The organism is Klebsiella sp. GG_Kp175, assembly GCF_040062325.1.
Classification (GTDB): Bacteria; Pseudomonadota; Gammaproteobacteria; order Enterobacterales; family Enterobacteriaceae; genus Klebsiella; species Klebsiella quasipneumoniae.
In genome coordinates this window covers 55,379-97,732 of the sequence record NZ_JBEAFX010000014.1, presented here as the reverse complement: position 1 = coordinate 97,732, position 42,354 = coordinate 55,379, and the positions used below count along the sequence as shown (strand labels likewise).

The 42,354-nt window shown below is 58.3% G+C and carries 44 protein-coding genes and 1 tRNA gene (1 of these 45 running past the window's edge); 19 read left to right on the top strand and 26 right to left on the bottom strand.

Annotated elements, in window-relative coordinates:
* Window positions 1-84: 84 nt before the first annotated feature.
* A tRNA-Leu gene (locus ABLU73_RS19835) sits at window positions 85-171 on the top strand.
* A gap of 21 nt (window positions 172-192) precedes the next feature.
* On the opposite strand, the gene ABLU73_RS19830 is transcribed toward ABLU73_RS19835, so the two are convergent.
* Window positions 193-432 (bottom strand): DUF1435 domain-containing protein, encoded by a 240-nt coding sequence (locus tag ABLU73_RS19830; protein ID WP_025999141.1) that lies wholly within the window; start codon window positions 430-432, stop codon window positions 193-195.
* Window positions 433-502: 70 nt separating this feature from the next.
* On the opposite strand from ABLU73_RS19830, the gene ABLU73_RS19825 reads away from it, so the two are divergent.
* From ABLU73_RS19825 to fhuF, 3 genes are all read left to right on the top strand, one after another.
* The gene (locus tag ABLU73_RS19825) at window positions 503-673 is read left to right on the top strand and encodes a hypothetical protein (RefSeq protein ID WP_072096669.1); all 171 of its coding nucleotides are present in this window, start codon (window positions 503-505) and stop codon (window positions 671-673) included.
* Window positions 674-696: 23 nt separating this feature from the next.
* The gene (locus ABLU73_RS19820) at window positions 697-1,743 is read left to right on the top strand and encodes a diguanylate cyclase (protein ID WP_348850393.1); all 1,047 of its coding nucleotides are present in this window, start codon (window positions 697-699) and stop codon (window positions 1,741-1,743) included.
* 106 nt (window positions 1,744-1,849) lie between these two features.
* Window positions 1,850-2,638 carry a siderophore-iron reductase FhuF gene (gene fhuF / locus ABLU73_RS19815; RefSeq protein WP_243813496.1) on the top strand — a complete coding sequence of 263 codons (789 nt, stop codon included), beginning with the start codon at window positions 1,850-1,852 and terminating at the stop codon, window positions 2,636-2,638.
* 50 nt (window positions 2,639-2,688) lie between these two features.
* Here fhuF and ABLU73_RS19810 read toward each other — a convergent pair whose 3' ends face one another.
* Window positions 2,689-4,032: a PTS cellobiose transporter subunit IIC gene (locus tag ABLU73_RS19810; protein WP_002887650.1), complete on the bottom strand. Its 1,344-nt coding sequence runs from the start codon at window positions 4,030-4,032 to the stop codon at window positions 2,689-2,691.
* 333 nt (window positions 4,033-4,365) lie between these two features.
* Here ABLU73_RS19810 and ABLU73_RS19805 point away from each other — a divergent pair, with 333 nt between their 5' ends.
* Window positions 4,366-4,824 (top strand): YbaK/EbsC family protein, encoded by a 459-nt coding sequence (locus tag ABLU73_RS19805; RefSeq protein ID WP_004886490.1) that lies wholly within the window; start codon window positions 4,366-4,368, stop codon window positions 4,822-4,824.
* A 5-nt stretch (window positions 4,825-4,829) separates the two neighbouring features.
* On the opposite strand, the gene bglJ is transcribed toward ABLU73_RS19805, so the two are convergent.
* The 4 genes from bglJ to pobA all read right to left on the bottom strand — a co-directional run bounded on the left by bglJ (window position 4,830) and on the right by pobA (window position 8,534).
* On the bottom strand, window positions 4,830-5,504 hold the full coding sequence (gene bglJ, locus ABLU73_RS19800) for a DNA-binding transcriptional activator BglJ (protein WP_023319687.1): 675 nt from the start codon (window positions 5,502-5,504) through the stop codon (window positions 4,830-4,832).
* Complete coding sequence (locus ABLU73_RS19795) at window positions 5,465-6,187, bottom strand: LuxR C-terminal-related transcriptional regulator (RefSeq protein WP_004886484.1); 723 nt, start codon at window positions 6,185-6,187, stop codon at window positions 5,465-5,467. The genes bglJ and ABLU73_RS19795 overlap by 40 nt, the downstream gene beginning before the upstream one ends.
* Before the next feature lie 264 nt (window positions 6,188-6,451).
* Window positions 6,452-7,333 carry a helix-turn-helix domain-containing protein gene (locus tag ABLU73_RS19790; RefSeq protein WP_023319686.1) on the bottom strand — a complete coding sequence of 294 codons (882 nt, stop codon included), beginning with the start codon at window positions 7,331-7,333 and terminating at the stop codon, window positions 6,452-6,454.
* A 16-nt stretch (window positions 7,334-7,349) separates the two neighbouring features.
* Entirely contained in the window at window positions 7,350-8,534 is a 1,185-nt protein-coding gene (gene pobA / locus ABLU73_RS19785) for a 4-hydroxybenzoate 3-monooxygenase (RefSeq protein ID WP_004886477.1), read from the bottom strand.
* A gap of 280 nt (window positions 8,535-8,814) precedes the next feature.
* On the opposite strand from pobA, the gene ABLU73_RS19780 reads away from it, so the two are divergent.
* The 6 genes from ABLU73_RS19780 (at window position 8,815) to opgB (ending at window position 14,546) form a co-directional block, all read left to right on the top strand.
* The gene (locus tag ABLU73_RS19780; RefSeq protein WP_017899102.1) at window positions 8,815-9,591 is read left to right on the top strand and encodes a threonine/serine exporter ThrE family protein; all 777 of its coding nucleotides are present in this window, start codon (window positions 8,815-8,817) and stop codon (window positions 9,589-9,591) included.
* Window positions 9,582-10,055 (top strand): threonine/serine exporter, encoded by a 474-nt coding sequence (locus ABLU73_RS19775; protein ID WP_004886472.1) that lies wholly within the window; start codon window positions 9,582-9,584, stop codon window positions 10,053-10,055. The genes ABLU73_RS19780 and ABLU73_RS19775 overlap by 10 nt, the downstream gene beginning before the upstream one ends.
* Before the next feature lie 102 nt (window positions 10,056-10,157).
* Entirely contained in the window at window positions 10,158-10,697 is a 540-nt protein-coding gene (gene dnaT / locus ABLU73_RS19770) for a primosomal protein DnaT (RefSeq protein ID WP_017899103.1), read from the top strand.
* 2 nt (window positions 10,698-10,699) lie between these two features.
* Window positions 10,700-11,437 carry a DNA replication protein DnaC gene (dnaC, locus tag ABLU73_RS19765; protein ID WP_025999144.1) on the top strand — a complete coding sequence of 246 codons (738 nt, stop codon included), beginning with the start codon at window positions 10,700-10,702 and terminating at the stop codon, window positions 11,435-11,437.
* Between the two features lie 65 nt (window positions 11,438-11,502).
* Entirely contained in the window at window positions 11,503-11,997 is a 495-nt protein-coding gene (locus ABLU73_RS19760) for a DUF2501 domain-containing protein (RefSeq protein ID WP_004886462.1), read from the top strand.
* A gap of 257 nt (window positions 11,998-12,254) precedes the next feature.
* Window positions 12,255-14,546 carry a phosphatidylglycerol--membrane-oligosaccharide glycerophosphotransferase gene (opgB, locus tag ABLU73_RS19755; protein ID WP_017899105.1) on the top strand — a complete coding sequence of 764 codons (2,292 nt, stop codon included), beginning with the start codon at window positions 12,255-12,257 and terminating at the stop codon, window positions 14,544-14,546.
* Between the two features lie 54 nt (window positions 14,547-14,600).
* Here the strand turns inward: opgB and ABLU73_RS19750 are convergent, their stop codons facing one another.
* The 9 genes from ABLU73_RS19750 to ABLU73_RS19710 all read right to left on the bottom strand — a co-directional run bounded on the left by ABLU73_RS19750 (window position 14,601) and on the right by ABLU73_RS19710 (window position 24,108).
* On the bottom strand, window positions 14,601-15,545 hold the full coding sequence (locus tag ABLU73_RS19750) for an Rpn family recombination-promoting nuclease/putative transposase (protein ID WP_074384302.1): 945 nt from the start codon (window positions 15,543-15,545) through the stop codon (window positions 14,601-14,603).
* 133 nt (window positions 15,546-15,678) lie between these two features.
* Window positions 15,679-16,689 carry an SIS domain-containing protein gene (locus ABLU73_RS19745; RefSeq protein WP_048294136.1) on the bottom strand — a complete coding sequence of 337 codons (1,011 nt, stop codon included), beginning with the start codon at window positions 16,687-16,689 and terminating at the stop codon, window positions 15,679-15,681.
* Window positions 16,690-16,706: 17 nt separating this feature from the next.
* A complete protein-coding gene (locus ABLU73_RS19740) occupies window positions 16,707-17,768 on the bottom strand; it encodes an SIS domain-containing protein (protein WP_048294135.1) in 1,062 nt (353 codons plus the stop codon).
* Between the two features lie 12 nt (window positions 17,769-17,780).
* Entirely contained in the window at window positions 17,781-18,632 is an 852-nt protein-coding gene (locus ABLU73_RS19735) for a PTS system mannose/fructose/sorbose family transporter subunit IID (RefSeq protein WP_023319679.1), read from the bottom strand.
* Window positions 18,610-19,389 (bottom strand): PTS mannose/fructose/sorbose/N-acetylgalactosamine transporter subunit IIC, encoded by a 780-nt coding sequence (locus ABLU73_RS19730; protein WP_048294134.1) that lies wholly within the window; start codon window positions 19,387-19,389, stop codon window positions 18,610-18,612. Before ABLU73_RS19730 ends, ABLU73_RS19735 begins: the two co-directional genes overlap by 23 nt.
* A 16-nt stretch (window positions 19,390-19,405) precedes the next feature.
* Window positions 19,406-19,876, bottom strand: coding sequence for a PTS sugar transporter subunit IIB (locus tag ABLU73_RS19725; RefSeq protein ID WP_004886443.1), 471 nt, complete (start codon window positions 19,874-19,876; stop codon window positions 19,406-19,408).
* 14 nt (window positions 19,877-19,890) lie between these two features.
* Window positions 19,891-20,313, bottom strand: coding sequence for a PTS sugar transporter subunit IIA (locus ABLU73_RS19720; RefSeq protein ID WP_004886440.1), 423 nt, complete (start codon window positions 20,311-20,313; stop codon window positions 19,891-19,893).
* Window positions 20,314-20,412: 99 nt separating this feature from the next.
* On the bottom strand, window positions 20,413-23,178 hold the full coding sequence (locus tag ABLU73_RS19715; protein ID WP_348850388.1) for a sigma 54-interacting transcriptional regulator: 2,766 nt from the start codon (window positions 23,176-23,178) through the stop codon (window positions 20,413-20,415).
* A 99-nt stretch (window positions 23,179-23,277) separates the two neighbouring features.
* Window positions 23,278-24,108 carry a GNAT family N-acetyltransferase gene (locus tag ABLU73_RS19710; protein ID WP_160125064.1) on the bottom strand — a complete coding sequence of 277 codons (831 nt, stop codon included), beginning with the start codon at window positions 24,106-24,108 and terminating at the stop codon, window positions 23,278-23,280.
* A gap of 32 nt (window positions 24,109-24,140) precedes the next feature.
* Here ABLU73_RS19710 and ABLU73_RS19705 point away from each other — a divergent pair, with 32 nt between their 5' ends.
* Entirely contained in the window at window positions 24,141-24,674 is a 534-nt protein-coding gene (locus ABLU73_RS19705; protein ID WP_108450696.1) for a GNAT family N-acetyltransferase, read from the top strand.
* 70 nt (window positions 24,675-24,744) lie between these two features.
* Window positions 24,745-25,608, top strand: a complete 864-nt coding sequence (locus ABLU73_RS19700) for a MurR/RpiR family transcriptional regulator (RefSeq protein ID WP_048294132.1) — start codon at window positions 24,745-24,747, stop codon at window positions 25,606-25,608.
* Here ABLU73_RS19700 and ABLU73_RS19695 read toward each other — a convergent pair.
* From ABLU73_RS19695 to ABLU73_RS19675, 5 genes are all read right to left on the bottom strand, one after another.
* Window positions 25,605-26,204 (bottom strand): 2-dehydro-3-deoxy-6-phosphogalactonate aldolase, encoded by a 600-nt coding sequence (locus ABLU73_RS19695; RefSeq protein WP_048294131.1) that lies wholly within the window; start codon window positions 26,202-26,204, stop codon window positions 25,605-25,607. The two genes, ABLU73_RS19700 and ABLU73_RS19695, sit on opposite strands and share 4 nt — an antisense overlap.
* Entirely contained in the window at window positions 26,191-27,063 is an 873-nt protein-coding gene (locus tag ABLU73_RS19690) for a 2-dehydro-3-deoxygalactonokinase (protein WP_004886425.1), read from the bottom strand. The genes ABLU73_RS19695 and ABLU73_RS19690 overlap by 14 nt, the downstream gene beginning before the upstream one ends.
* Window positions 27,060-28,544: a sodium:solute symporter family protein gene (locus ABLU73_RS19685; protein ID WP_032455507.1), complete on the bottom strand. Its 1,485-nt coding sequence runs from the start codon at window positions 28,542-28,544 to the stop codon at window positions 27,060-27,062. The genes ABLU73_RS19690 and ABLU73_RS19685 overlap by 4 nt, the downstream gene beginning before the upstream one ends.
* 102 nt (window positions 28,545-28,646) lie before the next feature.
* Window positions 28,647-29,039: a RidA family protein gene (locus tag ABLU73_RS19680; RefSeq protein ID WP_004204205.1), complete on the bottom strand. Its 393-nt coding sequence runs from the start codon at window positions 29,037-29,039 to the stop codon at window positions 28,647-28,649.
* A 10-nt stretch (window positions 29,040-29,049) separates the two neighbouring features.
* Window positions 29,050-30,489: a D-aminoacylase gene (locus ABLU73_RS19675; protein WP_048294130.1), complete on the bottom strand. Its 1,440-nt coding sequence runs from the start codon at window positions 30,487-30,489 to the stop codon at window positions 29,050-29,052.
* Between ABLU73_RS19675 and ABLU73_RS19670 the strand changes: the two genes are divergently transcribed.
* Together ABLU73_RS19670 and ABLU73_RS19665 are read left to right on the top strand one after the other, a co-directional pair.
* Window positions 30,467-30,613, top strand: coding sequence for a hypothetical protein (locus tag ABLU73_RS19670; RefSeq protein WP_048294129.1), 147 nt, complete (start codon window positions 30,467-30,469; stop codon window positions 30,611-30,613). The two genes, ABLU73_RS19675 and ABLU73_RS19670, sit on opposite strands and share 23 nt — an antisense overlap.
* A 76-nt stretch (window positions 30,614-30,689) precedes the next feature.
* Window positions 30,690-31,910: an amino acid deaminase gene (locus ABLU73_RS19665; protein WP_048294128.1), complete on the top strand. Its 1,221-nt coding sequence runs from the start codon at window positions 30,690-30,692 to the stop codon at window positions 31,908-31,910.
* 184 nt (window positions 31,911-32,094) lie between these two features.
* On the opposite strand, the gene ABLU73_RS19660 is transcribed toward ABLU73_RS19665, so the two are convergent.
* The 5 genes from ABLU73_RS19660 to ABLU73_RS19640 all read right to left on the bottom strand — a co-directional run bounded on the left by ABLU73_RS19660 (window position 32,095) and on the right by ABLU73_RS19640 (window position 38,255).
* A complete protein-coding gene (locus ABLU73_RS19660; protein WP_080841743.1) occupies window positions 32,095-33,111 on the bottom strand; it encodes an Ldh family oxidoreductase in 1,017 nt (338 codons plus the stop codon).
* 11 nt (window positions 33,112-33,122) lie between these two features.
* The gene (locus ABLU73_RS19655; RefSeq protein ID WP_048294127.1) at window positions 33,123-34,724 is read right to left on the bottom strand and encodes an APC family permease; all 1,602 of its coding nucleotides are present in this window, start codon (window positions 34,722-34,724) and stop codon (window positions 33,123-33,125) included.
* Window positions 34,725-34,739: 15 nt separating this feature from the next.
* Entirely contained in the window at window positions 34,740-36,344 is a 1,605-nt protein-coding gene (locus tag ABLU73_RS19650) for an aldehyde dehydrogenase (NADP(+)) (RefSeq protein WP_048294126.1), read from the bottom strand.
* Window positions 36,345-36,358: 14 nt separating this feature from the next.
* Window positions 36,359-37,279 carry a dihydrodipicolinate synthase family protein gene (locus ABLU73_RS19645; protein WP_004204197.1) on the bottom strand — a complete coding sequence of 307 codons (921 nt, stop codon included), beginning with the start codon at window positions 37,277-37,279 and terminating at the stop codon, window positions 36,359-36,361.
* 151 nt (window positions 37,280-37,430) lie between these two features.
* A complete protein-coding gene (locus tag ABLU73_RS19640; RefSeq protein ID WP_017899117.1) occupies window positions 37,431-38,255 on the bottom strand; it encodes an AraC family transcriptional regulator in 825 nt (274 codons plus the stop codon).
* 310 nt (window positions 38,256-38,565) lie between these two features.
* Between ABLU73_RS19640 and ABLU73_RS19635 the strand changes: the two genes are divergently transcribed.
* From ABLU73_RS19635 to ABLU73_RS19620, 4 genes are read left to right on the top strand one after another with little or no spacing between them, the layout of a single operon-like run.
* Window positions 38,566-39,513 (top strand): 4-hydroxyproline epimerase, encoded by a 948-nt coding sequence (locus ABLU73_RS19635; RefSeq protein WP_048294125.1) that lies wholly within the window; start codon window positions 38,566-38,568, stop codon window positions 39,511-39,513.
* Window positions 39,510-40,619 carry an FAD-dependent oxidoreductase gene (locus ABLU73_RS19630; RefSeq protein ID WP_023319669.1) on the top strand — a complete coding sequence of 370 codons (1,110 nt, stop codon included), beginning with the start codon at window positions 39,510-39,512 and terminating at the stop codon, window positions 40,617-40,619. Before ABLU73_RS19635 ends, ABLU73_RS19630 begins: the two co-directional genes overlap by 4 nt.
* Entirely contained in the window at window positions 40,616-40,879 is a 264-nt protein-coding gene (locus ABLU73_RS19625; RefSeq protein WP_043522328.1) for a (2Fe-2S)-binding protein, read from the top strand. The genes ABLU73_RS19630 and ABLU73_RS19625 overlap by 4 nt, the downstream gene beginning before the upstream one ends.
* Window positions 40,860-42,122 carry an FAD-dependent oxidoreductase gene (locus tag ABLU73_RS19620; protein WP_264923638.1) on the top strand — a complete coding sequence of 421 codons (1,263 nt, stop codon included), beginning with the start codon at window positions 40,860-40,862 and terminating at the stop codon, window positions 42,120-42,122. Before ABLU73_RS19625 ends, ABLU73_RS19620 begins: the two co-directional genes overlap by 20 nt.
* Window positions 42,123-42,125: 3 nt before the next feature.
* Here ABLU73_RS19620 and hpaR read toward each other — a convergent pair whose 3' ends face one another.
* Window positions 42,126-42,354, bottom strand: the 3' portion of a protein-coding gene (gene hpaR / locus ABLU73_RS19615) for a homoprotocatechuate degradation operon regulator HpaR (RefSeq protein ID WP_002887503.1). The gene runs 212 nt beyond the window's last position; 229 of the gene's 441 nt are visible here — the last part of the coding sequence; the start codon falls outside the window, past its right edge; the stop codon is at window positions 42,126-42,128.

The window sequence follows — 42,354 nt, the reverse complement described above, 5'->3', positions numbered from 1 at the left end:
TCAGGTGTTAGTGTCCTTACGGACGTGGGGGTTCAAGTCCCCCCCCTCGCACCAACGAGGCAATATCCAAAGAAAGAATACTGTGCGAAGGTGGCGGAATTGGTAGACGCGCTAGCTTCAGGTGTTAGTGTCCTTACGGACGTGGGGGTTCAAGTCCCCCCCCTCGCACCAATATTCTTCCCTCTCCCGGCGTTATCCTCTCAGTTTGATATCCACCATCATCAGCATTATCCCACCAATCAATGCAACGCACGATGGCAGCAGGATAAAATGGCGCAGTTGACGATGCCATATCATCACCGCGGACATCAGCATGCCCACGGCGACCAGCGTCCGCCATACGTCAGCCGACACCCCGGCATACCCGAGAGCGACAATCAGCGCGCCGGGAACGACGACTGCCCAACCGCTTCCTAATGCTCGCTGCAGCATGGTTTTACCTCTCACAACGATAATGATAACCAATACCATATGATAATTTTTATCATTTGTCATTTGCAAAGTGCTCTGTGCCTTATTCTTTACGTTCGCGGTAATGACATACATTCATGAAGGTGATAAATTAAGCGGATTATCGATATATATTAAATATTTTTCTTATTTTGCAAATAACCTTTTTTTGCACATTGTTATCAGACTCTTCATTTTTGGCTTTCATCATTTTGAAATTTAACGACTAATAATGATTCTTCCGATATGACTGCACAAACCTGGCGAGCACATTACGCACAAAAATATCAATATTCCTTACGGCTTTTTTTACTGCTTAATTTCATTTCTTCCTCTCTGTCGCTGGTCGCCCCCCTATTTACGGTAGTTCGTTTCACGCTGCCCTGCGCCCTGATCGTGGCCTGCAGCGGGTTGCTGCTGCTCTGGCACTGGAAATGGCCGCAATCGAAAATAAATATTTCCGCTATCTCGTTGTTATTTGGCATGCTATGGGCATGGCACGTAGTGACAAAGGCGATGCTATTGACACCGCCGCATTTTAACTATCTGGTGATCGCCCTATTAAGCATTCTGTTTATCGGCACCATCGCTTTTTCCAATAATATCACTGCCTTTACCCTCCACTCTTTACCGACTTTCCTTGCCTGCCTGATAATGGCGGAGGGAGAACAATGGTTGCGCATGACTTACTGTTTTATGCTGCCTATTGCCGGTATTACCCTGCAAAATATTATCCAGAAGCGCAGCGATGCCTTTACACAAGGATTGATGGATAAACTGATGCAGGAACGCAACACCCTCAACGATCTCAGTATGCTGGATCCCCTGACCGGTTTGTATAATCGCCGCGGACTGCAGAATCGCCTCGATACCCTGCTGGCGCTGGACGGCGATAACCACTTCGTGCTGCTCCTCGATATCGATCATTTCAAAGCCTATAACGATCACTACGGTCATATGATGGGCGATCAGGCGCTCATTCGCGTCTCTGCTGCCATTCGTAACGCCGTACGCTCGCGCGATATTGTCGCCCGCTTTGGTGGAGAGGAGTTTATGGTGCTGCTGACCAATAGCAGCGAAGAAACGGCCTGGCAGGCTGCCGAACGAATTCGACAGCGGGTCTATGACCTGAAAATCCCGCATATGTTTAATGAGAGCGTCGCCACCAACGTGACCATCAGTATTGGTCTGACGCCGCTCATTGATGACAATATTGAGCAAGCGCTGGCGCGAGCCGATGGCGCACTCTATGAAGCTAAAAATAAAGGCCGCAACATTATTTTGGCCAGTTAACCCGCGCGCGCTGCGGCATCGTGGCGCCGACAAAATTCTTGCCATGCCGCCTGCAAACAACTAATATCAGGAATAATTATCATTTAGATTTGTATCTGGAAATCGAATGGCCTGGCGTTCCCTTCCTCTCAGCGATGAACTTATCTGGCGGGCCCCTTTGCCGACGGCTGAGCGCGCCCTGGCGGAGAGTATTCGGGAAAAAATCGCCACCCTGCGCCCCCATCTGCTCGATTTCCTGCGCCTGGATGAATCCGCTCCCGGTCACGCGTTGACGCTCGCCGAGTGGTCGCAACCCACCGCCTTACGCTCCCTGTTGGCCACTTATTCCGATCATATCTATCGTCATCAGCCAACGCTGACACGGGAACAGAAACCTCTGCTCTCGCTCTGGGCGCAATGGTATATCGGTCTGCTGGTGCCGCCGCTGATGCTGGCGTTGCTCAATGAACCACAGGGTCTCAGCCTGGCGCCGGAACATTTCCACGTCGAATTTCACGAAAGCGGCCGGGCGGCCTGTTTCTGGATTGATGTCCATAGTGATGCTAGCATCGAGAGACTGTCACCGCTGTCGCGGATGGATGCCCTGGTGACGCGCACCCTGCAGCCGGTTATTGAGGCGCTGGAAGCGACGGGCGAAATCAATGGCAAGCTTATCTGGAGCAATACAGGCTATCTGATTAACTGGTATCTTGGGGAAATGCGCGCGCTGCTGGGGGATGAGCAGCTTGCCGCCCTGCGCCAGCACTGTTTCTTTGAAAAACAACTCGCCGATGGTCAGGATAACCCACTATGGCGAACGGTCGTGCTGCGTGAAGGGCAGTTAGTCCGACGCACCTGCTGTCAGCGCTATCGCCTGCCGGACGTCCAACAGTGCGGCGACTGCACGTTAAAATAACGCCCTGTTCCCAATAAGCTACGGGCAGCCTGTGGCCGCCCGGTCACTATTTATGCGGTCTGCTGACTCTCCTGTTCCGCCCGTTCGGCCTCTTCCGCTTCCTGAGCAAGCAGCTGTTTCTCATACACCTTAAAGAACGGGAAGTAGATAATCGCCGACACGCAGGCCAGAACGATGACCAGAATTGCCGCCCGGAAATCCCAGCCCAGCGCCCAGGCACCGCCAATCGGCGCCGGCGCCGTCCACGGCACCACGGAGATGACGCGGCCGATCAGATCCAGCTTCATTGCCGCCCAGGCCAGCACCGCATTCACCATCGGCGCCAGCAGGAACGGAATAAAGAACACCGGATTCATGACAATAGGCGTCCCAAAGATGACCGGCTCGTTAATGTTAAACAGGCTTGGCACCACGCTCAAACGACCAATGGAGCGCAAATGCGCTGAACGACTGCGCAGATAGCAGAACACCAGCCCCATGGTGGCACCAGAACCTCCGACCACGATAAAGAAGGTCCAGAACGCCTCCATAAAGATATGCGGCAGAGGTGCGCCCTGGGCCAGCGCCTGCTGGTTCATACCGAGGTTGGTCAGCCAGAACATCTGCAGCATCCCGGAAACGATCGCCGCACCGTGGATCCCGGCAAACCACAGCAGGTGGCCGATGAGGACCGCCAGCAGGATCGCCGGCAGGGAATCGGCCGCCGAAACCAGCGGTTTGAAAATCGCCATAATGGCCTGCGGGATCAGCATGTCAAAATGGTGTTGAATAAACAGGCTCAGCGGATAGAGCGTCAGCACAACCACCAGCACCGGGATCAACAGATCAAAGGAATTTTTGATCATCGGAGGGACCTGATCCGGTAGACGGATACCGATGTTATGTGCCTTGAGAAAACGCATCATCTCCACACAGTAGATCGCCACCAGAATGGCGGTAAAGATCCCTGTTCCGCCGAGGCTATCCACCGGCAGCGTGCCATTCGTCTTCGGCGCGGCAATCAGTAAAAAGGCCATGATCGACAGCATCGCGCACATAAAGGGATCGAGCTGATTGGATTTCTCGTAGTGCTTACCGAGGTTGTAAGAGATTGCCGCGCAGATGTAGATCGACATGATCCCCATTGTCATATCAAAGGGGGTCAGAATGCGCCCCTCGAACTCTTTTGCCAGATCCAGCCAGGCGCGGGCGAAACCCCAGGTGGTATCCGGGGAAAAAGGAGGATAAGCAAACACCAGCAGAAACGATCCGACGATCATAAACGGCATCGCGGAGATAAAACCGTCACGGATAGCCATGACGTGACGCTGCGATGAGATCCGCCCTGCTATGGGGCTTATGTAATTTTCTACAAAGCGAAATATCAAATTAAACGCAGCATGGTTAGCAGACATAGTAGCCCTCCTGACAGGCTATTGATACTGGCCCAACAACGATTACCCTGCCGTTACGATGACCGCTTTTTGATGCAGCAGGCCGCGTGTGGATGACCGGCTATACTGCTCATAACACAACGATTCATACACGGCTCTTTTGTTATAAATAAAAGGAGAAGTGACTGTTCCAGTATTCATCTCAATGCAGATAACCGCAACCGGTTACAGTAACCGGTTACGGTGAATGTGAAGGAGATCGACAAAATAGAAAGAATCTGGATTGTCCGCGCCGATATTTACACTCCGCCAGGCTTGTGACAGATTTAACCAGGCTTAAATCAGGAGAATCCAATGAGTCTGCAGTCTGTACGGCAGTTCTTTGCCGAACACGCCCCCGATATCGAAATTATTGAGTTAAACCAGAGTACCGCCACCGTGGCGCTCGCCGCTGCCGCGCACAACGTTGAGCCGGGACAAATAGCCAAAACGCTGTCGCTCAAGATCAAAGATAAAATTGTACTGATCGTCGCCAGGGGCGATGCGCGGCTGGATAATAAAAAGCTGAAAGAAACCTTTGGCGCAAAAGCGCGTATGTTGAGCAGCGATGAGGTGGTGACCTGGACCGGCCATCCGGTCGGCGGCGTGTGCCCGTTTGGTCTGGAAAATCCGCTGGACGTCTTCTGTGACGTCTCGCTCAGGCACTATCAGGAGGTACTACCCGCAGCGGGGGCTATTCACAGCGCCGTTCGCATCGAACCAGAACGAATGGCGCAGCTCACCGACGCAACATGGGTAGACGTATGCATATAGCCGCGTTATGCCACCTGTTTAACGGCGCTGGTCGGGCCGTTTATCGGTAAATGCAGCAAGATATCCGCCGCGTTTAATAAACCAATGTCAGAGCGAACCCCGAGCTTGGTCATGGCGTTGAACTTATGCGCGCGGATGGTTTTAATGTTCCGGTTCAGCTGCACCGCAATTTCCGAAAGCGAATATCCCCACGACATATACCGAAGAATAGCGTGCTCCGTCGGACTTAGCGGATCGTTGCATGCCTCTCTGCCGCAAAAATGCTCTTTGCCGGCGAGGGAATGATTATCCAGCAGCTGTAATAAATGCTCCTGCAACCCGCGTCGCGGCGCAGATTTATTTAATATACCGTGCAGGCAGGACGGCATTAAATGGCCGATCAGGCGCATTTCGCTTTCATTATTAGCCAGAATAATCGTTTGGACTTCCGGTCGGATCCTCGCCATCTCGTGAAGAAAAAGCAGGCTCTCGGCTCTGGACGAACGACTCCCTGAAAGTGAAAAGATCATTGCTGACCATGGGAACGACGCTTCCACCGCCCTGAGCAAATTGATATTTTTAAAAAAATGAATGCGGTATTGGCTGTTATCTTCACGGCTAAAGATATAGCGCCAGGCCATTTCCGTCATCACACATTTTTCTACGATGGCGACATGACGGGTTGTGCTATTTTTTTCCATTCCATTTGCTCCCCGTAAGCTGAATTGATATTCAGCTCTTGCATTCCCTGCGCGCTGTTGATCCAGGCATACATTTCAGCGTTGCTGCGTAGCGATAAGCGACGCATTGCGCTATTTTTCTGCGCGCTGATCGTCTTATTGCTCTTTTTCAACAGCGCGGCGATCTGGTTAATTCCCCATCCCTTCGCCAGAAGGCGCAGAACTTTTCGCTCTGACAGGGTCAGCATCGCCGCAGAGTGGTAGCTTGCGAAATCGCTGTCCTCATTCCCGGTAAACAGCGTACGGCTAATCTGCTCAGCCGCACGGCTACCAGCACAAATCACCTCAATCAGCCGGTTTACCGGCTCGCTCTCGGAGATGAGCGAGCTTTCGGGACGAATTAATAGCTCAACGGCTAATGGATAGAGGCTGTCGCTGACCATAAAAACCCAGTGAATATCACGATACTGGGTCATGAGGGAGTAATAACGCTCGCAGACGGCCCGGGGTTGCGCAATCTCGCCGGAGATATCCGCAACGACCAGCACCGCCCGCCGCAGTTGTAAAAGGGTGAGCTCATCATGAGAGCGACAAAAACTGAGTTCGTAATCCGGGAGGTTCTCATTGAAGATCACCTTTAACCCTGACTGCATGACGGGGATTTTACTAATAACGACGCCAAACTTACCTTGTCCTGGTAACATAACACCTCCGCTTCCTGTCGAAGTTCCTTCGCTTGCCCGTAAACGTTCGGCGAGTGACTCGATCGCCATACCATTTACTGGATGAATATTAAAAACATATTCATGGCCCGCGTACACGATATACTGAATGACCGAACCGTGGTCATACCGTGTAAATATTATTCCTGTGTATACTTGCGATGAATATTAGCACAGACGCCTCTGCGCTAATAAATTAGAAAAGATAAAACTATTATTTAGCAAAAATAATTTCAGGCTTGAAAATTATGAAGCATTCTCTTTAATTGCTTCTCTAAATGCTTTAGGCGACATGCCACTGTAGCGGCGGAAAAAGCGAGAAAAATAGGCGGCGTCGCTAAAACCCAAATAATCAGAGAGTTGCGTTACCGTCATGCGAGTGTACTGCAGGTTACGCCGCGCCTCAAGCATCAGTCGCTGATGCAGTACCCCGAGAGCGCTACAGCCATAGAACTCGCGACATAAATAGTTTAAATGCGTGACCGACAGCCCAATCAACTTCGCATACTCCGCCAGCGGGAGATGCTGCCGGTAGTGGCTCTCAATAAGCCGGGAAAAATGACGCATCATACTGCGCTTTCGCTCCGCTTTGTCTTCCGCGGGCGGTGCGGGGCGGCACTGCCGGTTCAGCCAGACCAGCAGCGTCCCCAGCAGCGAATAAAGCATCATTTCCCGTGCATCATGATCGGCACTGTACTCCTCGCGAAGCGCTGAAAACAGCGTATGCATACGCCCCCGGGAACGCCCCACCGGCAGACACTGCGCTACGCTAAGCACATCCAGCGGCCGGCCGAACTGATTTTCAAAGCGGCTCAGCAGCGGCAGCGCCAGGGAGAGCACAAATCCGTGCGTCCCGGGTGAAAAATGAAAGCCATGAATGCAGAGGGCGGGCACCACCTGGATGCAGGATTCCGTCATCACCGCAGTGGTGCCTTCAATTTCGATCTCCGCCCGACCTTTGTGCAGATAGAGGAGCTGGACCATTTCGGCGTGCTGGTGGACGCGAATATGCCACTGATACAGGCTGCTGCGCTGCAAAATCGATTCGCAGTGCAGCAGGTCCGGCGTCGGCCAGCCGCGCTCCTCGCCATAGAGCTTAAATACCGGAACAGTTTGGACGGGCGACATAGTTACTCCTGTTCAGTCAGACGACGCGCTCCATGGGCAGGCCCACGTAGTTTTCCGCGATGGTGGTCAGCCCGGCGCGCGAGCCCAGATAGTAGCGGCGATCGGCCGCCTGCATTTTGGCGTCGAATTCGCTCTGCTGCGGGAAATCGTGCAGCAGGCGGGTCATGAACCAGCTAAAGCGTTCCCCTTTCCAGACCCGATCCAGCGCTAGTCGCGAATAGGTCGCGAGCAGATCGCTCCGGCCATGATGGTAGTATTCGCGAAGGATCCGCCACAGATAGTTCACGTCCGATGCCGCCAGGTTCAACCCTTTAGCGCCGGTCGGCGGTACGATATGCGCGGCATCCCCCACCAGAAACAATCGCCCATATTGCATCGGCTCTACGACGAAGCTGCGCAAGGGAGCGATGCTTTTCTCAAGTGAGTGACCAGTCACTAACTTTGATGACAGATCCGCCGGCAATCGGCATTTCAACTCCTGCCAGAAGCGTTCGTCCGACCAGTCTTCCACTTTATCGCTCAGCGGAACCTGCAAATAGTAGCGGCTGCGAGTAAGTGAGCGCTGACTACATAAAACGAATCCCCGCTGATGATGCGCATAGATCAGCTCCGGATTGACCGGCGGCGTATCCGCCAACAGGCCTAACCAGCCGAACGGCCAGACGCTCTCGTAAGTTTTGAGGATGTCAGCGGGAATACTTTGCCGCGACACGCCATGGAACCCGTCGCAACCGGCGATAAAGTCACACTCCAGGCGGCAGAATTCACCTTCGCTAAGATAGGTGATCGTCGGCCGGTCGCTTTTCGCGTCATGGATAGTCACTTCGCTCACGCCGTACACGATCGGCGCGTCGCTGGCGGCCCGGGCAGCCATCAGATCGCGGGTCACTTCAGTCTGGCCGTAAACCATCACGCTCTTGCCGTCGGTCAGCTCGCTCAGTGAGACGGGCACCCGCTGGCCGTCAAAGAGAAACTCCACCCCATGATGCACCAGGCCTTCGACGTCCATTCGCTGCGCCACGCCCGCTTCGCGAAGCAGATCGACGGTACCGCTTTCCAGAATTCCCGCGCGGATGCGCCCCAGCACATACTGCGGCGTTTGACGCTCAAGAATGACCGTGTGGATGCCGGCGTTGTGCAGGAGCTGCCCCAGCAGCAGCCCGGAAGGGCCAGCGCCAATAATCGCGACCTGTGTTTTCATAGGATTGTCTCACTTTTGCAGGGTTAATTATTTGTATATTTTTTGTTTAATAAAAGTGCTTTCCTGCATTTTTGATAAGTCAGACGGGAAAAAGAAGGGATGAATGGCGACAAAAATTGCACTTTTCACCAAACTGGCAAAAGTGTGGGAAGCTTCAAATTCTGCCCCTCCGGCGGGCGGGAAATTTTTGCACATTATTTGATCCCACCCCCCTCAGCCGCCCAGGCGCTTCAGGTTAAAGTATCGGCAGATACCAGGCGTCGCGGACAGCAGAGGAAATATGCAGGTTGATCGGGCACAGCAGCGGGCAATCACACGATTATGCATCCAGTGTGGTCTTTTTTTGTTACAGCACGGCGCCGAAAGCGCGTTGGTGGAAGAGCTTTCAACGCGTCTCGGGCTGGCGCTGGGGATGGACAGCGTCGAAAGCGCCATTTCCTCCAACGCTATCGTCCTGACCACCATTAAGAATGGCGAATGTCTTACCTCCACGCGTAAAAATGTCGACCGCGGCATTAATATGCATGTGGTGACGGAAGTGCAGCATATCGTGATCCTCGCCGAGCATAAGCTGCTGGATTATCGCGACGTCGAGAAGCGCTTCGCGCAGATTAGGCCCCTGCGCTATCCCCGCTGGTTGCTGGTGATCATGGTGGGCCTCTCCTGCGCTTGTTTCTGTAAACTGAATAACGGCGGCTGGGATGGAGCGCTGGTCAGCTTCTGCGCCAGCACGGTGGCCATGTACATTCGCCAGGTGCTGACCCACCGTTCCATGCATCCGCAGATCAACTTCTGCATCACCGCCTTTGTGGCCACCACGATCTCCGGGCTGCTGCTGCGCCTCCCTACCTTTGCCAGCACCCCGACCATCGCCATGGCCGCCAGCGTCCTGCTGCTGGTCCCGGGCTTTCCGCTGATCAACGCCGTCGCCGATATGTTTAAAGGGCATATTAATACCGGCCTCGCCCGCTGGGCGATCGCCAGCCTGTTAACCCTTGCCACCTGCATTGGCGTAGTGATGGCAATGACCGTATGGGGGCTGCGGGGATGGGCATAATTTCGTTTATTTTCGCGCTGGCGGAAGACATGCTGCTGGCGGCGATCCCTGCCGTCGGGTTTGCGATGGTCTTTAATGTCCCGCAGCGCGCCCTGCGCTGGTGCGCGCTGCTGGGGGCCATCGGCCACGGTTCGCGCATGGTCATGATGAGCGCCGGTTTTAACATTGAATGGGCCACGTTCCTCGCCGCCCTGCTGGTGGGCTGCATCGGCATCCAGTGGTCGCGCTGGTATCTGGCGCATCCGAAGATTTTTACCGTTGCCGCCGTGATCCCGATGTTTCCCGGTATTTCCGCTTACACCGCGATGATCTCCGCGGTAAAAATCAGTCATTTTGGCTATTCTGAAGAGATGATGATTTTGCTGCTGAGCAATTTTTTAAAGGCCTCTTCAATCGTGGGCGCCCTCTCCATCGGCCTGTCGATACCCGGTCTGTGGCTGTATCGTAAGCGCCCTCGCGTCTAACCCCGGCGTCGCGGTAAAGCCGCGACGCTCCTTCCGCGACGGGCTCTGTGCTACTATGTGCAGATCACCCCACTCTTTGCAGTTCAGAGTTGAGATAGAGTTATGTCTTCGCGAATTTTAACCTCCCATTTTAGCGGCCTGGAAGAGTTCCTCCAGCAGCACGCGGCGCTGCTGGCGAAATCGACTGACGGCACTGTCGCCGTTTTTGCCAACAACGCCCCGGCGTTCTATGCGCTGACCCCAGACCGGCTGGCGCAGCTGCTGGAACTGGAAGCCAGGCTGGCGCGCCCCGGTAGCGACATCGCGCTTGACCCGCAGTTTTTCGACGAGCCCGCGGCGGCGCCGGTTGCGGTGCCGATGGGCAAATTTGCCATGTATGCGGCCTGGCAGCCGGACGCCGACTTTCAGCGTCTGGCCGCGCTGTGGGGCATCGCCCTGAGCCAGCCGGTCACCCCGGAAGAGCTGGCCGCTTTCGTCGCTTACTGGCAGGCGGAAGGTAAAGTGTTTCACCACGTGCAGTGGCAGCAGAAACTGGCTCGCAGCGTGCAAATCAGCCGCGCCAGCAACGGCGGGCAGCCGAAGCGCGATGTGAACAGCGTGAGCGAACCCGACAGTCATATTCCGCGAGGTTTCCGAGGATGAGCATGAAAAACGTTGGCGATCTGATGAAGCGCCTGCAGAAAATGATGCCGGCTCATATCGAACCGGCGTTTAAAACCGGCGAAGAGCTGCTGGCCTGGCAAAAAGAGCAAGGCAAGCTGCGTTCCGAAGCGCTGGAGCGGGAGAACCGCGCGATGAAAATGCAGCGCACCTTTAACCGCTCGGGGATCCGCCCCCTGCATCAGAACTGCTCCTTTGATAACTATCGCGTCGAGTGCGAGGGGCAGATGAACGCCCTCGCCCGGGCGCGTCAGTACGTGGAGGAGTTTGATGGCAATATCGCCAGCTTTATCTTCTCCGGCAAACCGGGCACCGGTAAAAACCACCTCGCGGCTGCTATCTGCAACGAACTGCTGCTGCGCGGGAAATCGGTCTTAATTATCACCGTGGCTGATATTATGTCAGCCATGAAAGATACCTTCGGCAATCGGGAGACGAGCGAAGAGCAATTACTGAGCGATCTCAGCAAGGTCGATCTTCTGGTGATTGATGAAATTGGTATGCAGACGGAGTCTCGCTATGAAAAGGTCATTATCAATCAGATAGTTGACCGCCGCTCTTCCTCCAAACGGCCTACCGGTATGCTAACCAACAGTAATATGGAAGAGATGAATAAGCTGCTCGGCGAACGGGTGATGGACCGTATGCGCCTGGGCAACAGCCTGTGGGTTATCTTCAACTGGGAAAGTTACCGGCACCGCGTCACCGGCAAGGAGTATTAAGAGATTTCCGGACAACGGCGGCGTTATACTAAAGTGATTCTTCAGTCACGCTTATGAGTCCGTCTATGAAATCGTTAAAAAATGGCTTACTTGCCGCGCTTACCCTCAGCGCATTTACCCTCTCCGGGGCCCACGCTGCCTCCTGGCAGGATTCTCTCAACAGCGCCGCCAGCCAGCTCAGCGGCGGCAGCACCCAGGCTGGCAGCGGCGGCATGTCCGTCTCCTCGCTAACCAGCCTGCTCAGTGGCAGCAGCCAGTCGCTGACCGCCAGCAGCATGAATAATGCGGCCGGGATCTTGTCATATTGCGCGCAACAGAAGCTGGCCTCCGTGACCAGCGCCGATAACGTCAAAAACCAGGTGCTGGATAAACTAGGACTCAGCACGCCGGAAAAACAGAAACAAGACACCAACTATCTCGATGGCCTGCAGGGGTTGCTCAACAGTAATAACGGCCAGCAGCTGGACCTGAATACGCTTGGCAACAGCTCGTTGGCGAAACAGGTGAAAACCAAAGCCTGCGATCTGGTCTTAAAACAGGGCGTTAACTTCCTCTCCTGATACGTACTGCTAATGCCGCGTTTGTCGCCTTCGCAACGGCAGCGCGGCCTGAAACGGCTTTTTTCTCCTTTTTCTCCTTGCGCTTCCCCGCCACGCCGGCTGCGACGCCGATCAAAAAAGGCAACTTCTAAACCAATTCTGAATAACTGCACACTTTCATGACGCTAGAATTGCAGCAAGATGGCGCTGCAATTACAGTGTGGCTTGAAAAGTAATCTGTTCTGCCAGCCGATAACTGGCGTTAATGAGGATGAGCTGTGTCAGAGTTGTTATCCATCGCCTTATTTTTAGCTTCGGTGGCGCTTTATGCCTGGAAAGCGGGTCGTAACACCTGGTGGTTTGCCGCCACGCTCACGGTGTTAGGCCTGTTCGTGGTGCTGAATATCACCCTCTACGCCAGCGACTACTTTACCGGCGACGGCATCAACGACGCGGTACTCTACACTCTGACCAACAGCCTGACCGGCGCCGGGATCGGCAAATACATTCTGCCGGGCGTCGGCGTGGCCGTCGCGCTGGTTGCCGTTTTTGGCGCCCTGGGGTGGGTGCTGCGCCGCCGTCGGCATCATCCTCATCACGTCGGCTACAGCCTGGCGGCGCTGCTGCTGGCGCTGGCCTCGGTCGACGCCAGCCCGGCCTTCCATCAAATCAGCGAGCTGGTGAAATCGCAATCACGGGAAGGAGACCCGGACTTTGCCGCGTACTACAAAGAACCGTCGAAGCGTATCGACAATCCGCAGCTGAATCTGGTCTATATCTATGGCGAAAGCCTTGAGCGCACCTATTTTGATAACGATGCGTTCCCCAACCTCACCCCTGAGCTTGGCAGAATTAAAGATGAGGGCATTGATTTCAGCAATACCATGCAGCTGCCGGGGACCGATTACACCATCGCCGGCATGGTCGCGTCACAGTGCGGCATTCCGCTGTTTGCGCCGTTTGAAGGCAACGCTTCGGCCTCCGTATCCAGCTTCTTTCCGCAGAATATCTGCCTTGGCGATATCCTGAAAAACTCCGGTTACGAAAACTATTTTGTGCAGGGAGCTAACCTGCGCTTTGCTGGCAAAGACGTCTTTCTCAAGTCCCACGGCTTCGATCACCTGTTCGGGGCGGAAGAGCTCAAAACCACGGTAGCGGATCCCGCCTACCGCAACGACTGGGGCTTCTATGACGACACGGTACTTGAGGAGACGTGGAAAAAATTCGAAGAGCTGTCGCAGTCCGGAAAACGCTTTTCGCTGTTCGCCCTGACGGTGGACACCCACCATCCCGACGGCTTTATTTCGCGCACCTGCGAGCGTAAACGCTATGACGTGGACGGTAAGAAAAACCTCTCCTTTAGCGCCGTTAGCTGCAGCCAGGAACATATCGCCGCGCTAATCGAGAAGATCAAAGCCTCTCCCTATTTCAAAAACACGGTCATCGTGGTCTCTTCCGACCACCTGGCCATGAAGAACAGCGCCTGGGATTACCTCAACAAGCACGATCGCAGCAATTTATTCTTTGTCCTGCGCGGCGATCGGCCGCAGCAGGAGACCCTGGCAGTGAAACGCAACACCATGGATAACGGTGCGACGGTGCTGGATATTCTCGGTGGCGATAACTATATCGGCCTCGGGCGCAGCAGTCTCTCTGGCCAGTCGCTCTCCGGTATTTTCATCAATATGAAAGAGAAGATCCTGGCCTGGAAACCCGACGTGATCCGCCTGTGGAACTTCCCGAAAGAGATTAAAAACTTCACCATCGACTCGCAGAAGAACATGATCGCCTTCTCCGGCAGCCATTTCCGTCTGCCGCTGCTGCTCCGGGTGTCGGACCAGCGCGTTGAACCGCTGCCGGAGAGCGAATACTCGGCGCCGCTGCGCTTCCAGCTGGCCGATTTCGCACCGCGGGATAATTTCGTGTGGGTCGATCGCTGCTATAAAATGGGCCAGCTGTGGTCTCCTGAGCTGGCGCTCTCCACCGACTGGTGCGTCTCGCAGGGCCAGCTCGGGGGTGAGCAGAAGGTTCAGCACGTTGATAAGCCACAGTGGAAAGGCAAGACCGCCTTCAGGGACACCCTTATCGATATGGAGCGCTATAAGGGCAACGTCGATACGCTGAAAGTTGTCGACAACGATATTCGCTATAAAGCCGACAGCTTCGTGTTTAACGTTGCCGGCGCGCCGGAAGAGGTGAAACAATTTAGCGGCATTTCGCGCCCCGAGTCCTGGGGTCGGTGGTCCAATGCCCAGCTGGGCAGCGACGTGAAGATTGAATATAAAGAGCCGCTGCCGGAGAAATTTGATCTGGTGATCACCGCCAAAGCCTACGGTCCCAATGCCAATAAGCCGATCCCGGTGCGGGTTGGCCAAAGTGAGCAAGTGCTTACTCTGGTCAATGATGTGACCACTACGACGCTGCATTTCGACAACCCGACGCGCAGCAACACGCTGACCATCACTCCGCCGGACCCGCAGTCCACCAACGAGGGCAATATCCTCGGCCACTCCCCGCGTCAGCTGGGGATCGGTATGGTGGAGATCAAAGTGGTGAAAAGCGAAGGTTAAAGCCACCTTGCCCGGCGGGTTTTGGCGCCGGGCAACGGTTTGGGTGGCGGGGTGTTAGCAATACAGCGGCTTGAGCTCGTCAGCCGACAGTCCGGTAATCTTCTGTACCGTCTCTTTGTCGAGGCCATTCTGTAACATGCTGCCGGCAATGCGCAGCGCCTCACGCCGGCTCCCTTCCTGTAAGCCCTCAAGGCGCCCTTCCTGTCGGCCCTCATGCCGACCTTCCTGTCGACCTTCCTGCTTAAGCTTTTGCGCGATAGACATCAATGTCTCCTCATACTGTGGCAGACGGCGGGCCAGCCGGCGGAGAAACACGCCCGGCTCGGCCGTGTTACCGTACTGCAGCATATAGTGAAACAGCATTCTCAACTGCCGGGGGCTAGTGTATCCCAGCATCACCACGGCCGCCAACGACTCCGTTATGTCGCTGAGATCGCGCTGGCGAATATGCTTTTGCATCAGCTCCAGCAGGGCGACCCGCCGATGCTGCACAATTTCATCGTCCGGCATGACCGTGACGTCGATCAATGGAAACTGACTGCCGTACAGCCTCTTCGCCAGCTGCGGGTCGGCAAATTCATCCAGCCAGTTGAGGGAAAAAGGATACGGACTGGTTGCGCCGTGATAAAACAGCATCGGCACCACCAGCGGCAGCGTTTTGTGCCCGGCGTCGAGGTGTCGCTGCATCGCGGCAATCGCATAGCGCATCAGACGAAAAGCCATATGGTTGTCCGGCGAGCTCTGATGCTCTATCACCACGTAAATATATCCCGCCCCGCAGGTGGTCCGCACCGACCACAGCACGTCCGAATACCAGGCGCGCAGATCCTCATCGATAAAACTCGCCGATTGCAGCCTCAGGGTAGCGAAATCGCACCGCTGGCGGATCGCTTCGGGAAGATAGAGCATGAGGAAATCATTCGCTGTCTCCGGGTGGCGAAGAAATCGTTTAAAGACCGCATCATGCGGCGTTGAGGTCATCCGTTTTTTCATGGCCATCCGCTTGCCTGAAAGAGAAGGAAAGCCGGACTCTACCACCGGTTTTTACCCGGCTGGATTTGACGATGATTTTCTGGGAAGCGCCTCGGAGAATAGCGGAGCGGCCAGTCTGACTGGCCGCCATGGGCAAGATTTAGTAATCAAACTGCCGGTAATAACGGCGGATATTCAGGTCGTGGCCGGTATGGTGCTCAAAGTGGGCCGCCAGCCGGTCCACCAGCAGAGTGGACACCACGCACGGCGCCATAATCCAGCGGAACGCATCATCAATGCCGTTCAGCGGATAGTCGCGTGGGTCGATCACCACCAGATGGTCAGTTATCTTTTCGGCAAAGCGTTCGACGCGCTCGTCCAGCGCCCGGCATTTCCCCTCGCCCTTCACCAGAAACAACGGGACCTCTTTTTCCAGCAGCTCCAGGGTGCCGTGGAAAAATTCAGCCGAGCTTACCGACTTCGTCCGCTTCCACTGCATCTCTTCGAGAATACACATCGAGAACAGGTAGACCTCACCCCACATTTCCGCGCCGCCAATCCACATCATATAGTCGCTGTCATGGTATTGCGCGGCAATGCTGTCCGCCTGCGGATCGAACTGGCGTTTGGCCTGCAGAAGATTTTCCGGCAGCAACTCGAGCTGGCTGGCAAAACGCGCATATTCAGCAAACTCGCCGTGACGATAAATGACCCGAAAGAATAACCAGTACAGCAGCATATATTCATATTCCACGCCATTTTTGTGGCACATCGGAATATGCCAGCTGGCGGCGGCAGCCAATGGCGAATCGGCATGACGGGTAATGGCTACAACGCGTATCCCCTGCGCCTTGCACCATTCGGCAATGGCCACCGACTCTTTGGTATCGCCGGATTTAGAGAGCGTGACGACAACCGCCTCTTTATTTAATTTTTTATGCCCGCGATGGATTAATTCCGCCGCCTGCTCAAGATAAACCGGTACGCTGGTTAATTCTTTGGCAAACTCATTAATAGCCATCATCGGGGCCAGGGAACCGCCTACCGAGGCGAAAAATAACGCGCTGCAGCCGCTGTCATAAATAGCGTCGGCCACGGTTTCCGCCTGTTTACGCGCAGCGATGATCTCGCGAGCACTGGTCAGGTACTCGTCCTGATTAAAACCCAACATAGTTTTCTCCTGAATAATCAGATTTTACTTTTTAAGACGCGGTCAAAATCGTCGAAAATACGTATCGCCAGATCGATGCCTTTTAGCCCGGCGGTATGCCAGGCGAGCATCTGCACTGGGACAATCAGCAGCAGCGGCGCCAGGTGATGCTCGCACGGGCAGTTAAGCGCCAGCGTTTGTTCATCCTCTTCGTCGCCCAGCGTCAGCGTAAAGGCCTGGGCAATGGACGGCGCCATATAGTCGCGCAGCGCCCGGGTTCGCGCGTCCGGCGAGTCTTCCATAAACAGCATCACATGGCGGGCATTGGCTTCCAGATAGGGGCCGTGCATATAGGCTTCCAGCTCAAAGCCGCTGGAAGGTACCCGCACCGTCTCGGTAAATTTGGTTTCGAACTCTTTCGCCACGCCAACCAGCGCGCCATAGCCGGTGGCGACAAAGCGCTCGCCGCGCCGCAGCGTTTCGCTATGCCGGTCGATAAAGCGCGAAGTGCGGGCGATGACCTCCGGGATCGCCGCCGCCAGTCGCTGGAATTCGGCAAGATAGTGCTGCTCCTCGGCTTCGCTGGCTTTCCCCTGGCTGCGGGCAATCATCAGCGCTATCAGCAGCAAATTGAGCACCGTCGCGCTAAAGCCGCGGGTGACAAACCCTACGCTCTCGATCCCGGTATTGATATCCAGCACGCCATCGCAGGCGCGCCCGGTCGGGCTTTGCGGGTCGGAGGTCAGGGCAAATACCGGCAGTCCTGAGGACTGTACCTTACGCATCGCCTCCAGCGTCGACGCGCTTTTTCCGCTCTGTGAAATCGCCACCACCAGATCGGTATGCGGGTCGATAGCTTCGTAATGGGTAAAGTTGTACGGCTCTTTAATGTCAACCAGCACGCCGAAGCGTTGTTCAAAGAAATAGCACGCGCACAACGCAGCGTTCAGCGACGATCCGGTCGCCAGCAGCAAAATTCGGCGTACCGGGTGCTGGCGGGCAAAGGTCTCAATCGCCGCCAGCTTTTGCCGGTAGTCGCGCAGGATCTGCGCCAGACAGGCCGGCTCTTCGCTGATATAGGTCATCATTGTTGGTTGCATAGCTCACTCCCGTTAAAACAATCCGATCCACGAACCCAGAATGCCCACCAGCGCCATTCCGCCGATAATAGAGAGCGGTTTAACCTTGCGCCCAAGCAGCCAGTAGACGATGCCGAAACTCACCAGCGGCAGCATGCAGGGCAGAATGTCGTTGATGATGTCCTGCACCTGGGTTTTGGCTTCCCCGGCCCCGAAGGAGACAGGGATGGTGATATCGATCATTGAGGCGGTCATCGCCCCGACCACCATCAGGCCGATAATCGATGCCCCGTAGGTCAGGCTCTCCATCATTCCGCTCTTCTGGATCCGCTGCAGGACGCCGGTGCCCAGCACGTAGCCCCAGCGGGTAAAACACCAGCGCGCCAGAATGTGCGGCACGTTAAATACCAGCAGAAACAGGATTGGCCCGAGAATATTGCCCTTCAGCGCCAGGCTGGTGCCGATACCGGTGGCGATCAGGCGCAGCGTCCCCCAGAAAAAGGAATCTCCCAGCCCGGCCAGCGGCCCCATCAGCGAAGCTTTGACGTTATCAATCGCATTGGCATCCATATTTTTCTGCTGGCTATTTTTCTCCTCCATCGCCGTCGTGATCCCCAGCAGCAGGGTGACGATATGCGGCGTGGTATTGAAGAACACCAGATGGCGTTTCAACGCCCCGGCCAGCTCCTCTTTGCGCGGATAGAGCTTCTTCAGCACCGGGATCAGCGCGTAAACAAAGGCAAGATTCATCTGTCGCTCATAGTTCCACGAGAACTCCATCTGGAAGGAGCGCCAGAACACCCGGCGTAAATCACGCGGCGTAATTCGCGTTTCTTCCTGCTCCTGCGGCTGCAGGGTCTCTTCAGAAATCATCTTCGTCGTCATCGCTGACTCCTTGTTCTGTCGTGGTACGAGGTGCGCTCAATGCGGTGACGTTAACCATCACCACCGCCACGATGGCGCCGAGAATGGCGATACCGGTCACCGGGATTTTCAAATAGGCCATCAATACAAAGCCGAGGAAAAAGTACGGCGCCACTTTCTTGTTAATCAGCAACCTGGCGAGCATCGCGAAGCCGAGAGCCGGAATGATCCCGGTGGCTACGCTAAGCCCGTGTTTGATAAATTCCGGGATCGCATCGAGCAGAGATTTCACCGCGTTGCTGCCCACCAGGAATGAGACGGTCACCACCGTGGCAAGCATTAGCGACAGGCCGAATCCGGCGATCAAATGCATCCGCTCAATGCCGCGCGTATCCGCCCGTTCCGCATAGCCGTCCGCTTTCTGGCTGAGCAACGGAATGAACATCCCCAGATAAACGTTTTTCAGGATCAGGGTCAGGGTGGCGATAGGCAGGCCGAGCAACAGCGCCGTTTCCGTGCCCGCGCCGGAGGTGATAGCGAACGCCACGCCGAGAATACCGCCGGTCACCACGTCGGGCGGGATCGAGGCGCCAACGGAGAACGAGCCGATAAACGCCAGCTCTAGCGTCGCGCCCATGATGACGCCGGTCTGCACATCCCCCAGCACCAGACCGGTCAGCAGCCCGGTGACGATAGGCCGGGAAATCAGCGACGTCCCTAAGGCATATTCCGATTGCGCGATAAACGCCACCAGACCCAGTAAGAGAGCCTCTACCATAATCTGTCCTCCGGAATTACACGCATTCCGTAAAAAGCTGTTTGCGATCGTTCGGGACCTGGCGAATTTCCACCTCGACGCCTTTGCCCACCAGTTGTTGCAACTGCTCTATTTCCTCCGGCAGTAAATTAATCGCCTTAGAAATATTTTTACTGCCCTCTTTGGCCTTAATCCCACCGAGATTAATACTTTTTATTTCCTCAACGGCGCTGGCAATACGCCAGGCGTCATTGACCGATTCCACAACAATAAATAAATTATATTTATCGGTAACCCCACTTGTTATCGCTTCAATAGAATCATTTATATTTTTAATCACCAGCTTTACCGAGGGTGGTTTAGCAAGCTTAATGGTGGTTTTCCGAAGTTCATCCTCAGGGACACTGTCGTTGGCGATTAAAATACAATCGGCACCGACATATTGGGTCCAGGAAAAGGCTACCTGGCCGTGAAGTAATCGATGGTCAACCCTTAATAACGTAATCATCATGCATCCTCATTTCAGAAGTCTTTATCCATAGTCATCGCCCCGGCAATACTCTGATTGCAGTACTGAATGCTCTCTTTGGCGTTGATTAATGCTTCAGAAATTAATTTTTCGGTATTCTCTTCCGCTGCAGAAATAAGCAGGTCAATAATTAACGGTAGATTTAACCCAGATAATAAATGAAAGTGCGGGCGCGATAAAAAACGCACAAACTCATTATTGACGCTACCGGCGAAAATATCCGTAATCACTATCAGCTCATCCTGCGCCGGGAAACGCGCCAGCAGCGCCTCCACCTGCTGCGTCAGATCGACCTCCTCTTCTACATAGGCGCACAGAGTATGAATATCCGGCTGTTTACCGAGGATCAGCTCCACAGAGTTCAACAAACCGTTAGCAAAGGTGCCGTGGCTGGCAAAAATATAGTGTCGTTTCATCCTTACCTCGAAAGCGCATTCCACTGCTTTCTTAATTGCAACCGACGTGCCAGAAACAGTGGCGCGTCGGCTAACGTAAGGATAAAAGGGGGAGAAGCGTTAAAACTCTTGATCTTCCTGAATAAATTCCGTTTCCCGCGTCAGGATGTCGTGAATGTAATAGAGCTCGACAACGGGAATTTTGACACTATATCCGCTCTCTATGACACTAAAGGCCTCGCGCAGCGTAGCCAGCTCGCGCTCCGGACACTGCTTTCCCGAATAATGGGTTGGGGAAGCGTGGCGAATTAACCGCTCTATCAGACAGCTGATGTGCACATACAGCGCTACCTTACGTTCGTTGGGCACCTCGTACCCGGCCAGATGCTCATAGCGCAGCAAAAACTGCTCAACCTGGTTGATCACCTTCGCGGTATCAAGGATCGTCACCGACTCAATCACTCGCCGCAGCGAGAAGTTTTTCAGGATCAGGTTGTTGATCTCGCTAACCTGCTCCGCCGTCGCCAGTTCGCCGAAGATACGCATCAGCGGGCGACTTCCTTCGCCGGAAATCAGCGAATCCAGCGAGATCCACGGGAGATCGGCAAGATGCGGATCGAGGGTGCCGACGATCGCCAGCACCTCGTAGCGGCTGAGCATCGGCTCCCGCCGCGCGGGATCGGCAAGGGTCTCCACATCACAGGCCACAATATCAATGCCAAGCGCTTCAGGGATGCTGGCTTTTAACAGCGCCGACAGGTTCGCCGCCGCGCCCAGTCCGGTGGCGCAGGTGGTCAAAATCGCCCGCGGTTTATCGGTCTGCGGGTAATAGAGCTGGTGCTCAACCGCCAGATCATCGCCGATCTCGCGGACGATATCTTCCAGCATATCGCCGTGCAAAATCCGCTCCCCGACGTACATCGCCATGCCGGTGGAGACATTGTTAATAATCGCCACCGGCGTGTTCAGACGACGATTAAAATGGCTGTGAATTGCGTTCAGGGATCCCATATCGACCAAAATGATCAGCCCTGACGCCAGCGCGTGGCGCTCAATGTAGGCCATCACCTGATTAGCGATAGCCTCCGGCGTCACATCGAGCGGCATGTCGAATGACTCAAACAGCGGGCTTTTCAGCAAGCGGTTCGCCACGCTGGCGATGCTGCTGGCGGTGGCGTAACCGTGAGCGAGAATAATCGCCCGGGTCACCTGCTGCTGGCTAATAGCGCCATTTTTCTGGAACCACAGCACCAGCAACAGCAGGTCAATACGTTGGGGATCAATATCCAGCTTCAGCGCCAGCGCGTCGAGGATCGCTTCGCAAAAGCGATACAGCAGCGGGAATTTGTTTGCCAGAAAATCCGCCAGCAGACGGATTTTCTCATTGCTCATCGTTGACGGCGCCTGACGGGAACGATGGATCAGGTAGTGGCTCAGGGCGTAAAGACAGTTACCGTTAAACTGGATATTGAAGCGTTTTTCCAGGCGATAATACTCCTCCCGCACCTGATGGGCGATCAGCAGCAACATCTGCGAGCTACTGGCATCCTGGTTATCAAAGATCAGCCGATCGAAGAGGGTTTCAATCTCCTCCCCCATGCTTCTTTGCGCCTCTTCCCAGACCGTTTTTTTATTCAGCACCGCTTCATGCAGCGCCAAAATCCGACACTGAACGTCATAGATCAGCCCCTGAACCGGGTCGCGCGCCCGCAGCAACCAGACCAGGCTGGTCTGCGGCTCGATTAGCAGCGGCTCCTGCTGGCCCATCGCTTCACTGAGCGCCGGCGTCGCCGCCATGATCGTTTCCGGCAGATCGTGCAGCGTCACGGTCAGCATCTCGCTGCCCGGAGACCTGGCCCAGGCTGATGCCACGGCGTACTTCACCACATTCTTCAGTTCGCCGACGTTGCCCCGATAAACGTACTGCGTCAGGACCTGCAAAAGCCGCGGCGTTAGCTGCAGCCGGGCGGCCAGCGTCCGGGCCTCCTGCCAGAAAAACTGCAGCGTTAGCGCCTCCTTCTCCTCGCGGCTGCGGTGTTGAAGATCGGGCAAGCTGACCAGGATCGGAATACGACGAAGAAAGGTGGTCAGAAAAGTGCTGTGAATCTCTTCGGTGGTGGCAAACACCAACCGCAGCGAAATCGGCAGGCCTTGAGCGGTCTCCCCCACCCGGTAGATCTCCTTGCGATCCAGCCAGGTGAACAGCTTCTCCTGCCCCTGAGCATCCAGGCGGTGGACCTCGTCGAGAAACAGCATCCCGCCGTTTGCCGCCTCGAACGCCCCGGCTTTATCGCTCTGCGCGCCGGTAAACGCGCCTTTGACGTAGCCGAACAGGTTGGCGGCCAGCAGCTCCGGATTACTGGCATACTGCGCGCAGTTGAAGCTCACGAAGGGCGCATCGGGCGCCAGCAGGCCTTGGGCGATCGCGAACTCGTGCATCAGCTCCGCCATATAGCTTTTACCGGTCCCGCTGTCACCGGTGATCAGCAGCGGTAGCCCGCCGTTGGGATAAAACAGCGCGGTTTTCATCTGCTCAATCGGTTTACGCAGGCTGCCATCATGGCCAGTCAGCAACGAAAAATGGTCCGCCTGTTCCGGCTGGCGGTCACTCTCCGCGAGCAGCTCCGCCATGCTGGCGTACTCGCTGCGGGAAAGGGGGAAGAACTGCTGGCAGAAGGCTTTTTTATGCAGAAAATAGACCGGCCGGGTGTTGATCTTCACCAGCACGTCCTGGGCGACCAGCTGATTGAGATAATGGCTGGCGGTATTTCTTTGCATCGCGAAACGCTGAGCCAGCCAGCTGGCGGTGAACACTTCGTTCAGGTTATCCGGATCGAAAAAATCGGTCTGATTTTGCAAAAAAGCCAACAGTTCCGTTTTACGCATTACATCCCCCTCGTCGCCATTACGAAGAGATATGATGCGGCAAAAGAGAGGCTTATCGGCGCCCCGTGCTGTTTTTTGCGGCCCAGCGCACACTCCCGCTTAAGCGAACTTTGCTGCGGTCAACTCCATCGTCATTTCATACTGCTGCAGCGATAGCGGTGAATATCCCGCCGCGGCAAACAGCGGCGTAAAGGTTTCCGGGACCGTCACCGAAGTGCCGATACCCGGGAACTGCTGCGCCAGCGCCATCAGCAGCGCCCGTGCCAGCCCCTGGCGACGGGCGGCGGGTTCAACCCATAAAAACTGCAGTACAGGCCGTGAACCCGAGGTGCCCAGTACCGCGAAGGCGCGCTGTTCCAGCGTCACGACGCGGCATGGCAGGGTGGCGAAGGTAAGCGGATCCATCAGCCAGGGGAGCTGACTGTTACTCTCCTCAACGGCGCGTCTAAGCAGCGCCAGGGTGGGATAAGGCTGTAACACGCCTGGCGCCGCAGCCTGAGGCTCTGCGCTCAGGTAGCCGCAGAGCCCATGGCGCCGCGTAAAGCCTAACGACTGATACAGCGCGACGGCCACATGGTTATCGCGGATCACCTCCAGGGAAACCGTCTCGATCCCCTGCTGCTGCAGAAGCATCAGCAGCTCCTGCATCAATTTCCGTGCAAGACCTTTGCCGCGCCAGGCCGGACGCAGGGCAAAGGCCGCCAGGCGAGCCATATTCCCCCGACGCGCGACGATCGCGATCGCCGCAGGTTCATCTCCGGCCAGCCAGACGCGGGAATCGATCAGGCTCATCCCCTCGGCGCTAAAGCGCTGAACAAATCCCTCCACCGACTGGGTCACCGGTACCAGATAGTCTGCAAAACAGGCGTTAAGAATATCCGTTAACTGCACGCTGCTGAACTGCGTGGCGGGAACGGCGGTCAGCTCCATACATTTCTCCCGAAGGCTGCTATGCTGAGGTGATGAAAACTAACACTATAACTGCCGGCGCCGGATTACGCCTGACCGAGGAGAGTGATATCGCCCTTCTGCCGGCCATTGAACGTTCCGCCGCTCAGGCTTTTCGTCAGATCCCCGCTCTCGCCTGGCTGGCGGACAGCGAGGTGATTAGCGTTGCGCGTCATCATGATTATCTGGAAACCGAGCATAGCCTGCTGGCGGAAGCCGCCGGGCAACCGGTGGGTTTTATTCTGACCGAACCGCTCGACGATGCCTTATTTATCGTCGAAGTCGCCGTACACCAGGCCTGGCAGCATCAGGGCATCGGGCGGATGCTGCTGGAGCAGGTTATCGACGGCGCCCGGCAAATGGCTTACCCGGCGGTGACCCTCACCACCTTCCGCGACGTGCCGTGGAATGCGCCGTTTTATACCCGTCTGGGATTCGCCATGCTCGATGAACTGACCCTGCCCGCCGGGCTGGCGGCGAAAAGAGAACAGGAGACCCGGCACGGCCTGCCGCCGGAGACGCGCTGCGCCATGCGCCTGGCGTTGTAGACGCCAGCGCTGAATTTAGCGGCGATATATGGTACAAAGTACCAATCAAAACTTACCTGTTGCTACCCGTATGTCCTGGTCAATCGATATTATTTCCTGTATTACCGATCGCTTTGTGGAACTCACGGCGACCGAAAAACGCATCGCGCAGTTTATTCTCGATGATGTCGCGGCGGCGGCGGAGCTACCCATCGCCGAGATAGCGCGTCTGACTCAGACCAGCCAGGCGTCGGTCACCCGTTTTGCCCGGGCGCTCGGCTGTAAAGACGTCCGTGAGCTGAAGATGAAGCTTGCGCAATCCCTTGCGGTCGGCCAACGGTTTATCCTCGATATTCCGGACCTCGAAGGCGTACAGGGGATCTATGAGTCAATCATCAGCGTGCTGGAGACCAATCGGCGGGCGCTGGATATCGAGGCGTTGAAACGTGCGGTGAGCTGGTTGAGTGAAGCGCGGCAGATCCTCGCCCTTGGAATGGGCGGCGGGTCAACTATCTGCGCTCAGGAGATTCAATATCGCCTGTTTCGTCTCGGTCTTCCGGTCGTCAGCCAGAGCGATGGTCTGCTGGTACGCATGATGAGCTCGGCGGTGACGCCGCAGGATGTGGTGATTGTGCTGTCTCTGGGCGGCTATACCCAGGAGATCATCGAGAGCGCGGCGATTGCCAGCCAGTACGGCGCGAAGGTCATTGCGATTACCCCCGCCGGGACGCCGCTGGCGGAGCAGGCGGATCTGGTGCTGCCGCTGCTGGTGCGCGAAAACGACTATATCTTCAAGCCCAGCACTTCGCGTTATGCGATGCTGGCGATGGTCGATGTGCTGGCCACCGAACTGGCGATGGCCAACAAAACTCAGGCAAAAGGCAAATTACGGCGTATTAAGCTGGCCCTCGACAGCCACCGCGGCGGCGTCGATCGCCAGCCTCTTGGCGACTAGCCACCGGCAGCGGCGATAAACCTCTCCGCCTGCAGGCGGGTACGTTCCACGGCCTGTCCGGCGCGATAAAGATCGCTGCCCAGGCCGGCTCCGGCGCACCCAGCCCGCATCCAGGTTGCCAGATTTTCCGGCGTCACGCCGCCCACCGCCAGCACCGGCACCTCCGACGGCAGCACCGCTTTCAACGCCCGAATGTAGTCCGGACCGAAAGCAGAAGACGGAAATATCTTCAGCCACTGCGCCCCGGCATCCAGCGCGTTAAACGCCTCAGTCGCGGTGGCGCATCCGGCACAAACCTGCATTCCGTGCGCCACTGCCTGACGGATCACCGCAGGCTGGGTATTCGGCGTCACGATAAGCTTCGCCCCGGCCTCAGCGAGAAAATCGACCTGTTCCACGCTCAGTACCGTTCCCGCGCCTATCATCGCCTGCTCGCCAAACCGCGCAACCATCTGGGGAATACTCTGCTGCCAGTCTGGCGAATTGAGCGGGATTTCGATATAGCGAAAGCCTGCATTGATTAGCGTCTCAATATGATCTTCCGCCTCAGTGGGTTGAATGCCGCGTAAAATCGCCACCAGCTTAATCTTGTTCATGCATTATCCTCGCCATGCCAGCCAGCAATGCTTCATCGCCACTGCAGCTGTTAACCGTCATTCCGCGCGCCTTCATCGCCCGACCGTAGCGGGCATTCAGCGCCGGTTCGCCAACCAGCGTGATGGCAGAAGTACGGAAACGCTGCCCCAGGGTCGCCACCTCCGCGCCAATCAGCAGCCCGGAGAGGTAATCGCTGACCGAGCTCGCTGCCAGACCTCCCAGCACCCGGGCGGCCCTGGCGACAAACAGTTCGCTAATCAGCGACGGCTGCGCCAGCCCTTTTTCCAGCCCCCGTTCAAACACCGCATCGTCCGGCTGCTGGGCAGGCAGCCCTTTGCCGATAAGCGATTGCGTCATCAGCAGATGATGCAGTTCGCCGGTCATCGCCGTGGCAAAATAACGCACCGCGCCGCCCGCCACCTGTACCCATTTGCAGTGGGTGCCCGGCAGCACGTAACACTCCGCCGGCGCCAGCTGGCAGGCCCCCAGCAGCTGCGTCTCTTCGCCGCGCATCACGTTGAAATCCCCGTCCTGTTCAATCTTGAGGCCGGGAATAATCCACACGCCTTCAGCAACGGCGCATAGCTGCCGCAAAGGCTCGTCGATCGCCGCCGGACAGTCCAGATACGGCACCGCCTGCCAGCCCGCGTCGCTGCCGATCATCCCGGCCATCAGCACCGGCAGCGCCTGTGCGCCGCGCCAGGGGGCCAAATGCTCCGCGAATACATCGGCAGGCGATCGTCCGTTCAGGCGGGTAATACCCAGCGGCAGCTGCTTCGTTTCGACGCACTGGCCGTTGCGAATCAGCCAGCCGCGCAGCTGGGTAGAGCCCCAGTCGACGGCAATATAATCCTTCATTGTGCTTCTCCTGAGACCTGCACCGCCGTCTTCGCCGGGATCGCCTCCCCTTCCCGCTCCTGGGTAATCATTTCCAGCGCCTGCTGACGGCTGATTTTGCTGGCTGGCGTCATGACGGTGACAAAAATAGCGGAAACAAAGCTGCCAACGACCGACGGAATGCACGGATTGCCCCAGTAAGCCAGCCAGTCGGCCTTAACCAGAACCACAATAGACACCAGCATGCCGCTCAGCAGTGCGGTGAGCGCGCCCTGCCAGTTAAAGCGCAGCCAGAAGCGGCCAAGAATGGAACAGACGAAGAGCCCGGACATCAGCATGGAGATCATTTTGGTGATATAGCTGATGATATCGTTCGAGGTCAGGGCGAAGATCATCGCCAGGCCGATGACGAACGCCAGCATCCAGCGAGAGAGCGTTATCGCCTTATGCGCCGGCGGCATTTTTCCGGTAACGAGGGTATAGACATCCCGCATCATGATGGCCACGGCGGCTATCGCATCGGAGCTGGCCGAAGACATGGTGGCCGAAAGTCCGGCAATCAGGACCACCAGCCCGAGGATCGCCGGTAAGAAGCTGGTGGCGAACAGGAAGGCGTAGTTGCTGTTCTCAAGATGGGGGTTCATCGTCCAGGCCGCCATGCCGATAATCGCCGGCAGCACCGAGAAAAACAGATACAGCACGCCGGTATAGACAAACGAGCGCCGCACCGAAGAGACGTCTTTTCCCGAGTAAATACGCTGGCGATAGGAAGGGGTCGCCAGCACGCCGACGCCGATGACCATCGCCAGCGATAGCGCCGGAATGGTCCCCAACTTATCGACCGCAAACAGGCTCATCGCCTTGGGATCCATCGCCTGAACGATGGCATCCCATCCCCCGACGTGAACCACCGCCAGAATCGCCATCAGGATAAAACCGAAAAACAGAATTAATGCCTGAATGGTGTCCGTCCACACCACAGCAGAATAACCGCCGATAATGACGTAAATCGCAAACGCCATGGCAATAATAATTTTTGCCACCGTCAGATTAATTCCTGTCGCCCAGGCTAAATACATACTCCCGCCAAGAATATGTGCCCCTAGCCAGCCAATTGAGGCAATAAATATCATTATCCCGACGAGGTTTTTAATTAAATGGCTGCCTCCTGTGTAATAAGAAAGCTCTTCGCTCATAGTCATAAAGCGCAGCTTTCGCACCGGCGCAAACAGCCAGGCCACCAGTAAAATACCGATGGCGCCGCCCACGCCGTAGAGCATCCCGGCCCATCCATTGCTGTAGCCGAAGCCGACAGCGCCCATGCTTGAACCGGTTCCCACCATGGTCGCCACGGTGGATCCCAGCGTCAGGAACAGCGGCAAAGAACGGCCGCCGAGTAAAAAATCCTCACCGCTTTTTTGATGACGGGACACGTACCAGCCAAGCCAAATCATGGCCAACGCGTAAATAATAAAGCCGACTAAAAAGACATGACTATTCATAATTCACATCCTGCCAGTTAATTTTGTAAAGGTAAAAGGCTACGAAGCGCTGAATTATTTCAGCGCTCAAAATGACTGTTTATATTTCTGGTTACTAACTTTTTATGCGCGAGAAGCGTTATAACAGGTCACATCCACTTCGACTTTACAATCCACCACCAGGTCCGCTACGCAGCAGATGCGGGCAGGCGGGTTGTCGCCAAAGAACTCACGGAAGACTTTATTGAAAGACTGAAAATAGCGCGCATCGGTAAGGATCACTTTAACATGCACCACGTCGGCCAGGGTGTAGCCCGCTTCGGTCATGATATCTACGCAGTTCTGAATCGCCAGACGCGACTGGTCGACAATCCCGCCTTCCACCACTTCCCCGTCCTTCATCGGCGTCTGGCCGGAGACGTACAGCCAGCCTCCCGCTTCCACCGCCCGCGCGAACGGCAGGTGCTGCCCGCCGGTACCGGTACCGCCCTCTACGCCATAACGTTTAATACTCATCTTTCACTCCTCAGTTCATTCGGCGGCGCAGGAAACGCCCCGCGCGCCCGATAATCTTTTTGTCGCTGCCGTAGCTCATCACGCCGTTAACCATCACCGCCTCAATACCGTCCGCCGGACGTTTCGGGTCGGAGAAACTGGCGACATCGCGCACCGTCTGCGGGTCAAACAGCACCAGGTCGGCGTAGTAGCCCACTTTTACCAGCCCACGATCCGCCAGCTGGAAGCGCGCCGACGACAGCCCGGTCATTTTGTGGATCGCGGTAGTCAGCGGAAACAGGCGTTCATCGCGGCAGTAGTGGCCCAGGACCCGCGGAAACGCGCCCCACAGCCGCGGATGCGGCATCGGGTCGTTCGGCAGCCCGTCGGAGCCAATCATGGTCACCGGATAACCCAGCACCCGCCGTACGTCCTGCTCGTCCATGTTGTAATAAATAGCGCCTGCCGGCATCAGCCGCGCCGCGGCGTCGTGCAGGCTCACCTGCCATTCATCGGCGATCTGCTGCAGCGTTTTTCCGGCCTGCTCGGGCTGTGCTTCCGACCAGGTGATGACGATATCGAACTCATCGGTGACCTGCTTCATATCAAGCGTCGACGAGCTGGCGGAATAGGGGTAACAGTCACAGGCGATCTCCTGGCGCTGGCGCATCTCATCGAAGAAAGCCAGCGTCTCCTTCGTGCGACCCCAGTTTTTCGCGCCGGCGCACTTATGGTGCGAGACCACCACCGGCACGTTGCCGTGGCGACCAATGCGGAACGCCTCGTCGAGCGCCTCCAGAATCGGCTCGAACTCCGAACGCAGGTGGGTGGTGTAAATTCCCCCCTCTGCCGTCAACTCCTCAGCGAGCGCCATCACTTCTTCGGTGGTCGACTGAAAGGCGCTGGCGTAGGCAAGTCCCGTACTCAGTCCTAATGCGCCCTGGCGCAGCGCATCGCGCAACTGTATGCGCATGCCGGCGATTTCCGTCTCGCTCGCCGGGCGGAACAGGTCATCCATATGGTTATTACGCAGCGCGGTGTGCCCAATCAGCGTCCCGACGTTAAGCGAGGGTCGCGCGGCCTCTACCGCATGGGCATAGGCTTCGACGGTGGGATAGATAAAGTGCTGTCGTTCGCCGAGAAGATTCATCGGGTCTGGCACCTCGCCGCGCATGGTGGCGGTTGCCGCGCTGATCCCACAGTTGCCGACGATCACGGTTGTCACCCCCTGGCTGAGCTTAGGCAGATACTCCGGCATGCGGATGACGTTGATATCGTCATGGGTGTGAACATCGATAAAGCCAGGCGCCAGTACCCGCCCTTGACCATCTATCTCCTGCTCCGCCGCGACGTCAAGCGCCGGAGCGATAGCCATTATTCGGTCGCCCTTCACCGCCACATCGGCACGGTATTGCGGCCCGCCGCTCCCGTCGATCACCGTGACGTTTTTGAAAAGCCAGTCAACTTTCATAGCAATTACTCCCTTTCGACATACCGACAAGTTAACCATTTACAAGTGCAAAAAACAGTGGAAAACTACGCAAAAAACAGATCGTTTTGTGATACTTTTATTCAAAAAAAACAATAATAATTAATTAAAAACATAATTATCAAATAGTTATAACTGATACCCAGCAACTCACCGATTATAAAACCCGAAAGGATAGTGTTATGAAATACCATTCAGCACCGCTCATTCCGCACAAATCCGCACTCATGTCCGCGCCGGCTAATCTCCTGGCGGAAGAGGGCTGTCTGCCTGCCGCGCTGCTAAAAAAGTCGGCGCTGGAAAAAAATATTTCATGGATGCAGCGCTACGCCGATGCTCGCGGCGTATCGCTGGCGCCGCATGGTAAAACGACAATGACGCCATGGATATTTCAGGCGCAGCAGCGAGCGGGAGCCTGGGGGATCGGCGTGGGCAGCGCCTGGCAGGCCAGCGCGGCGATGGCCTGCGGCATCCAACGCGTCCTGATGGTCAATCAGCTGGTCGGCAAAGCCAATATGCAGGTGGTCGCGCAGCTAAAAGCCCACTATCGGACGGTGGATTTTATCTGCTGCGTCGATAGCGAGGTCAACGTCCGCGCCCTCTCCACGTTCTTCGCAGACCAGGGACAAACGCTGGATGTGCTGATTGAACTTGGCGTGCCGGGCGGGCGCTGCGGCTGTCGTAGCGTGGAGGACGCGCTGGCATTGGCACAGCGGGTCAGCGACCTGCCGGGGCTACGGCTACGCGGTCTGGAATTGTATGAAGGGGTGCTGCACGGCGACGATCCGCAACCGCAGGTGGAAGCGCTATTACAACAGGCCGCGGCGCTTGCCTGCCGCATGGAGCCGCTGGTTGACGGCGAATTTATTCTCACCGGCGCGGGCACCGTCTGGTATGACGTGGTATGCAATATCTGGCTGGCGGCGGCAAAACCGCGCCGCTGCCGTATCGTTATTCGCCCTGGCTGTTATATCACCCACGATCGTGGGATCTACGATCTCGCTCAGCAAGCGCTGATCGCCCGCGATCCGATTGCCTGCGATCTCGCCGGCGATCTCACTTCAGCGCTGGAGCTGATGGCGATGGTGCAATCGGTGCCGGAGGCGGATCGCGCGGTAGTAAATTTCGGCAAGCGCGACTGCGCTTTCGACGCCGGGCTGCCGCAGCCGATCGCCCATTATCGTAACGGCCAGGAGTTAGCGCTGCGCGCGGAGTCGATCGTCAGCACCGGCATCATGGATCAGCATTGTATGCTGCGCCTGGCGCCGGGCAGCGATGTGCAGGTTGGCGATATTCTGCTGTTCGGCACCTCGCACCCGTGTCTGACCTTTGATAAGTGGAAGACGTTGCTGCTGGTCGATGACGACTACAACGTGCTGGACGAGCTCGACACGCTGTTTTGACAGGCATCCCGGGCGGCGGCGCTTCGCGCCTTACCCGGGCTACATAGCTCGCGACGTTCGGCAGCCCGGCTAAGCGTAGCGCAAGTCGGGGAATGCACCGGGGGCTACACAACCCGCGACGTTCGGTAGCCCGGCTAAGCGTAGCGCAAGCCGGGGGATGTACCGGGTGGCGGCGCTCCGCGCCTTACCCGCCCTGGCGCAAGGCGCAAATCTCATCATATAAGGCGCGGCTGATAGCCACTCCCTGCTGCTCACTCTGCTGGCGACAGGCGAACCGCCGCTCGCCCGGTAACCGTGCCCCTTGCTCCTGCATCCCGCTGAACAGGGTTTCGGCGCGCGCGAGCTGCTCTTGTGCCTGCTCGCCGAGAAAGCGCTGCGGATCCAGCGCCAGAATCAGCTCTCCGCCGTAGGGTAAACCGCCCGCGCCGTTATCCCACGCCAGCGATTCGGCGCTGGTCATATCGCCGATAAGCGGCCCGGCCAGCAGCTCAACCATTGCCGCCAGCGCCGAGCCCTTATGGCCGCCGAAGGTTAACATCGCGCCGTTCAGCACCTCTGTGGCATCGGTGGTCGGCTGCCCCTGGCTGTCGATTCCCCACCCTTCCGGTAGCGCTTTGCCGGCGCGCTGATGCAACTGGATCTCGCCGCGCGCCGCGGCGCTGGTCGCCATATCAACAATAAACGGCGGCTTGTCCCGCCGCGGCCAGCCAAAGGCGATAGGGTTGGTGCCGAACAGCGGACGGGTGCCGCCCGCCGGGGCGACCCAGGCGTGGCTTGGCGTACAGGCTAGCCCCACCAGCCCTGCCTCGGTCAACGGCTCAATATCGGCAAACAGCGCGGAAAAATGGACGCAGCGGTTAATCGCCAGCGCCGCAATGCCGCTGTGCCGCGCTTTCTCCAGCAGCAGCGGCAACGCGCGCTCGTAGGCCAGCAGCGAAAAGGCGCCCCCTGCATCCGCCCGCACAATCGCCGGCGCCTGGTCGTGGATCTGCGGCTCGGCATCAGGCGATACCTTACCTTTACGTAAGGTATCGACAATGCCCAACAGCCGCCACAGGCCGTGGGAAGCGCAGCCGTCGCGCTCCCCGGCAGCCACGTTACGGGCGATGGCCGCCGCGTGGTCGGCGCTGAATCCATTGGCGCTGAGCACCGCCAGCGCCAGGTCATAAGCTTCTGGTAACGATAGAGTTACCGACTCCATACTGTTCTCCTTTACTCTTCTTCGTCTCCGCTAAAATTAGCCTGCGGCAGACAGCTGCGCGCGCCCCAGTAATAAATCCCCAGCGACATTGCCGCCACCAGCACCGTATCCCAGGGGTGACCAATCACATTAAGCCCGCCGAAGCTGCCCAGCCAGGAAAAGAGGATAATCAACGCATAAAAAGCGATCAGCCACAGCGAAGACTTCACCTGCTGCGCCAGGCTCACGGTATGTTCCGGCACCTTGCCTTTGCACATCACGTACACCACAAACATCACGATCTGCAGCCCCAGCAGCCACGAGAGCGTATTCCAGCCGGACCAGTAGACGATCAGCGCCGAGACCATAAACGACACCGGGCCGATGATGGCGAAGGCGCGCACGCGGAACGGCCTCGGCAGATCCGGGGCGTTGCGGCGCAGCCCGGCGGCGGTCACCGGGGCGATGGCGTAGCTCAGCACCAGGGCAGCCGACACCACGCTAATTAACTGTTCCCATGAGGGGAATGGCAGCGTCCAGAAAATCGACAGCCCGAAGGTCAGCCACAGCGCCGGGCGCGGAATACCGGACGCTTTATCGATATGGGTAAAGGCTTTAAAAAAGGTGCCCGCCTTCGCCCAGCCGTAGATCACCCGCGGCGTCGCGTTCATGTAGATATTGCCGGTGCCGCTCGGGGAGATGATCGCATCGCTAATGACCATAAAGGCCAGCCAGCCCATGCCGAGGGTAATGGCGATATCGCGATACGGCAGCGAGAACTGTTTGCTCACCTCGGCCCAACCGCCGGTCAGCATCTCGGTGGGTATACTGCCAAGGAACGCCAGCTGCAGCAGCACGTAGATAATCGTTGACAGCACCACTGATAAAATCAACGCAATAGGGATAGTCCGCTGCGGCTTTTGCACTTCGCTGGCCACCGAGATAATCGGCGTCAGTCCCAGATAGGCGAAGATAATTCCTCCGGCGCTGATCGCCGCTTCCACCCCGGACATACCGAACGGCGCAATGCCCTGCGCGTGCAGGTTCTCCGGTTTAAAGAAGGCGAACAGCGTCACCACCACCAGCAGCGGCACCAGAAACTTGAGCACGCTGATGAAGTTGTTCGAGCGGGCGAAGGTCTTGACGCTGTAGTAATTCAGCGCAAAGAAGAAACAGAGCAGCAGGAACTGCACTACCCACCCCAGCAGAGTCGGCGAGCTGGAGCCCGGCTGGGTCAGCGCCGGAAACCAGGCCGCGGCGTATTGCCGGGCGGCGACGATTTCTATCGAGATCAGGCTGGAGAAGGCAATCAGGGTGATGAACCCCAGCAGATAGCCCATCAGCTCGCCGTGGGAAAAGACCGGGTAGCGGATAATGCCGCCGGCGCGCGGCAGCGCCGCCCCCAGCTCACAGTAGACAATCCCCAGCAGCAGTACCGCAAAGCCGCCGATCACCCACGACGCGATCCCGGCCGGACCGGCAATGGATGCGACGTGGCTGGCGGCGAATAACCATCCCGAGCCGAAAATCGCGCCCAGGCCGATAAAGGTGAGGTCGGTCAGGGTCAGCTGTTTTTTAAACTTACCCGACTCAGCAACGCGGGTTTGACTGTTATGCGTAGTGTGAATGGTCATGGTGATGCCCTTGCGTCAATGAGAGGAGGAAATCGCTTCCCGGGTCCACTGGCCGTTGACCAGGCGCAGCAGGTTCAAAGGGTTCGCATCCTGCAGCGCCGGCGGTAACAGGGCGGCCGGCGCATTCTGCAGGCAGACCGGGCGCAGAAAACGCTCAATCGCCCGGCTGCCGACCGACGTCCCGCGCGCATCGGTCGTCGCCGGCCACGGGCCGCCGTGGACCATCGCATCGCACACTTCCACGCCGGTGGGATAACCGTTAAACAGCACCCGTCCGGCCTTCTCGCACAGCAGCGGTAGCAGGTTCGCCGCCAGCGGGCCGTCGTCCGCTTCCGCGTGTAGCGTCGCGGTGAGCTGTCCCTGCAGCGCTTTCACCACCGCCTGTAGCTGGACCGCGTCGTCCACTTCCACCAGCAACGATAGCGGGCCGAAAACTTCGGTCTGCAGCAGCGTATCCTGCGCCAGCAGATCCTCGACCTGAGCCTGCCACAGCTGGGTTTGCGCCTGCCCGGCGCCGGCGGCGAGGCCGCTCGCCAGCCTCTCGATACGCGGGTGCGCCGCCAGGGCCGCCACGCCCTGGCGGTAGTGCTGGAGAGTCGGCGCATTGAGCAACACCTGCGGCGCAGAGCCCGCTACCGCCGCGCACAGCGCCGACTTAAAGCGTTCCAGCCCGGCGCCGCGCAGCGCCAGAATCAGCCCCGGACGGGTACAGAACTGGCCGCCACCGAGGGTGAATGACGCCACCAGCTCGTTCGCCAGCGCCTCGGCCCGCGTCTGCAGCGCCTGCGGTAGAATAATCAGCGGGTTAATCGCCGACATTTCAGCAAACAGCGGGATTGGCTGCGAACGCTGCTGCGCCAGTTGATACAGCGCCTTACCGCCGGCCAGTGAGCCGGTAAAGCCAACGGCCTGAATCGCCGGATGGCGGACTAATTCGGCGCCGATATCAGTCCCGAAAATCATATTGAAGACGCCGCCGGGTAACCCGCATCGCGCGACCGCCCGGACGATCGCTTCAGCGGTCAGCTCGGCGGTGGCCATATGGCCCGGATGGGCCTTCACCACCACCGGGCAGCCCGCCGCCAGCGCCGAGGCGGTATCGCCGCCAGCGGTGGAAAAGGCCAGCGGAAAGTTGCTGGCGCCAAACACTGCCACCGGCCCTAACGCCTGCTGATACTGGCGCAGGTCCGGGCGCGGCAGCGGTTGACGGTCGGCTAAGGCAGTATCAATACGGGCGGCGAAGGTATCCCCGCGCTGGATCACGCCAGCAAACATCCGCAGCTGGCCGCTAGTGCGCGCCCGCTCGCCCTGCAGCCGCGCCAGCGGCAGCGCGGTCTCCTGTTCGGCGAGTGCAAAAAACGCTTCCCCCAGCGCGTCCAGCTCATCGGCAATGGCGCAGAGAAAGCGCGCCCGCTGCTGCGGCGTGGTTTGTGAATAAACGGCAAACGCCTGCTGTGCCGCCTCCGCGGCCTGGGCGGCCTCCTCGCGTGAAGCCGGATAAAAGCGATGGGCGGTGGCTTCCCCATCCACCGCCCGCAGGCTCAATAGCGTCGCCTCGCCGCTGGCAACGCGGCGGCCTGCAATAAACTGCCGTCCCGCCATGGTCTGAGATGCATTCATACTGACTCCTGGGTTCAGAGGCCGACGTCCGGCAGGGCTGGACGAGTCGCCAGCGCCTGTTCCACGATCGCCACCACCTGCTGGCGCGTTTCCCCTTCCAGCGCCAGACGCGGCGGACGGGTCACGGCGCTGCCGCGTCCGAGTAGCTCTTCGCACAGCTTGATGCACTGCACCAGATCCGGACGCGCATCGAGATGCAGCAGCGGCATGAACCAGCGGTACAGCGCCATCGCCTCTTCGTAACGCTGTTGGCGGGCGAGACGGAATAACGTTTCCCCTTCGCGCGGGAAGGCGTTGGACATTCCGGAGATCCACCCTTCCGCGCCGACGGCGATACTTTCCACCACCACGTCATCCAGCCCGGCAAACAGCACGAAGCGATCGCCAACGGTGTTACGCAGGTCGATAAAGCGGCGGGTATCGCCGGAGGAGTCTTTAAAGCAGACGATGTTGTCGCAATCGGTCAGGGTGGCGAGAATGTCCGGCGTCACGTCGTTTTTGTATATCGGCGGGTTGTTGTAGACCATGATCGGCAGGTCGGTGGCGGTGGCCACGCTGCGGAAGTGGGCGGCGGTTTCATGCGGTTTTGAGGAGTAGACCAGCGCCGGCATCACCATGATCCCGTCGACGCCGACGCGCTCCGCCTCTTTCGCCATCTTCTGGGCAAAGGCGGTGGTGAACTCGGCCACCCCGGCGATCACCGGAATTTTGCCGCCGGCGGCATCTTTCGCCACTTCGATAATCTGCAATTTTTCATCAGTGCTCAGGGAGGTGTTCTCCCCGACGCTGCCGCACACCACCAGCCCGGAAACGCCATCTTTGACCAGGTTTTTCATCACCGCGTGGGTGGCGTCTAAATCGAGGGAGTAATCGCTACGAAACTGCGTGCTAACCGCCGGGAATACGCCGCTCCAGTGAATCGCTTTATTGCTCATGCTCGGTTCCTTGTCGTCATTTTGTTAAGTCGAGGTGAATGATTGGTGAATATTCACTGACAGATTGACGCGTCGCGGAACCGGCGGCTTGTCGGTTTTCCCTTAATCCGATGACGAAATTAGCACAGTCGACAAAAGTGTGAGCCAGCCGTTATCCCTGCAGCGTCAGGCGAAAATCGCGCGGCGTCGAGCCGGTCATCGCTTTGAACTGGCGGCTGAAGGCGCTGTGATCGGTATAGCCGCACTGCAAGGCGATATCGGTAATCGGCGTATCGCCGGCCAGCAGTTCGGTGGCTTTTTCCAGACGCACTTTGTGGATCATCTGCCGCGGGGTGAGATGAAAGATCCGCTTGCAGTAGCGCTCGATCTGCGCAATCGACATCCCGCTTAGGGCGGTCAACTCTTCCATGGCGATCGGCCGGTGATAGTGGCGCCGGATATGATCGTCGACGATCGCCAGCCGCTGCCACGCCGGATGGCGGGCGTGGGCCTCCTGCAGATCGTGAGAGATCCCGGCCATGCCGATCACCTGACCGCGGACATCGCGCAGCGCCAGCTTCTGCGTCAGGCACCAGCCTCGTTCCCGGCCATTGTAGAGATGCATTTCCAGCTGGTCGCGCAGGGTCACGCCCTCCCGTAATACCCGAAGATCCTGTTCGGTGTACCCCTGCCCCAGCGTGGAAGGAAAGACGTCGGCGGAGGTTTTCCCCAGCAGCGAGGAGACGGTTTTGAAACCGCAGCGGCGGGCCAGCGTCAGGTTCGCCAGCAGATAACGCGCCTCGCGGTCTTTGATAAAAAAGACCACGTTGGGGATGGCATTGAGCAGGGGGGCGATCAGCGCCAGGGCATTGAGCAGCGCCGGCATATTCTCCGGCCGCTGGCGCGCCAGCCCTTCGCAGATCTGGCTCAGCTCGTCGACCGCCAGCTCCGGTTGATTAACAGCGCGCGGCGGCGCCGCTTCAGAAACACCGATCATAGGGCTTCCTCATGGTAAGTGACCGAAGGATATTTATTCACTTCCTGTTAACACCTCAAGCGGTAACCGCCGGTTTTGCGATCCTGGATCCGCTTTACGCCTTCCCCTGGTTTATCCACTGGCGCAATCGCCACTTTCGGTTTACCACGCCATTAACCAAATGATTAATAAGAAATAACTATGCAACGTATGCACATCACCCCGGCACGATTATGCCGATTTCGTCATTATCTCTGCCGAAAGTGCTCAAGCCGCCCGCCCCGGGTTGCGCCAGCATGATGAAACATGTTGTTAACTTTCGGAGAGCAGAATGACCGCGCCACGCCCCCCTATTGCGCTGAGAGCCATTGATTCACACACCGGCGGCGAACCCACCCGCCTGATCGTTGACGGCTTCCCCGACCTCGGCGGCGGCAGCATGGCGCAGCGCCGCGACCGTTTCGCCCGTGACTTCGATCGCTGGCGTCAGGCGGTGATTCTCGAACCGCGCGGCAACGATGTGCTGGTCGGCGCGCTGCTGTGCCAGCCGGTCTCGGCGGCGGCCACCGCTGGCGTCATTTTCTTCAACAACGCCGGTTTTCTGAATATGTGCGGCCACGGCACCATCGGGCTTATCGCCTCGCTGGCGTGGCTTGGCCGTATCCAGCCAGGCGTACATCTGATTGAAACCCCGGTCGGCGACGTAAGCGCAACGTTGCACGACGATGGCAGCGTATCGGTGCAAAACGTCCCGGCCCGCCGCTGGAAAAAGCAGGTCCGCGTGGAGACCGCGCTCGGCCCCGTCGTCGGCGATATTGCCTGGGGCGGCAACTGGTTTTTCCTGATCAACGATCACCCGTTCGCCATTACCCCGGAGCACATCCCACAGCTCACCGACTACGCCTGGGCGGTGCGCGAGGGGCTGGAAGCCGCGGGGATCCGCGGCGACGACGGCGGCATTATCGATCATATCGAGCTGTTCGCCGATGACGATGCCGCCGACAGCCGCAGCTTCGTACTCTGTCCGGGAAAGGCCTGGGATCGTTCGCCGTGCGGCACCGGCACCAGCGCCAAGCTGGCCTGCCTGGCGCAGGATGGCAAACTGCAGCCGGGAGCGATCTGGCGCCAGGCCAGCATCATCGGCAGCCAGTTTACCGCCAGCTACCAGCGCGCCGCCGCGGGCATCATCCCCACGATCCGCGGCGAAGCCTGGGTGTGCGGCGATAATCAGTTGATCCTCAACCCGGACGATCCCTTTTGCTGGGGGATCGCCCCGTGAAGTCGTGCGATGTCATCGTGATCGGCGCCGGGATCATCGGCGCCGCCTGCGCGTGGCAGCTGGCGAAGCGGGGGCAGAGCGTGACGCTTATCGATGACGGTCAGCCTGGCGCGACGGCGGCCGGTATGGGCCATCTGGTGTGCATGGATGACGACCCCGCCGAACTGGCGCTGTCGGCGTGGTCGCTGGCGCGCTGGCGCGCCATCACGCCGCGGATGCCCGACGCTTGCGCCTGGCGCGGCTGCGGCACGCTGTGGCTGGCGGATAGCGAAGAAGAGATGGCCGTCGCGGGCGAAAAACAGCGGCGGCTGGCAGGCTATCAGGTCCACAGCGAGCTGCAGACCCCGCAGCAGATCGCCGGGCGCGAACCGCTGCTGCGCAGCGGGCTGGCCGGCGGGCTATGGGTGCCCGGCGATGGTATCGTCTACGCGCCGAACGTCGCCCGCTGGCTGGTGGCCGATGCCGGAGACCATCTCACCTGCCTGCACGACAGCGCGCAGGCGATTACCGAACCACAGGTACAGCTCGCCAGCGGCAAACGGCTACAGGCGCGGGCCATCGTGGTGGCCTGCGGACTTGAAGCCAACGCGCTGTTAGCAGAAAACTGGCTGCGGCCGAAAAAAGGCCAACTGGCGATAACCGATCGCTACGGACCGCGGGTGCATCACCAGCTGGTTGAACTGGGTTACGGCGCCAGCGCCCACGGCGGCGGCACTTCGGTGGCCTTTAACCTGCAGCCGCGGCCCACCGGCCAGCTGCTGATTGGCTCGTCGCGCCAGTTTGATAACCGCGAGCGCCAGCTGGATCTCCCCTTGCTGGGGCAGATGCTCGATCGCGCCCGCCATTTTGTGCCGGCGCTGGCGACGCTGAATATCATCCGCTGCTGGAGCGGCCTGCGCGCCGCCTCACAGGATGGCAATCCGCTGATTGGCCCGCATCCCACGCGCCGCGGTGTATGGCTGGCGCTGGGCCATGAAGGGCTGGGCGTCACCACCGCCCCGGCGACGGCTGAGCTGCTGGCGGCGCAGATCCTCGGCGAACGCTGCCCGCTGGCGCCTGAGGCCTGGCTCCCGACCCGTCTGTATCATCAGGAGGCGATCGCATGAATAACACGCTCAATATCACCGTCGATGGCGAAGCGCTGACGGTGCCGGAAGGGATCAGCGTGGCGGCGGCGCTGGCGTTGACCGGCGATCCCACCACCCGCCAGGCGGTTAACGGCGACCCCCGCGCGCCGTTTTGCGGCATGGGGATCTGCCAGGAGTGCCGGATCACCGTCGACGGCCTACGGGTGCTGGCCTGCCAGACCCTGTGCCGGGCCGGCATGCAAATAGAAAGGAGCCGCTATGCACACGCTGCGCTGTGACATTTTAATCCTCGGCGCCGGCCCCGCCGGCATGGCGGCCGCGCTCTCTGCCGCCGCCTGCAATAAGCAGGTCATTATTCTCGACGATAACCCCGCACCCGGCGGGCAAATCTGGCGCGCCGGCCCGCAGACGACGCTGCCCGCCCTGGCCCGGCGCTACCGCGACGCCATCGCCGCGTCTGCCGCCATCCGGATGGTGAACGGCGCGCGGCTGATTGCCCGCCCCTCCGCGCGCAGCGTGCTGTTTGAAACCGCCGACGGCGGGGGCGTGGTTGACTGGCAGAAACTGATCCTCTGCTGCGGTGCGCGCGAGCTGTCGCTGCCCTTTCCCGGCTGGACCTTACCCGGCGTGACCGGCGCGGGCGGCCTGCAGGCGCAGATCAAGCAGGGCCTGTCGCTGAAAGGAGAAAAGGTGGTGATTGCCGGCAGCGGCCCGCTGCTGCTGGCGGTGGCGGATACGGTGAATAAGGCCGGAGGCCAGGTAACGAATATCATTGAGCAAGCGGCGCTCCCGGTGCTGCTGCGCTTCGCCAGCGGGCTGTGGCGCTGGCCGCAGAAGCTGCGCCAGTTAGCGACGCTGGCCCCGAAAGGCTATCTTAGCGGCGCCCAGGCGATCCGCGCCCACGGCACAACGCGGCTGGAGGCCGTGACATTGCGCCAGCACGGGGTCGAGCGGACTATCGCCTGCGATCGGCTGGCCATCGGCTACGGGCTGGTGCCCAATATCGAGATGGGGCTGCTGTTCGGTTGCGCCACGGCGCAGGAGGCGATCCAGGTTAACCGCTGGCAGGAGACCAGCATCGCGGATGTCTACGCCGCCGGGGAGTGCACCGGTTTCGGCGGGAGCGAGCTGGCGCTGGTGGAGGGCGAAATCGCCGGGTATGCCGCCGCCGGTGCCAGCCAGCAGGCCCAGGCGCTATTTGCCCGTCGCGCCCGCTGGCAGCGCTTCGCCGCGGCTATCAACCGCACCTTCCTGCTGGCGGAGTCGTTGAAAAACGCGGCGACGCCGGAGAGCCTGCTGTGTCGTTGCGAAGATGTGCGCTGCGGCGACGTGGCTGCCGCCGACGACTGGCTGCAGGCCAAACTTACCCAGCGCTGCGGAATGGGCGCCTGCCAAGGGCGCACCTGCGCCGCCAGTGCCCGCTGGCTGTATGGCTGGCCGCTGCCGCAGCCGAGAGAGCCGCTGTCCCCCGCCCGCGCGGAAACGCTTATTGCCCTCGCCAGGCTGAGCGCCGAGCCGTAACCGCTACTCTTCTTCATCACCGCGCCCGGCAGGGACGCCAAGCGCAATAAACTCCTCCAGCAGCGAGGTCAGTTGCTGCAGCTTTTCCGTGGTGAACTGAGCCTCCAGCAGACGATAGGTTTCTTCCACCTCCGCCTGGGCGCTTTCGTACAGCGCGGTTCCGGCAGGCGTCAGCGAGACGTATAGCTTGCGCTGATCGTTAACCGGCTTCAGGCGCAGCACCAGTCCATCC

Bases quoted from the DNA above. Each gene is read 5' to 3' on its own strand.
- ABLU73_RS19745 (WP_048294136.1), bottom strand. From the start codon at position 16,689: ATGTTGGGTTTTAATCAGGACGAGTACCTGACCAGTGCTCGCGAGATC.
- ABLU73_RS19620 (WP_264923638.1), top strand. From the start codon at position 40,860: ATGCACACGCTGCGCTGTGACATTTTAATCCTCGGCGCCGGCCCCGCC.
- ABLU73_RS19735 (WP_023319679.1), bottom strand. From the start codon at position 18,632: ATGACGACGAAGATGATTTCTGAAGAGACCCTGCAGCCGCAGGAGCAG.
- dnaC (WP_025999144.1), top strand. From the start codon at position 10,700: ATGAAAAACGTTGGCGATCTGATGAAGCGCCTGCAGAAAATGATGCCG.
- fhuF (WP_243813496.1), top strand. From the start codon at position 1,850: ATGGCCTGGCGTTCCCTTCCTCTCAGCGATGAACTTATCTGGCGGGCC.
- ABLU73_RS19680 (WP_004204205.1), bottom strand. From the start codon at position 29,039: ATGAGTATTAAACGTTATGGCGTAGAGGGCGGTACCGGTACCGGCGGG.
- ABLU73_RS19740 (WP_048294135.1), bottom strand. From the start codon at position 17,768: ATGCAACCAACAATGATGACCTATATCAGCGAAGAGCCGGCCTGTCTG.
- ABLU73_RS19775 (WP_004886472.1), top strand. From the start codon at position 9,582: ATGGGCATAATTTCGTTTATTTTCGCGCTGGCGGAAGACATGCTGCTG.
- ABLU73_RS19810 (WP_002887650.1), bottom strand. From the start codon at position 4,032: ATGTCTGCTAACCATGCTGCGTTTAATTTGATATTTCGCTTTGTAGAA.
- ABLU73_RS19625 (WP_043522328.1), top strand. From the start codon at position 40,616: ATGAATAACACGCTCAATATCACCGTCGATGGCGAAGCGCTGACGGTG.
- ABLU73_RS19660 (WP_080841743.1), bottom strand. From the start codon at position 33,111: ATGGAGTCGGTAACTCTATCGTTACCAGAAGCTTATGACCTGGCGCTG.
- ABLU73_RS19805 (WP_004886490.1), top strand. From the start codon at position 4,366: ATGAGTCTGCAGTCTGTACGGCAGTTCTTTGCCGAACACGCCCCCGAT.
- ABLU73_RS19640 (WP_017899117.1), bottom strand. From the start codon at position 38,255: ATGATCGGTGTTTCTGAAGCGGCGCCGCCGCGCGCTGTTAATCAACCG.
- ABLU73_RS19710 (WP_160125064.1), bottom strand. From the start codon at position 24,108: ATGGAGCTGACCGCCGTTCCCGCCACGCAGTTCAGCAGCGTGCAGTTA.
- ABLU73_RS19725 (WP_004886443.1), bottom strand. From the start codon at position 19,876: ATGATTACGTTATTAAGGGTTGACCATCGATTACTTCACGGCCAGGTA.
- ABLU73_RS19645 (WP_004204197.1), bottom strand. From the start codon at position 37,279: ATGAGCAATAAAGCGATTCACTGGAGCGGCGTATTCCCGGCGGTTAGC.
- ABLU73_RS19820 (WP_348850393.1), top strand. From the start codon at position 697: ATGACTGCACAAACCTGGCGAGCACATTACGCACAAAAATATCAATAT.
- ABLU73_RS19760 (WP_004886462.1), top strand. From the start codon at position 11,503: ATGAAATCGTTAAAAAATGGCTTACTTGCCGCGCTTACCCTCAGCGCA.
- ABLU73_RS19720 (WP_004886440.1), bottom strand. From the start codon at position 20,313: ATGAAACGACACTATATTTTTGCCAGCCACGGCACCTTTGCTAACGGT.
- ABLU73_RS19780 (WP_017899102.1), top strand. From the start codon at position 8,815: ATGCAGGTTGATCGGGCACAGCAGCGGGCAATCACACGATTATGCATC.
- ABLU73_RS19700 (WP_048294132.1), top strand. From the start codon at position 24,745: ATGTCCTGGTCAATCGATATTATTTCCTGTATTACCGATCGCTTTGTG.
- ABLU73_RS19635 (WP_048294125.1), top strand. From the start codon at position 38,566: ATGACCGCGCCACGCCCCCCTATTGCGCTGAGAGCCATTGATTCACAC.
- ABLU73_RS19655 (WP_048294127.1), bottom strand. From the start codon at position 34,724: ATGACCATTCACACTACGCATAACAGTCAAACCCGCGTTGCTGAGTCG.
- dnaT (WP_017899103.1), top strand. From the start codon at position 10,158: ATGTCTTCGCGAATTTTAACCTCCCATTTTAGCGGCCTGGAAGAGTTC.
- ABLU73_RS19790 (WP_023319686.1), bottom strand. From the start codon at position 7,333: ATGTCGCCCGTCCAAACTGTTCCGGTATTTAAGCTCTATGGCGAGGAG.
- ABLU73_RS19830 (WP_025999141.1), bottom strand. From the start codon at position 432: ATGCTGCAGCGAGCATTAGGAAGCGGTTGGGCAGTCGTCGTTCCCGGC.
- ABLU73_RS19750 (WP_074384302.1), bottom strand. From the start codon at position 15,545: ATGGCCATGAAAAAACGGATGACCTCAACGCCGCATGATGCGGTCTTT.
- pobA (WP_004886477.1), bottom strand. From the start codon at position 8,534: ATGAAAACACAGGTCGCGATTATTGGCGCTGGCCCTTCCGGGCTGCTG.
- ABLU73_RS19685 (WP_032455507.1), bottom strand. From the start codon at position 28,544: ATGAATAGTCATGTCTTTTTAGTCGGCTTTATTATTTACGCGTTGGCC.
- ABLU73_RS19705 (WP_108450696.1), top strand. From the start codon at position 24,141: ATGAAAACTAACACTATAACTGCCGGCGCCGGATTACGCCTGACCGAG.
- ABLU73_RS19690 (WP_004886425.1), bottom strand. From the start codon at position 27,063: ATGAAGGATTATATTGCCGTCGACTGGGGCTCTACCCAGCTGCGCGGC.
- ABLU73_RS19665 (WP_048294128.1), top strand. From the start codon at position 30,690: ATGAAATACCATTCAGCACCGCTCATTCCGCACAAATCCGCACTCATG.
- ABLU73_RS19695 (WP_048294131.1), bottom strand. From the start codon at position 26,204: ATGAACAAGATTAAGCTGGTGGCGATTTTACGCGGCATTCAACCCACT.
- ABLU73_RS19730 (WP_048294134.1), bottom strand. From the start codon at position 19,389: ATGGTAGAGGCTCTCTTACTGGGTCTGGTGGCGTTTATCGCGCAATCG.
- ABLU73_RS19650 (WP_048294126.1), bottom strand. From the start codon at position 36,344: ATGAATGCATCTCAGACCATGGCGGGACGGCAGTTTATTGCAGGCCGC.
- ABLU73_RS19675 (WP_048294130.1), bottom strand. From the start codon at position 30,489: ATGAAAGTTGACTGGCTTTTCAAAAACGTCACGGTGATCGACGGGAGC.
- bglJ (WP_023319687.1), bottom strand. From the start codon at position 5,504: ATGGAAAAAAATAGCACAACCCGTCATGTCGCCATCGTAGAAAAATGT.
- ABLU73_RS19795 (WP_004886484.1), bottom strand. From the start codon at position 6,187: ATGTTACCAGGACAAGGTAAGTTTGGCGTCGTTATTAGTAAAATCCCC.
- ABLU73_RS19715 (WP_348850388.1), bottom strand. From the start codon at position 23,178: ATGCGTAAAACGGAACTGTTGGCTTTTTTGCAAAATCAGACCGATTTT.